General features: G+C 72.5%; 48 protein-coding genes and 1 other annotated feature (2 of these 49 only partly in view). Of the genes, 31 read left to right on the forward strand and 17 right to left on the reverse strand.

Translation table 11 applies throughout. The features are described from left to right. The 4 genes in view from trpD to glp are tightly spaced (at most 3 nt apart) and all read left to right on the forward strand, a layout consistent with a single transcriptional unit that may run on beyond the window. Positions 1-464, forward strand: the 3' portion of a protein-coding gene (gene trpD / locus C4T42_RS20015; RefSeq protein WP_103985742.1) for an anthranilate phosphoribosyltransferase. Its footprint begins 574 nt before the window's first position; the window shows 464 of its 1038 coding nt (coding positions 575-1038); its start codon lies off the left edge, out of view; it ends in the stop codon at positions 462-464. Continuing rightward, positions 461-1348, forward strand: coding sequence for an indole-3-glycerol phosphate synthase TrpC (gene trpC, locus C4T42_RS20020; RefSeq protein ID WP_020094616.1), 888 nt, complete (start codon positions 461-463; stop codon positions 1346-1348). The genes trpD and trpC overlap by 4 nt, the downstream gene beginning before the upstream one ends. A gap of 3 nt (positions 1349-1351) precedes the next feature. Then, positions 1352-1843 (forward strand): cyclic pyranopterin monophosphate synthase MoaC, encoded by a 492-nt coding sequence (moaC, locus tag C4T42_RS20025; protein ID WP_020094615.1) that lies wholly within the window; start codon positions 1352-1354, stop codon positions 1841-1843. Continuing rightward, positions 1840-3069: a gephyrin-like molybdotransferase Glp gene (gene glp / locus C4T42_RS20030; RefSeq protein WP_020094614.1), complete on the forward strand. Its 1230-nt coding sequence runs from the start codon at positions 1840-1842 to the stop codon at positions 3067-3069. Before moaC ends, glp begins: the two co-directional genes overlap by 4 nt. Positions 3070-3072: 3 nt before the next feature. Here the strand turns inward: glp and C4T42_RS20035 are convergent, their stop codons facing one another. Further along, a complete protein-coding gene (locus C4T42_RS20035; RefSeq protein ID WP_103985743.1) occupies positions 3073-4857 on the reverse strand; it encodes a hypothetical protein in 1785 nt (594 codons plus the stop codon). Positions 4858-5065: 208 nt separating this feature from the next. Here C4T42_RS20035 and C4T42_RS20040 point away from each other — a divergent pair, with 208 nt between their 5' ends. The 3 genes from C4T42_RS20040 to C4T42_RS20050 all read left to right on the forward strand — a co-directional run bounded on the left by C4T42_RS20040 (position 5066) and on the right by C4T42_RS20050 (position 8588). Then, on the forward strand, positions 5066-6568 hold the full coding sequence (locus tag C4T42_RS20040) for an NAD(P)/FAD-dependent oxidoreductase (RefSeq protein ID WP_020094612.1): 1503 nt from the start codon (positions 5066-5068) through the stop codon (positions 6566-6568). A gap of 268 nt (positions 6569-6836) precedes the next feature. Next, positions 6837-8120: a PQQ-dependent sugar dehydrogenase gene (locus C4T42_RS20045; protein WP_020094611.1), complete on the forward strand. Its 1284-nt coding sequence runs from the start codon at positions 6837-6839 to the stop codon at positions 8118-8120. 150 nt (positions 8121-8270) lie between these two features. Beyond that, the gene (locus C4T42_RS20050; protein ID WP_091680759.1) at positions 8271-8588 is read left to right on the forward strand and encodes a cytochrome c; all 318 of its coding nucleotides are present in this window, start codon (positions 8271-8273) and stop codon (positions 8586-8588) included. A 107-nt stretch (positions 8589-8695) separates the two neighbouring features. Here C4T42_RS20050 and lepA read toward each other — a convergent pair whose 3' ends face one another. The 3 genes from lepA to C4T42_RS20065 all read right to left on the reverse strand — a co-directional run bounded on the left by lepA (position 8696) and on the right by C4T42_RS20065 (position 11770). Next, positions 8696-10498, reverse strand: a complete 1803-nt coding sequence (gene lepA / locus C4T42_RS20055; RefSeq protein ID WP_042669970.1) for a translation elongation factor 4 — start codon at positions 10496-10498, stop codon at positions 8696-8698. Between the two features lie 224 nt (positions 10499-10722). Next, positions 10723-10923 carry a hypothetical protein gene (locus C4T42_RS20060; RefSeq protein WP_010682254.1) on the reverse strand — a complete coding sequence of 67 codons (201 nt, stop codon included), beginning with the start codon at positions 10921-10923 and terminating at the stop codon, positions 10723-10725. A 61-nt stretch (positions 10924-10984) separates the two neighbouring features. Further along, positions 10985-11770 carry a DUF2470 domain-containing protein gene (locus tag C4T42_RS20065; RefSeq protein ID WP_103985744.1) on the reverse strand — a complete coding sequence of 262 codons (786 nt, stop codon included), beginning with the start codon at positions 11768-11770 and terminating at the stop codon, positions 10985-10987. A 313-nt stretch (positions 11771-12083) separates the two neighbouring features. On the opposite strand from C4T42_RS20065, the gene C4T42_RS20070 reads away from it, so the two are divergent. From C4T42_RS20070 to C4T42_RS20085, 4 genes are all read left to right on the forward strand, one after another. After that, positions 12084-12794 (forward strand): response regulator transcription factor, encoded by a 711-nt coding sequence (locus tag C4T42_RS20070; RefSeq protein WP_020094607.1) that lies wholly within the window; start codon positions 12084-12086, stop codon positions 12792-12794. Positions 12795-12811: 17 nt separating this feature from the next. Next, positions 12812-14617, forward strand: coding sequence for a sensor histidine kinase (locus C4T42_RS20075; protein WP_020094606.1), 1806 nt, complete (start codon positions 12812-12814; stop codon positions 14615-14617). Beyond that, the gene (locus C4T42_RS20080) at positions 14617-15057 is read left to right on the forward strand and encodes an aldolase (RefSeq protein WP_103985745.1); all 441 of its coding nucleotides are present in this window, start codon (positions 14617-14619) and stop codon (positions 15055-15057) included. The genes C4T42_RS20075 and C4T42_RS20080 overlap by 1 nt, the downstream gene beginning before the upstream one ends. A gap of 174 nt (positions 15058-15231) precedes the next feature. Further along, on the forward strand, positions 15232-15633 hold the full coding sequence (locus C4T42_RS20085; RefSeq protein WP_010682249.1) for a PTS sugar transporter subunit IIA: 402 nt from the start codon (positions 15232-15234) through the stop codon (positions 15631-15633). A gap of 10 nt (positions 15634-15643) precedes the next feature. On the opposite strand, the gene C4T42_RS20090 is transcribed toward C4T42_RS20085, so the two are convergent. The 7 genes from C4T42_RS20090 to C4T42_RS20120 form a co-directional block, all read right to left on the reverse strand. Beyond that, entirely contained in the window at positions 15644-16531 is an 888-nt protein-coding gene (locus C4T42_RS20090; RefSeq protein WP_020094603.1) for a DMT family transporter, read from the reverse strand. 161 nt (positions 16532-16692) lie between these two features. Further along, positions 16693-18006: an ATP-dependent protease ATPase subunit HslU gene (gene hslU, locus C4T42_RS20095; RefSeq protein WP_103985746.1), complete on the reverse strand. Its 1314-nt coding sequence runs from the start codon at positions 18004-18006 to the stop codon at positions 16693-16695. A 100-nt stretch (positions 18007-18106) separates the two neighbouring features. Further along, positions 18107-19603 carry a SulP family inorganic anion transporter gene (locus C4T42_RS20100; protein ID WP_103985747.1) on the reverse strand — a complete coding sequence of 499 codons (1497 nt, stop codon included), beginning with the start codon at positions 19601-19603 and terminating at the stop codon, positions 18107-18109. A 60-nt stretch (positions 19604-19663) separates the two neighbouring features. Beyond that, positions 19664-19719 (reverse strand) — a sequence feature (sul1 is cis-regulatory element that is thought to sense ions involved in sulfur or methionine metabolism; They are found in Alphaproteobacteria). Between the two features lie 129 nt (positions 19720-19848). Beyond that, positions 19849-21519, reverse strand: coding sequence for a methyl-accepting chemotaxis protein (locus C4T42_RS20105; RefSeq protein WP_103985748.1), 1671 nt, complete (start codon positions 21517-21519; stop codon positions 19849-19851). 148 nt (positions 21520-21667) lie between these two features. Next, complete coding sequence (locus tag C4T42_RS20110; RefSeq protein WP_103985749.1) at positions 21668-23356, reverse strand: CHASE3 domain-containing protein; 1689 nt, start codon at positions 23354-23356, stop codon at positions 21668-21670. Positions 23357-23826: 470 nt separating this feature from the next. Further along, positions 23827-24354: an ATP-dependent protease subunit HslV gene (hslV, locus tag C4T42_RS20115; protein WP_020094598.1), complete on the reverse strand. Its 528-nt coding sequence runs from the start codon at positions 24352-24354 to the stop codon at positions 23827-23829. A 124-nt stretch (positions 24355-24478) separates the two neighbouring features. Continuing rightward, a complete protein-coding gene (locus tag C4T42_RS20120; RefSeq protein WP_042669649.1) occupies positions 24479-25288 on the reverse strand; it encodes a GDSL-type esterase/lipase family protein in 810 nt (269 codons plus the stop codon). 333 nt (positions 25289-25621) lie between these two features. Here C4T42_RS20120 and C4T42_RS20125 point away from each other — a divergent pair, with 333 nt between their 5' ends. The 3 genes from C4T42_RS20125 to C4T42_RS20135 all read left to right on the forward strand — a co-directional run bounded on the left by C4T42_RS20125 (position 25622) and on the right by C4T42_RS20135 (position 27517). Next, on the forward strand, positions 25622-26848 hold the full coding sequence (locus C4T42_RS20125) for an MSMEG_0565 family glycosyltransferase (RefSeq protein ID WP_103985750.1): 1227 nt from the start codon (positions 25622-25624) through the stop codon (positions 26846-26848). Next, positions 26841-27119: an MSMEG_0570 family nitrogen starvation response protein gene (locus tag C4T42_RS20130; RefSeq protein WP_026605168.1), complete on the forward strand. Its 279-nt coding sequence runs from the start codon at positions 26841-26843 to the stop codon at positions 27117-27119. Before C4T42_RS20125 ends, C4T42_RS20130 begins: the two co-directional genes overlap by 8 nt. A gap of 98 nt (positions 27120-27217) precedes the next feature. Beyond that, on the forward strand, positions 27218-27517 hold the full coding sequence (locus C4T42_RS20135) for a hypothetical protein (protein WP_091680741.1): 300 nt from the start codon (positions 27218-27220) through the stop codon (positions 27515-27517). An 83-nt stretch (positions 27518-27600) separates the two neighbouring features. Here the strand turns inward: C4T42_RS20135 and selB are convergent, their stop codons facing one another. After that, entirely contained in the window at positions 27601-29538 is a 1938-nt protein-coding gene (gene selB / locus C4T42_RS20140) for a selenocysteine-specific translation elongation factor (protein ID WP_244603240.1), read from the reverse strand. A gap of 375 nt (positions 29539-29913) precedes the next feature. On the opposite strand from selB, the gene C4T42_RS20145 reads away from it, so the two are divergent. From C4T42_RS20145 to C4T42_RS20190, 10 genes are all read left to right on the forward strand, one after another. Then, the gene (locus C4T42_RS20145; RefSeq protein WP_020094592.1) at positions 29914-31431 is read left to right on the forward strand and encodes a CYTH and CHAD domain-containing protein; all 1518 of its coding nucleotides are present in this window, start codon (positions 29914-29916) and stop codon (positions 31429-31431) included. 90 nt (positions 31432-31521) lie between these two features. Continuing rightward, positions 31522-32688: a carboxylate-amine ligase gene (locus tag C4T42_RS20150; RefSeq protein ID WP_020094591.1), complete on the forward strand. Its 1167-nt coding sequence runs from the start codon at positions 31522-31524 to the stop codon at positions 32686-32688. 230 nt (positions 32689-32918) lie between these two features. Then, entirely contained in the window at positions 32919-33380 is a 462-nt protein-coding gene (locus C4T42_RS20155) for a tellurite resistance TerB family protein (RefSeq protein WP_020094590.1), read from the forward strand. A 126-nt stretch (positions 33381-33506) separates the two neighbouring features. Continuing rightward, positions 33507-34763, forward strand: coding sequence for a Zn-dependent hydrolase (locus tag C4T42_RS20160; RefSeq protein ID WP_181049195.1), 1257 nt, complete (start codon positions 33507-33509; stop codon positions 34761-34763). Positions 34764-34862: 99 nt separating this feature from the next. Beyond that, on the forward strand, positions 34863-36146 hold the full coding sequence (locus C4T42_RS20165; protein ID WP_042672173.1) for a beta-ketoacyl-ACP synthase: 1284 nt from the start codon (positions 34863-34865) through the stop codon (positions 36144-36146). Continuing rightward, entirely contained in the window at positions 36143-36910 is a 768-nt protein-coding gene (locus C4T42_RS20170) for an SDR family NAD(P)-dependent oxidoreductase (protein WP_020094587.1), read from the forward strand. Before C4T42_RS20165 ends, C4T42_RS20170 begins: the two co-directional genes overlap by 4 nt. Before the next feature lie 32 nt (positions 36911-36942). After that, positions 36943-37230 (forward strand): SH3 domain-containing protein, encoded by a 288-nt coding sequence (locus C4T42_RS20175; protein ID WP_026605165.1) that lies wholly within the window; start codon positions 36943-36945, stop codon positions 37228-37230. A gap of 11 nt (positions 37231-37241) precedes the next feature. After that, positions 37242-38264: a zinc-binding dehydrogenase gene (locus tag C4T42_RS20180; RefSeq protein WP_020094585.1), complete on the forward strand. Its 1023-nt coding sequence runs from the start codon at positions 37242-37244 to the stop codon at positions 38262-38264. Between the two features lie 139 nt (positions 38265-38403). Next, the gene (locus C4T42_RS20185) at positions 38404-39420 is read left to right on the forward strand and encodes a lipid A biosynthesis lauroyl acyltransferase (RefSeq protein WP_020094584.1); all 1017 of its coding nucleotides are present in this window, start codon (positions 38404-38406) and stop codon (positions 39418-39420) included. Positions 39421-39427: 7 nt separating this feature from the next. After that, positions 39428-40195: a DUF1223 domain-containing protein gene (locus tag C4T42_RS20190; RefSeq protein WP_020094583.1), complete on the forward strand. Its 768-nt coding sequence runs from the start codon at positions 39428-39430 to the stop codon at positions 40193-40195. Positions 40196-40213: 18 nt separating this feature from the next. On the opposite strand, the gene C4T42_RS20195 is transcribed toward C4T42_RS20190, so the two are convergent. Next, entirely contained in the window at positions 40214-40435 is a 222-nt protein-coding gene (locus C4T42_RS20195) for a hypothetical protein (RefSeq protein WP_020094582.1), read from the reverse strand. Between the two features lie 222 nt (positions 40436-40657). Here C4T42_RS20195 and C4T42_RS20200 point away from each other — a divergent pair, with 222 nt between their 5' ends. The 5 genes from C4T42_RS20200 (at position 40658) to C4T42_RS20220 (ending at position 47085) form a co-directional block, all read left to right on the forward strand. Beyond that, entirely contained in the window at positions 40658-41374 is a 717-nt protein-coding gene (locus C4T42_RS20200; RefSeq protein ID WP_020094581.1) for a DUF1194 domain-containing protein, read from the forward strand. Between the two features lie 32 nt (positions 41375-41406). After that, a complete protein-coding gene (locus C4T42_RS20205; RefSeq protein ID WP_103985753.1) occupies positions 41407-42906 on the forward strand; it encodes a M81 family metallopeptidase in 1500 nt (499 codons plus the stop codon). Positions 42907-43026: 120 nt separating this feature from the next. Further along, positions 43027-44097 (forward strand): malate/lactate/ureidoglycolate dehydrogenase, encoded by a 1071-nt coding sequence (locus C4T42_RS20210; protein WP_103985754.1) that lies wholly within the window; start codon positions 43027-43029, stop codon positions 44095-44097. Between the two features lie 107 nt (positions 44098-44204). After that, positions 44205-45515 (forward strand): MFS transporter, encoded by a 1311-nt coding sequence (locus C4T42_RS20215; RefSeq protein ID WP_103985755.1) that lies wholly within the window; start codon positions 44205-44207, stop codon positions 45513-45515. A 46-nt stretch (positions 45516-45561) separates the two neighbouring features. Next, on the forward strand, positions 45562-47085 hold the full coding sequence (locus tag C4T42_RS20220; protein ID WP_091978743.1) for an altronate dehydratase family protein: 1524 nt from the start codon (positions 45562-45564) through the stop codon (positions 47083-47085). Between the two features lie 143 nt (positions 47086-47228). Here C4T42_RS20220 and C4T42_RS20225 read toward each other — a convergent pair whose 3' ends face one another. Continuing rightward, positions 47229-48275: a saccharopine dehydrogenase NADP-binding domain-containing protein gene (locus tag C4T42_RS20225; RefSeq protein WP_091926893.1), complete on the reverse strand. Its 1047-nt coding sequence runs from the start codon at positions 48273-48275 to the stop codon at positions 47229-47231. Positions 48276-48416: 141 nt separating this feature from the next. On the opposite strand from C4T42_RS20225, the gene C4T42_RS20230 reads away from it, so the two are divergent. Next, positions 48417-49229 (forward strand): hypothetical protein, encoded by an 813-nt coding sequence (locus tag C4T42_RS20230; protein ID WP_103985756.1) that lies wholly within the window; start codon positions 48417-48419, stop codon positions 49227-49229. Positions 49230-49331: 102 nt separating this feature from the next. Beyond that, complete coding sequence (gene putA / locus C4T42_RS20235) at positions 49332-53018, forward strand: trifunctional transcriptional regulator/proline dehydrogenase/L-glutamate gamma-semialdehyde dehydrogenase (protein WP_103985757.1); 3687 nt, start codon at positions 49332-49334, stop codon at positions 53016-53018. A gap of 16 nt (positions 53019-53034) precedes the next feature. On the opposite strand, the gene C4T42_RS20240 is transcribed toward putA, so the two are convergent. The 3 genes from C4T42_RS20240 to C4T42_RS20250 form a co-directional block, all read right to left on the reverse strand. Further along, a complete protein-coding gene (locus tag C4T42_RS20240) occupies positions 53035-54627 on the reverse strand; it encodes an ABC transporter substrate-binding protein (RefSeq protein WP_103985758.1) in 1593 nt (530 codons plus the stop codon). A gap of 149 nt (positions 54628-54776) precedes the next feature. Beyond that, a complete protein-coding gene (locus tag C4T42_RS20245) occupies positions 54777-55070 on the reverse strand; it encodes a DUF2218 domain-containing protein (protein WP_012320003.1) in 294 nt (97 codons plus the stop codon). Positions 55071-55328: 258 nt separating this feature from the next. Next, positions 55329-56747, reverse strand: the 3' portion of a protein-coding gene (locus C4T42_RS20250; protein ID WP_020094572.1) for an FAD-binding oxidoreductase. The gene runs 27 nt beyond the window's last position; only the last 1419 of its 1446 coding nucleotides appear in the window; its start codon lies off the right edge, out of view — the gene reads right to left on this strand; its stop codon occupies positions 55329-55331.

Below are 56747 nucleotides of genomic sequence, written 5' to 3' on the forward strand. Positions count from 1 at the left end.
TCTTCGGCGTCGCCCAGGAGGCCCTCGCGGAGCCGCTGACGCGGGTCCTGGCCGAGCTCGGCTGCCGCCGGGTCTGGACCGTCCACGGGTCCGACGGGCTCGACGAGATCACCGTCACGGGCCCGACGCGGGTGGTCGCCCTCGACGAGGGGCGGCTGTCCCACTTCACCATCGACCCGCGCGACCTCGGTCTGGCGCTGCGCGCGCCCGAGGAGCTGCGCGGCGGCGACCCGGCCGACAACGCGCGGTCCCTGGAGGCCGTCCTGGCGGGTGCGCGGAACGCCTACCGGGACATCGCGGTCCTCAACGCGGGGGCGGCGCTCGTGGTCGCGGGGGCCGCGCAGGCCCTGGCGGACGGCGTCGCGCAGGCGCAGGATGCCGTCGATTCCGGGGCCGCCCGGGCGACGCTCGCCCGCCTCGTCCGGGCCTCGAACGACCACTCCAACGGGCAGGAGGGCCGATGAGCTCGCTGACGCACGAGGCGACCCCGGAGACCGGCGCCGGGACGCCGACCGAGCGGCCGAACGTCCTCGCCCGCATCGAGGCCTACAAGCGCCGCGAGATCGCCGAGGCGAAGCTGCGGGTGCCGCTCGCCAAGCTGGAGCGGAAGGTCGCGCAGGCGGAGCCGGTGCGCGGCTTCGCGGCGGCGATCCGGAGCCATCTCGGCGCGGACCGCCCGGCGCTCATCGCCGAGGTGAAGAAGGCCTCGCCCTCGAAGGGCCTGATCCGCGCCGATTTCGACCCGGCAAGCCTCGCCGCCGCCTACGAGGCCGGCGGCGCCACCTGCCTGTCGGTGCTGACCGACGAGCCCTCGTTCCAGGGGCGGCCGGAGTACCTGACGGCGGCGCGCGCCGCCTGCGCGTTGCCCGTCCTGCGCAAGGATTTCCTGTTCGAGCCCTATCAGGTCTACGAGGCCCGGGCCTGGGGTGCCGACTGCATCCTGGTCATCATGGCCTGCCTCGACGACGACGAGGCCGTCGCCCTGGTCGAGACGGCGCACCTCCTCGGGATGGACGTCCTGGTCGAGGTGCACGACGAGGCCGAGCTGGCGCGGGCCATCCCCCTCGGCACGGCGCTGATCGGCATCAACAACCGCAACCTCAAGACCTTCGAGGTCTCGTTCGAGACCGCGATCCGACTGGCGCCGGGGATCCCGGCGGACCGGATCGCCGTGGCCGAGAGCGGGATCGGCGACCACGCCGACGTGGTCCGGCTGCGGGACAACGGCCTCGGCGTGGTGCTGGTCGGCGAGAGCCTGATGCGGCAGCCGGACGTCGCGGAGGCGGCCCACGCCCTGCTGTTCGGCGCCGCGGAGGCCAAGGGCGGCAAGCCGCGGAAGAAGGCGTAAGGCATGCGGCCGGGCTCGACGCTGACCCATCTCGACACCAGCGGCGCGGCCAACATGGTCGACGTCACCGACAAGCCCGCCACCGACCGGACGGCCCGGGCGGAAGGCCAGATCGTGATGAAGCCGGAGACCCTGGCCCTGATCCGCGAGGGCGACGCCAAGAAGGGCGACGTGATCGGCACGGCCCGGCTCGCCGGCATCATGGCGGCCAAGCGCACCCACGAGCTGATCCCGCTCTGCCACCCGCTGCTGCTGTCGAAGGTGCGGGTCGAGTGCGAGCCCGACGACGCGCTCCCGGGCCTGCGCATCGCCGCCGAGGTCCGGGTCCAGGGCCCGACCGGCGTCGAGATGGAGGCGCTGACCGCCGTCTCGGTGGCCTGCCTGACGGTCTACGACATGGTGAAGGCGGTCGATCGCGGCATGCGGATCGAGGGGATCCGGCTGACCGCCAAGGACGGGGGCCGCTCGGGCACCTACCGGGCCCCGGCGGAATGAGCGGCCTGATCCCGGTCGCCGAGGCGCTGGCGCGGGTGCTCGCGAGCGTCACCGCGCCGGTCGAGCCGGAGACCGTCCCGCTGGCGCAGGCCTGCGGCCGGACGCTCGCCGCGGACGTCGTCGCCTCACGGACCCAGCCGCCGTTCCCGGCCTCCGCCATGGACGGCTACGCCGTGCGCGGCGCCGACGCCGGGGAGGTCGGGGCGATCCTGCGGCTGATCGGCGCCAGCGCGGCCGGTCACGGCTTCTCCGGCCGCATCGGCCCGGGCGAGGCGGTCCGGATCTTCACCGGGGCGCCGGTGCCGGAGGGCGCGGACGCGATCCTGATCCAGGAGAACGCCGCCGCCGAGGCGGGCGCGGTGCGCGTCCTGGAGCCCGTGGAGCCGGCGCGGTTCATCCGCCGGGCCGGCCTCGACTTCACCGCCGGCGAGACCCTGATCCCGGCCGGCATGAGCCTCGATGCGCGGCGGCTGGCGCTTGCCGCGGCGGCCGGTCACCCGCGCCTCCCGGTCCGCCGCCGGCCGCGCGTCGCGATCCTCGCCACCGGTGACGAGCTGGTGGAGGCGGGCGCGACGCCCGGCTGGGACCAGATCGTCGCCTCCAACAGCCTCGCGCTCGGTGCCCTCGCCGCCGAGGCGGGCGCCGACATCGTCGATCTCGGCATCGCGGGGGACGACCACGACGCCCTGGCGGACGCGTTCCGTCGCGCCCGCGCGGCGCGCGCCGACCTGCTGATCACCCTCGGAGGCGCCTCCGTCGGCGACCACGATCTGGTTCAGGCCGCGCTCGCCAAGGAGGGGTTGGAGCTCGGCTTCTGGCGGGTCGCCCTCCGGCCGGGCAAGCCGCTGATGCACGGCCGCCTCGGCGACATGCTGGTCATCGGGCTGCCGGGCAACCCGGTCTCGTCCATCGTGTGCGGGCTCCTGTTCGTGGTGCCCGCCATCCGCGCGCTCCAGGGTGATCCGCGGGCCGGTGCCGACCGGAGCGAGCCGGCGACGCTCGGCCGCGACATGCCGGAGAATGACGGCCGGGCCGACTACATGCGGGCGAGCCTCGCCCTCGAGCCCGACCGTCTACCGGTCGCGACCGCCGAGCGGCGTCAGGACTCGTCGATGCTCGCCGTCCTCGGACGGTCCGAAGCCCTGCTGATCCGCGCCCCGCACGCGCCGGCCGCGCGCGCCGGCGATCCCTGCCGGATCATCCGCCTCGATCGGCGCCTGCTCTGATCGTCAGGGCGCGACGCGCCAGACCTTGAGGGGACCGGGCACGTCCAGCGGCACGAGGCGCGCGCTCCCGGCCGTGCCCGCGGCGAGCCGCGTGGCGAACGCCGTCTCCGCCTGAAGGTCCTCGGCCGGCCGGGCCGGGCAGGCGACGAGGTAGCGGACGTCGAACGCCGTCAGCACCCGGTCGAGGTCGGCCTCGGTGCCGCCCAGCCCCTCGATCGCCGCCGTGAGGCCGGGAATGGCCCGGTGATAGGGCGCGGCGACGATGCTGTGCGGGGTGCGGAGGAGGATCGACGGCCCCATGAAGATCGGGGCGAGCACGGTGCCTTCCGGCAGGTGCGCCAGGGGGCGGACCGCGGTGTCGCCGAGGCAGGCATTGGTCTCGGCCGCGTCAGGCGCGGTGCGCAGGCCGGGCGCGAGGGTCTCCGCCAGGAGCGCCGGGATCATCCAGAGGCTGCTGACCATCGCGGCGCCGAGGAGCGCGACGGGCCAGCGCCGCGCCCCGGCCGGCAGGGCTGCCCGTGCCAGCGCGCGGTCGAGGACCACGCCCGCCACCAGCGGCACGAAGCCGGAGACGATGTAGAGTCCGCGGAACTGCGCGACGCCGAGGATCAGCCCCGGCCACAGGAACAGCGCGACCACCGACCAGGCCCGGCGTTCGGGGCCGCGCCACGCCATCCCGGCGGCCGTGAGGCTCGCGAGGATCACGACCGGGTAGAAGACCAGCGCCTCCCACTGGCCGCGGGCCACGAACTTCGCCAGCGGCGCCATCTCGTTGACCGTGAGCAGCCAGTGGATCCGCACCAGCGGCGGCATGTCGGGGAACGGGCCGCCGAGGCAGGACGGGAAGGCGGCGGCGAACCCGGCCAGCAGGACGCTGCCCGCGAGGCCCGCCAGGGCGAGGCGCGCCGGGACCGTCGCGAGGCGCTCGCCCGCGGCGGCGGCGATCGCGGCGAGGGCGAGGCCGCCCAGGGTGAGCCAGAGCCAGGGTGGCGAGAGCGCGTCGCAGTGGGAGACACCCCAGAGCGAGGGGGCCGTCTGGACGGCGAACAGCGCGGGGGCGGCGAGGCCGAGACCCAGGCCGAAGCCCGCGAGCGACGCCAGCGCGGGCCGTCCGCGCAGGCACCAGTCGCCCGTGAGGAAGAGGGCCGCCAGCGCGACGAAGGGCAGGCCCTCGAGCCCGATCGCCAGCGACACGGCCGCCAGGATCCCGCCGATCAGGCCGGGTCGCAGGCCGCCGCGGATCATGCAGAAGGCGAGACCGATCATCGAGAGAATCTGCAGATTGTGGTGGTCCACCCGCCCCGCCTGGAACTGGATCGTCACACCGAAGGTCTGCGTGGCCGCGATCAGGGCCAGGAGCGCGGCACGGCTGCCGAAGCTGTGCCGGACGCCGCGATACAGGAGCCAGCCGTAGAGCCCGAAGAGCAGCACGGGCCAGAGTGCCGCCGTCAGGCCCTCGGCGAGCGCGGAGCCCGTCAGGGGCGTGAGCGCCAGGATCAGGCCGGCGATCGGCGCGTCGACGAGGCGCGACCAGTGGCTCGGCACGCCGCCCGGGGGCAGGAATCGGTACTGGACGTTGTCGTACCAGCCCTGGCCGGCCAGCAGGTCGCGGACTTCCACGAGGCGCATCGCGTCGTCGGTATCCGGGACGCGCAGGTGCTGGACGGTTTCCCAAACCGCGTGGGGCGCGTTCATCGTCGCGATGCACAGGGCGGCGAGGATCCACAGCAGCGTGCGGGCCTCGATCCGCCCGCGCGGTCGGGAGAGGGGTAGCGCCGGAGCCGGCATGTTTGGTGGATCACCCGGGCGGGCGGTCGATGCCCTCGCCGGCATGCTCGCGCGGTTCCGCTTAACGCGCGGTCAAAGGGCACCGGACGCGCGGCCCGGCCGTCGATCCGGCCCCGCGGCGCCAGCGATTCCTTAACCACGACCGGGCATCCTGGCGACCGGTCGGCGTCCTGCGCGTCGCGCGCCGCACCAATCGCCGGAGCATGGGATGAGCCACCACACCGAGACGCTGGTGATCGGCGCCGGGCCTGCGGGTCTGACTGCCGCCTACCTGCTGTCGAAGAAGGGCCGCTCCGTCACCGTCCTGGAGCGGGATCCGGCGCAGGTCGGCGGGATCTCGCGCACCGTCTCGCACAACGGCTACCTGTTCGACATCGGCGGCCACCGGTTCTTCTCGAAGTCCCAGGCCGTGGTCGATCTCTGGGACGAGATCCTCCCCGACGACTTCATCGAGCGCCCGCGCCTGTCGCGGATCTACTATCGCGGGCGCTACTACGCCTACCCGCTGAAGGCCTTCGAGGCTCTGCGCAACCTCGGGATCCTCACCAGCGCGGCCTGCGTCGCCTCTTACCTCTACGCCCGCCTGCGGCCGGTGGCGGAGCCCAAGACCTTCCACGCCTGGGTCCGCAACCAGTTCGGCGAGCGCCTGTTCTCGATCTTCTTCAAGACCTACACCGAGAAGGTGTGGGGCATGTCGTGCGACGCGATCTCGGCCGACTGGGCGGCGCAGCGCATCAAGGGGCTCGACCTCGGCGCGGCGATCCGCGACGGCATCAAGCGGTCGCTGGGCCTGCGCAAGGCGCCGAAGGCCGGCGGCCCCGTCATCAAGACTCTGATCGAGTCGTTCCGCTATCCCCGCCGCGGCCCCGGCATGATGTGGGAGGCGGCAGCCGCCAAGATCCGCGCCCAGGGCGGGCAGCTGAAGCTCGACCGCGGCGTCGACTCCCTCAGCTACGATGCCGGAACCGGCATCTGGACGGTGGCGGCCCGCCGCTCGGACGGCAGCCGCGAGACCTTCACGGCCCGCAACGTCGTCTCGTCCGCGCCGGTCCGCGAGCTCGTCGACGCCATCCGCCCGCGGCCGCTCAGCACCTTCAACGCCCGGGCGCTGAAGTACCGCGACTTCCTGACGGTGGCGCTCATCGCCAAGTCGGACAAGAACTTCCCGGACAACTGGATCTACATCCACGACCCGTCGGTGAAGGTCGGCCGGGTGCAGAATTTCCGCTCCTGGTCGCCCGAGATGGTGCCGGACGCGGACCACACCTGCTTGGGCCTGGAGTATTTCTGCTTCGAGGGCGACGGCCTCTGGAACGCCGACGATTCGGAGCTGGTGGAGCTCGCCAAGCGCGAGATCGGTCAGATCGGCCTGATCGACCCGGCCGACGTCGTCGATGCCTGCGTGGTCCGCCAGCCGAAGGCCTACCCGGTCTACGACGAGGAGTATGCCGGCCACGTCGTCACCGTGCGGCGGGAGCTGGAGCGGGATTTCCCGAGCCTGCACCTCGTGGGCCGCAACGGCATGCACAAGTACAACAATCAGGACCACGCGATGATGACCGCGATGCTGACCGTGGAGAACATCCTCTGCGGCCGGCGTCGGCACGACGTCTGGCGGGTGAACGAGGACGCCGAGTACACCGAGTCCGGCGTGTCCGGGGCCGACGTCGCCCTGGGCAGCGAGCGCCTCGTGCCGCGCAAGGTGGCCTGAGGCCAGTTCCGGTCGGCCTCCCGTCTTTGCGAGCGAAGCGAAGCAATCCAGGGCGGCGCTGAGCGCCTCGAAGTCGCGCTGCCCTGGGTCGCTTCGCTTCGCTCGCGATGACGGAGGGTGCGACCCCACTGAGGTGACGATCGGAAACCCCGCGGACAGCGACAGGGCTCCTGCCGCGTCACCGGCGCGGCTTGCCGGTCTCTGCGGCGCCCCTATCGTTCCTTCCCGGTAATGCCCTGGTCCAAGGGCCGCCGGGAGGATTCTATCGATGCGATCTCTGCTTCTCGCCGCGCTCTTCGCGGGCGTGGCCATGCCGGCGGCGGTGCTCCCCGCCCTGGCGCAGGGTGCGGCCCCTGCCGAGACCAAGGCCAAGACCGACGACCTCGAGAAGCTCCAGGGCTTCCACAGCACCGACACCCAGGCCGCCGCGGAGATCCCGCAGACCGGCCGCCGCCCCGACGCGATCCGCAAGAACCTGTCGAAGATCAAGCTGCCGGACGGCTTCAAGATCGACCTGTACGCGGTGGTGCCGGACGCCCGCGCCATCGCGGTCGGTCCCAATGCCGGGGTGCTTTTCGTCGGCACGCGCAAGAGCAAGATCTACACGGTCACCGACCGCGACAAGGACCGGGTCGCCGACGAGGTCCGCCCCTTCGCGCCGGGCATCACGTTCAAGATCCCGAACGGCGTCTGCTTCTCGAAGGACGGCGTGCTCACCGTGGTCGAGCAGAACCGCGTCCTGGCCTTCCCGGCCGCCGAGTTCTTCTACGAGAACCCGGACGTCGCCGCCGGCGTGCTGGTCAAGCAGGGACAGCTGATCCCGGCCTCCGAGGAGAGCTTCAACCACACCGCCCGGGTCTGCCGGGTCGGTCCGGACGGCAAAACCTACATCGCGCTCGGCCAGCCCTACAACGTGCCGCCCGCCGAGAAGGCGGACCTCTACAAGAAGACCGGCATCGGCGGCATCATCCGCATCGACGCCGACGGCAAGAACCGCGAGGTCTACGCGACCGGCATCCGCAACTCCGTCGGGATGGATTTCAATACCGACAAGTCGCTGTGGTTCACCGACAACCAGGTCGACGGCATGGGCGACGACAAGCCGCCGGGCGAATTGAACCGCTCCACCAAGGCGGGCGAGAATTTCGGCTTCCCGTGGTTCGGTGGCGGCTCGGTCCGCACGGTCGAGTACAAGGACCAGACCCCGCCGGCCGACGCCGTCGCCCCGCAGGCCGAGTTGCCGCCGCACGCGGCCGATCTCGGCATGACCTTCTACAACGGCAAGCAGTTCCCGGCCGCCTACAAGGGCGGGATCTTCATCGCCGAGCACGGCTCGTGGAACCGCACCGAGCCGGTGGGCGCCCGGGTGATGTTCGCCAAGCTCGGGGCCGACGGGAAGGTCGAGTCGGTCAAGCCGTTCGCGGAAGGGTGGCTCACCGGCGACGGCGAGTATCTCGGCCGCCCGGTGGACGTCGCGGTGATGCTCGACGGCTCGCTGCTGGTCTCGGACGATTCCGCCGGGGCGATCTACAGGATCTCCTACGAGAAGTAGTCTCTTGTGACCTGGCGCCTCTCCGCTCGTGAGGCGCCAGGTCGCGGAAAGCCGCAACGCGCCCTCTCTGACGTTCGGGAGAGGGCGCGCGCGTCCCCTTCCGACGCGAGCGGACAAGTCTTCACTGATCTCAGAGTTCGAGCCCGCCCGATGATCCGCCCGCTTCTCGTCCTCGCCGCCACCCTCGTCCCGCTCTCGGCGCAGGCCGGCGACGCGGCCGCAGGCAAGAAGCGCGCGACCGCTTGCCAGACCTGCCACGGCATGGACGGGCTCTCGAAGCTGCCGGAGGCGCCGAACCTCGCCGGGCAGGTTGAGCCCTACCTCGTGAAGGCGCTCACCGAGTACCGCGACGGCAAGCGGCAGAACGAGATCATGAACGTGGTTGCGAAGGAGCTGTCGGACGCCGACATCGCCAATCTGGCGGCGTACTACGCGGGCATCCAGATCGACGTGCTGCCGCCGGGGTAAGCGGCACCGCCGTCTTTGCGAGCGGAGCGAAGCAACCCAGTTGCGCAACGCTCACCGATGTCGCGCGACCCTGGTTTGCTTCGCTCCGCTCGCAATGACGCGGTGGATCAATCGTCCATCTTCAGGGCGGCGATGAACGCCTCCTGGGGGATCTCGACGCGCCCGAACTGGCGCATCTTCTTCTTGCCTTCCTTCTGCTTGTCGAGAAGCTTGCGCTTGCGCGAGATGTCGCCGCCGTAGCACTTGGCGGTGACATCCTTCGACAGCGCCCGGATGGTCTCGCGGGCGATGATCTTGCCGCCGATCGCCGCCTGGACGGGGATCTGGAACAGGTGGCGGGGGATCAGGTCCTTCAGCTTCTCGCACATGGCCCGGCCGCGCGACTCGGCGCGGGTGCGGTGGACCAGCATCGAGAGGGCGTCCACCGGCTCGGCATTCACCAGGATCGACATCTTCACGAGGTCGCCCTCGCGGTAATCCGACACGTGGTAGTCGAACGAGGCGTAGCCCTTCGAGATCGACTTCAGCCGATCGTAGAAGTCGAAGACGACCTCGTTCAGCGGCAGGTCGTAGACCACCATGGCGCGCTTGCCGACGTAGTTGAGGTCGATCTGCACGCCGCGGCGGTCCTGGCAGAGCTTCAGCACGCCGCCGAGATACTCGTCGGGCGTCAGGATCGTGGCGCGGATCCACGGCTCCTCGATCGTCTCGATCTTCATAATGTCCGGCATGTCGGCCGGGTTGTGCAACTCCTTGGTCTCGCCGTCGCGCATCTTCAGGTGGTAGACCACCGAGGGCGCCGTGGAGATCAGGTCGAGGTTGAACTCGCGCTCCAGCCGCTCCTGGATGATCTCCAGGTGCAGGAGCCCGAGGAAGCCGCAGCGGAACCCGAAGCCCAGCGCCGCCGACGTCTCCATCTCGTAGGAGAACGAGGCGTCGTTGAGCCGGAGCTTGCCCATGGCGGAGCGCAGGTTCTCGAACTCGGCCGCGTCTACCGGGAACAGGCCGCAGAACACCACCGCCTGGACCTCCTTGAAGCCCGGCAGCATCTCGGTGGTCTGGCGCTTGTCCTCGGTGATCGTGTCGCCGACGCGGGTGTCGGCCACCTCCTTGATCGAGCCGGTGAAGAAGCCGACCTCGCCCGGTCCCAGGGCGTCGATGTCGGCCATCTTCGGCCGGAACACGCCGATCCGGTCGACGCCGTAGACGGCGTCGGCACCCATCATGCGGATGGTCATGCCCTTCTTGAGGGTGCCGTCGATGATCCGCACCAGCACCACGACGCCGAGATAGGCGTCGTACCAGCTGTCCACGAGCAGCGCCTTCAGGGGCGCGTCGCTCCTGCCCTTCGGCGGCGGCAGGCGGGTGACGATCGCCTCGAGCACAGCCTCGATGTTGAGGCCGGTCTTGGCCGAGATCGGCACGGCATCGGAGGCGTCGAGGCCGATCACCTCCTCGATCTGCTCCTTGACCCGGTCCGGCTCGGCGGCGGGCAGGTCGACCTTGTTGAGGACCGGGACGATCTCGTGGTTGGCGTCGAGCGCCTGGTAGACGTTGGCGAGCGTCTGCGCCTCGACGCCCTGCGAGGCGTCGACCACCAGGAGCGAGCCCTCGCAGGCGGCGAGCGAGCGCGAGACCTCGTAGGCGAAGTCCACGTGGCCGGGCGTGTCCATCAGGTTCAGGACGTAGTCCTTGCCGTCCTGGGCCTTGTACTCCAGGCGCACGGTCTGCGCCTTGATGGTGATGCCGCGCTCCTTCTCGATGTCCATCGAGTCGAGCATCTGCTCGCTCATGTCGCGGAGCGCGACCGTGCCGGTGGCCTGGATCAGCCGGTCGGCCAAGGTCGATTTGCCGTGGTCGATATGCGCGACGATCGAGAAGTTGCGGATGGTGTCGATCGGGGCTGTCATCGGCATTCCGTTCGGGCGCGCGCCGGCGCGCACCGTCTGACGTCAGGACGTGTTCGGATGGAGCGGCTCCCGCGCGAGATAGCAGCGCGGCGGGAAGGCGCCAAGCGCGGCCTGAGCGCCCGGGGGGGGGCGGGCTCGGTCGGTGATCGCACGCAAGCGAACGGGGGCCGGAACGAGCCGGCCCCCGGGTCACGATCGTGTCTGGCGCCGAGGAGCGATCCGGCTCAGCGACCGCGGTCGCGGATCAGTCGCTCGATCTCGGCCTCGCCGTGGGAGCGCGCCTTGGCCTCGGTCGGATGCTTCCGGTCCGAGCGCTGGTGCAGCTTGCCGTGCTTGCGGATGCTCCACTGGAACAGGGAGCCGCTCTCGCCGACCGGCTCCACGTCGAGGCTGAAGGGGTAGGTATCTGTCTGGGTATCGCTCATGGGGCCGATATGGGGCGGTCAGCGACCTTTCGCCATGCCTGATCGTCAAGTCCTTGCGCGTTTACGCGTCCGCACCGGTCGCGCGCGCCCGCGCGGCCATGGCAACGAGGCTTTTGCGCAGCGCACCCATGTCGGTGACGCGCTCCGGGTAGGGGACGCGCACCGTGCGGTCGGCCGCCATCAGGTCCATGCCCTCGGCGTCGAGGCCGGTGAGTCGCCAGGGCAGGTCAGCCGCGCCGCCGGCGCCGGCGGCGTAGAGCGCCAGCGCGTCGGCGTGGTCGGCGTTCATGTGCTCGACGGCGCCGCGCTCGCCCGCCACGATCGCCTGCGCGTCCGAGAGGTCGAGGAGGAGCTGGTCGCGGGTCAGGGTCGCGGCCTTGGCGAAGCCGCCATTGAGGTGGCCGGCCTCCGGCGCCAGGGCGAAGAATCCGAAATCCGGGAAATCGGCGTAGAGCTTGGCCTTCGGGTGCCGGGCCAGGAACCGCTCCCGGGCCCGCGCCTCGGCGGTCTGCAGAGCGCGTCCGACCACGGTCAGGCGGGGATGGGCGAGCGGGTCACCCTTGCCACCCTGCGAGAACAGCAGCGAGCAGCGCGGGTCGGCCAGCAGGTTGCGGGTGTGGGCCGACAGCCGCGACAGCAGCATCAGCGGCGTGCCGTCCGCGTCGGTGGCGATGGTGACGAGGGAGGCGAAGGGCGTGCCGTCCGGCTCCAGGGTCGCGAGCGCCCCGGACCGGACGCTGCGCAGGAGCGTGCGCGCCAGGCCGATCGCGTCGAACGGCGCCGCCTCGGCCGGCAGCGGACGGGCCGGTCCGCCCGCGCCGGGACCCGTGTCGATCGTCTCGCCCATGCGCGATTCCTCCCCTCCGGACAGCCGCCCGGTTTCGCCGCCACGTTAGCGGCGCCGCGTCGGCGGCGCGAGGCACCGCGACCGCGTCAGATGGGCCGCGGAAGGACCGGTGCGCTCCCGTGTTACGGCCAAGCTATGACCGCCGCTCGCTTTTTCCGATCGGCCGTACTAAAGCACCTGTCCCTTTGCGTGTGCCGGGCTGCGCCCAAACTGCCCGGTTCGCGTTTTTGTCTGCCCCCTCGGGGCCGGGACGTGGCGCGGCCTGTGCGAAGAGCCGGGACCGCGCCTGAGCCCGTTCAGTCAGGGACCGCGCATGCCGACCATCGCCCTCGTCGACGACGACCGGAACATCCTCACCTCTGTGTCGATCGCGCTGGAGACCGAAGGCTACCGCATCCAGACCTACACGGACGGGGCCTCCGCGCTGGACGGTCTGCGCCACTCCCCGCCCGATCTCGCGATCTTCGACATCAAGATGCCGCGCATGGACGGGATGGAGCTTCTCCGACGCCTGCGGCAGAAATCTGACCTTCCCGTGATCTTTCTGACGTCGAAGGACGAGGAGATCGACGAGCTGTTCGGCCTCAAGATGGGCGCGGACGACTTCATCCATAAGCCGTTCTCGCAGCGCCTGCTGGTGGAGCGGGTGAAGGCGGTGCTCCGGCGCTTCGCCAAGGAGGCCCCCGGCAGCACGCCCCGCGGCGAGGCCGAGGTCGCGGCCCGGTCGCTCGAGCGCGGCGCGCTGATGATGGATCCCGAGCGGCACACCTGCACGTGGAAGGGCGAGCCGGTGACGCTGACGGTCACGGAGTTCCTGATCCTCCAGGCGCTCGCCCAGCGCCCCGGCGTCGTGAAGAGCCGCAACGCGCTCATGGACGCGGCCTACGACGACCAAGTCTACGTCGATGACCGGACCATCGACAGCCACATCAAGCGGTTGCGGAAGAAGTTCAAGGTCACCGACCAGAGCTTCGACATGATCGAGACGCTCTACGGCGTAGGCTACCGCTTCAAGGAGGCGTGATCTCCAGGATCAGCCCCGTGGCCGCACGTACCCAGACCCAGACCGAGGATGCCCCGCCCCGCGCCTCCCTGGCCCAGACCCTGTCCCGACCGCTCGGCTGGCCCCGCGCCGTGTGGGAGGCGGTCGGCCAGCGCGCCTCGTCGAGCCTGACGCGCCGCATCGTCGTCCTCAACCTCGTCGGGCTGATCGCGCTCCTCGTCGGGTTCCTCTACCTCAACCAGTTCCGCCAGGGCCTGATCCAGGCCCGGATCCAGAGCCTCGCCATCCAGGGCGAGATCATCGCGGGGGCGATCGCCGCCTCGGCCTCGGTGGACACCGACACGATCCGCATCGATCCCGACAAGCTGCTCCAGCAGCAGGCCGGCGAGGCGGCGGAGGAGGAATCGCAGCCGCTCGCCTTCTCGCTGAACCCCGAGAAGGTGGCGCCGCTGCTGTCGCGCCTCGTGACGCCGACGGGCAACCGCGCCCGGGTCTACGACCAGGAGGGCGGCCTCCTGTTCGACACCCGCACCCTGTTCAAGCGCGGCGATGCCAGCCGGCCCGACCCGCTCGAGCCGAAGCCCCACAAGCCCGGCATCCTCGAATCCGCCTTCGAGGCGGTCCAGTCCAAGCTCGGCGGCCTGTTCCGCAGCCGGTCCGAGACCACCGAGGAGACGGGACCGGTGAACGGGCACTCGCTCCGGGAGGTCCAGGCGGCGCTCGGCGGCAACCGCGGCAGCCTCGTGCGCCGGAACAAGCTCGGTGAGACCACCGTCTCGGTGGCGGTGCCGATTCACCGGGCGGGCTCGGTCCGCGGCGCCCTCCTGATCTCGACTCAGGGCGACGCCATCGACCGGGTCATCGCTTCGGAGCGGTTCGGTCTGCTGCAGGTCTTCCTCGTCGCCTCGGCGGTGATGGTGGTGCTCTCGTTCCTGCTGGCGGGTGCGATCGCGGGACCGGTCCGCCGCCTCGCGGAGGCCGCCGAGAAGGTCCGCATGGGTATCAAGACCCGCGAGGAGATCCCGGACTTCACCGAACGTACGGACGAGATCGGCCACCTGTCGGGCGCCCTGCGCGACATGACTCAGGCCCTCTACCGGCGGATCGACGCGATCGAGAGTTTTGCGGCGGATGTCAGCCACGAGTTGAAGAACCCGCTGACCTCGCTCCGCAGCGCGGTCGAGACACTGCCGCTCGCCAAGACCGACGAGTCCCGTGGCCGGCTGATGGCGATCATCCAGCACGACGTGAAGCGCCTCGACCGTCTGATCAGCGACATCGCCGACGCCTCGCGCCTCGACGCGGAGCTCGCCCGCGCCGAGGCCCGGCGCGTCGATCTCCGGCGGCTGCTCACCACCGTCGTGTCGGTCGCCAACGAGCGCCGGCGCCCGAAGGATTGCCTGATCCAGCTCGACGTCGAGGCGACGGGCTCTGAGCAGGACGCGCCGTTCACGATCATCGGCCACGACAGCCGGCTCGGGCAGGTGGTCAACAACCTCCTCGACAACGCCCGCTCGTTCTCGCCGACCGACGCGAAGGTCCGGGTCGTGCTGCGCCGCGTGCGCGGCGAGGTCGAGATGATCTGCGAGGACGAGGGACCTGGCATCCCGGAGCACGCCCTGGAGCGGATCTTCGAGCGCTTTTACACCGACCGGCCGGAGCAGGGTTTCGGCCAGAATTCCGGCCTCGGCCTGTCGATCTCCCGCCAGATCGTCCAGGCCCATCGCGGCACGATCCGCGCCGAGAACCGGCCCGGCGCCCCCGACGAGGACGGCGAGCCGACGGTGCGCGGCGCCCGCTTCATCGTGCGCCTGCCGGCGGCGCCGCGGCAGCTCCACGCCTGATGGTCACCCTGCACGGCGCCTGCGTCGCGCTGTGCGGGGCCGGGATCCTGATTCGCGGTCCCTCGGGTGCGGGCAAGTCCAGCCTCGCGCTCCTGCTCGCCGCCGCGCCGGACGGCGCCTTCGTGGCGGACGACCGGGTCGTCTGCGCGATTCGCGACGGGCGAATCACGGCCGGTCCCCATCCCGCGCTCGCCGGACGTGTCGAGGTCCGCGGCCAGGGGATCCTGTCGGCGGCCGATCTCGGCCTGGCGGTGCGGCCGGAGGCGGTGCTGCATCTCGCCGTCGACCTGGTGGAGACGGCACCGCGCCTGCCCGAGCCGCCGGAACCCGCCGACATCCTCGGCCTCGCTGTTCCGCGCCTCGTCCTCGATCGGGGTGCGCGGGCGGCCGGCCTCGCACCGCTCCTGGTTCGTGCGGCGCTGCGAAAGCCGCGGCCGTGACTTCGCAGCCGCACAGGCGCCTCGATTCGCCCAAGACTGGTATCCCCCATGGCGCACACGCGGCGGCCGTGGCATGATCGCACCAATGTCCGGGCAAAAAAGTCGCGATCGCCTTGTGGGGGGCTGTGCGATGCACAACATGGCGGCACACACAGGACGTTGGAACACGTGTCGATGATTGGCATGGTGCTCGTCACCCACGGACTCCTGGCGACCGAGTTCAAGGCCGCGCTGGAGCACGTGGTCGGTCCACAGGATCAGATCGAAACGATCACGATCGGGCCGGAGGACGATATGGAGCTGCGACGCCGGGACATCATGTCCGCGGTCTGTCGCGTGAATACCGGGGACGGTGTGGTGGTGCTGACCGACATGTTCGGGGGCACGCCGTCGAACCTCGCGCTGTCCTGCATGAACGGCGGATCGGTCGAGGTCGTGGCGGGGATCAACCTGCCGATGCTGATCAAGCTGGCCAGCGTCCGCGACGAGGAGAAGCTCGGCGACGCCGTGCTGCACGCGCAGGAAGCCGGCCGCAAATACATCAACGTCGCCTCGCGCGTCCTGGCGGGCAAGTAGTTCTCCGGGATCAAGCTTCCAGGACGGCCGCCGGCGGAGCCGCGCGCCGCGCGCTCACGGTGATTCCCACCGATGCCGCGATCACCAGCGCGATCGCCAGCCACTGGACGGCGCTGATTCGCTCTCCCAGCAGGACCAGACCCGCGCAGGCCGCCACGGCGGGCTCCAGGCTCATCAGCACGCCGAAGCTCTTCCGGTCCAGGCGGCGCAGGGCGACCATCTCCAGTGAGTAGGGCAGGGCGCTCGACAGCAGCGCCACCGCGAAGCCGGCGATGAGGAGTCCGGGCGCGAGCAGGGCCGGTCCGGCCTCCGCCACGCCGAACGGCGCCACGACGAGGGCCGCCGTCAGCATGCCCAGGGACACGGCCTGGCCGCCGTCGATCCGCCCCGCGCGCTGCCCGAACAGGATGTAGAGCGCCCAGCACAAGGCCGCGCCGAGATCGAGGGCGACGCCGACCGGGTCGAGGCCGTCCGCGCCGGCGATCGGCAGCAGCAGCGCGAGCCCGGCCACCGCCACGCCGATCCACAGGAAATCCGAGCGGCGGCGCGACGCGATCAGCGCGACCGCCAGCGGCCCGACGAATTCGATGGCCACGGCCGGCCCGAGCGGCAGCCGTGCCAGCGCGAGGTAGAACAGGAGGTTCATCAGCCCGAGGGCCGTCCCGTAGAGGGCGATCCAGCCGGCCTCGCGTGCCGGGAGGCTGCGCCGCCAGGGCCGCCAGACGGCGATCAGGATCAGCGCCGAGAAGCCGACCCGGAGGGCCGAGGTCCCCGCCGCGCCCAGCGCTGGGAACAGGCTTTTGGCGAAGGTCGCGCCGCACTGGAGCGACACCATGCCGGTGACCAGCGCCGCCACGGACAGCACCGTATCGCCGAGGCCGAACCTGTTGCGTGACACGGGGGCGACATTCCTGAGGACCGGGATCCGGCGCGGGCATAGCAGATGCCGGGGCCGCCGCGGCCCACGCTCGGCCTCATGGCACACGCCATCCTCGCGCACGGCTCGCCGTCCCGGGCCAGCGGAGCGTCCGCCGGCCCGGCGTCGTCCGTGACCGGCCCTTACAGGATGAAGCGGCTCAGATCCGCGTTCGAGGCCAGATCCTGCACCCGGTCGCGCACGTAGGCCGCGTCGATCGGCACCGTCTCGCCGGACCGATCGGTGGCGGTGAAGGAGATCTCGTCGATCACCCGCTCCAGCACCGTCTGGAGCCGGCGCGCGCCGATATTCTCCACCGAGGAGTTCACCTCCACGGCGACCCGCGCGAGGGCGTCCACGGCGTCGTCGGAGAAGGTGAGGGTGACGCCCTCCGTCTCCATCAGCGCGACCGTCTGCTTGAGAAGGCTCGCCTCGGTGGCGGTCAGGATCTGCTTGAAATCGTCCACCGTCAGCGGCTGCAATTCCACCCGGATCGGCAGGCGGCCCTGCAGTTCGGGGAGGAGGTCCGCCGGCTTCGAGACGTGGAAGGCGCCCGAGGCGATGAACAGCACGTGGTCGGTCTTCACCGGCCCGTGCTTGGTCGCGACGGTCGTCCCCTCGATCAGCGGCAGCAGGTCGCGCTGCACGCCCTCGCGCGAGACGTCGCCGGACGAGCGGCCCTCGCGGGCGCAGATCTTGTCGATCTCGTCGAGGAAGACGATACCGTTGTTCTCGACCTCGCGGATCGCCTCGCGGACGAGCGCCTCGTCGTCGACCAGCTTGTCGGATTCCTCGGCCATCAGCGGCGCGTAGGCGTCCCGCACCAGCACACGGCGCGGCTTGCCGCGCTGGCCGCCGAGCGCTTTGCCGAGCATGTCGCTGATGTTGATCGCGCCCATCGAGGCGCCCGGAACGCCGGGAATCTCGAACATCGGCATGCCCGCGGGGGCGCCGGAGGTCAGCTCCAGCTCCACTTCCTTGTCGTCGAGTTCGCTGTTGCGGAGTTTGCGCCGGAAGCTGTCGCGGGTGGCCTGGCTCGCCGTCGGGCCGACGAGCGCGTCGAGGATCCGGTTCTCGGCGGCGGCCTCGGCCTTGGCCTTCACGCCCTCGCGCTTCACCTGCCGCGTCAGGCCGATCGCCACCTCGACGAGGTCGCGGACGATCTGCTCGACGTCGCGGCCGACGTAGCCGACCTCGGTGAATTTGGTCGCCTCGACCTTCAGGAATGGCGCGTTGGCGAGCCGGGCGAGGCGGCGCGCGATCTCGGTCTTGCCGCAGCCGGTTGGCCCGATCATCAGGATGTTCTTGGGCGCGACCTCCTCGCGGAGCGGACCGGTCAGCTGCTGGCGCCGCCAGCGGTTGCGCAGCGCGATCGCCACGGCGCGCTTGGCGTCGTGTTGCCCGACGATGAACCGATCGAGTTCGGACACGATCTCGCGGGGAGAGAACGTCGTCACCGCTTTGCCATCCCTGTTCCCGGCCCGAAAACGGCCCCGCGCCGGGAATGGGGTCGCGCGCGGCCCCGCGCAAGGGGCCGCGCGTCGGCCGGTCGCCGCCTCAGTGCGCCGCCGGGACCGCCGCGGCGTCGCCCTTGTCGTGCCGGCCGAACCGCTCCACCAGGGTCGCGCTGGCCTCGTTGAGGCCGATGACCGTGACGTCGCGGCTCCGGGCGCGGGCCTTGAGCACCACCCGGTCGAGGGCCGCGATGGCCGAGATGTCCCAGAAATGCGCCGCGTGGACGTCGATCACGAGGCGCTCGACCGGCTCCAGCACGTCGATCGCCTCCGAGAAGGTGCCGGCCGAGGCGAAGAACACTTGCCCGGTGACGGTGTAGGTCCGGGTGCCGCCGTCGGCCGAGAGGGCGGACGTGATCCGGTTGAGCCGGGCGACCTTGCCGGCGAAGAACACGCCGGACAGCAGCACGCCGACCAGCACGCCGATCGCGAGATCCTTGGTGGCGACCACGACCAGGACGGTCGCCAGCATCACCGCCGAGGAGGGCAGCGGGTTGGTGCGCAGCCGCAGCAGCGAGCGCCACGAGAAGGTGTTGATCGAGACCATGATCATCACGGCCGTCAGCGCCGCCACCGGCACGACGGCCAGCAGGTCCTGCAGTGCCACGAGGAGCACCAGCAGGAACGCGCCGGCCACGAGCGTCGAGAGGCGGCCGCGGGCGCCCGACGAGACGTTGATCACCGACTGGCCGATCATCGCGCAGCCGCCCATGCCGCCGAACACCGCCGAGGCCATATTGGACACGCCCTGGCCCATGCACTCGCGATTCTTGTCGCTGGCCGTGTCGGTCATGTCGTCGACGATCTGCGCCGTGAGCAGGCTCTCCAGCAGGCCGACCGCGGCGAGCGTCGCCGCGTAGGGCAGGAGGATCCGCAGGGTCTCGAGGGTGAGCGGCACGTCCGGCAGGGCGAAGCGCGGCAGCGTCGAGGGCAGGGCGCCGAGATGGGCGACCGTACGCACGTCGAGGTGGAAGATCGCGGTGATCGCCGTCAGGACGGCGATGGCCACGAGCGGCGACGGGATCGCGCGGGTGAGCCGCGGGAATCCGTAGATGATCGCCAGACCGAGGGCGATCAGCCCGTAGGTCGCCGGCGTGACCCCGGTGAGCTCGGGCAACTGCGCCAGGAAGATCAGGATCGCCAGCGCGTTGACGAAACCGGTCATCACCGAGTGCGAGACGAACCGCATCAGTCGGCCCAGCCTGAGCAACCCGGCCAGGATCTGGATGACGCCCATCAGGATCGTGGCGGCGAAGAGGTACTGGACGCCGTGCTCGCGCACGAGGTCGACCATCACCACCGCGGTGGCGGCGGTGGCGGCCGAGATCATGGCCGGGCGACCGCCGGCGAAGGCGATGGTGCAGGCGATGACGACCGAGGCGTAGAGGCCGACCTTCGGGTCGACCCCGGCGATGACCGAGAAGCCGATGGCTTCGGGGATCAGCGCGAGGGCGACGACGATCCCCGACAGGGTGTCGCCGCGCAGGTTGGAGGTCCACGACCGGAGATATCCGGCGTTCCGGGCTGCGTGTGTTGACATCGATGAATCCGCACGAGCGGCGTGCCCGCGTCGCTGGCGGGTCAGAGCGCGTCTCGAATGCGTGGTCCGGCGGATCGGCGGCCGGAAGAGCCACCCGGGCTTTCACCGGGTCCTTGCGAATGCGCCGACCCTAGGGGCGCGCGCGCTGCAATGCAACAACGTGGCGGGAAACGCTCGGCGACGCCTCCGTCATCGCGGGTCCGGCTCCGCGGTTCCAAAATGACGGGCGCGTCGATCCGGCCGCCTCAGGCCGCGCGGACCTGGGTCACGAAGCCCGCGACCTCGCCGCCGAGACCGTTCGAGCGGCGCGCGATGTCGGCGGCGGCGTCGAGGACTTCCGCGGCGCTGGCGCCCGTCTCGCGGGCCGCGCCCAGGACCAGCGCCATCGTGTCCGTGACGGCGCGGGTGCCGCTGGCGGCCTCGGAGACGCTGCGGGCGATCTCCTGGGTCGCCAGCTGCTGCTCCTCGACGGCGGCGGCCACGCCGAGGGCGATCCCGTGGACCTGCTCGATCGTGCCGCCGATCTCCTCGATCGCCGCGACGGCGTCGTGGGTCGCGGTCCGCATCGCGGCGATCTGCCCGGCGATCTCCTCGGTGGCCTTGGCGGTCTGCGTCGCGAGATCCTTCACCTCGGTGGCGACGACCGCGAAGCCGCGCCCGGCCTCGCCGGCCCGCGCCGCCTCGATCGTGGCGTTGAGGGCCAGCAGGTTGGTCTGCCCGGCGATGGTGGAGATGAGGGAGACGACCTGCCCGATGCCGTCGGCGCTGCGGGCGAGGGCCTGGACGCTCGCCCGGGTCCGCCGCGTCGCCTCGACGGCGCTCTCGGCGGCCGTCGAGGTCTGGGTCACTTGGACGCCGATCTCGCTGGCGGTGGCGGCGAGTTCCTCGGTGGCGGCGGCGACGGCCTCGACGTTGTGGGCCGTCGTCTCGGCGGCGCGGGTGACCGCCTGCGACTGCGTGCCGGCGTGCTCGGCGTTGCCCGCCATGGTCGCGGCGGCACGCTCCAGCCCGGCGGCGGCCCCGGCGAGGTGCTCGACGAGTCCGCCGATGCTGCCCTGGAACCGCTCGGCGAGCCCGGCCATCTCGGCGCGCTTGCGCGTCGCCGTGTCGGCCTCCAGCCGCTGGTGCTCGTGCCGCAGGCCCTCGGCCTCCCGCATCGTGTCGCTGAAGACCTGCATGCTCGTCCAGATCGCACCGATCTCGTCGCGTCCCGGCTTGACGGCGGGCAGGGTGTGGTCGCCGCGCGAGAGGCGCTGGATCGCGTCCGAGACCGCCCGCAGCGGCCGGGCGATCTGCCGCTGACCGATGAGCAGGCCGAGGGCGCAGCAGATCACGGTGCCGATCAGGGCGAGGCCGAGCAGGAGGAGCGTGCGCGTCTCGAACAGGGCCTGGGTGTCGGCCTTGATCGCCGCCATCTCGCCCCGGCCCTGCTTCACCAGGGCGTCGATGCTGGCCTGGAAGGCCTTGCGGTTTGCCCGGTTGGCGTCGTTGAACCCGAGCTCCGCGGCCGCCTTGGGGCCGGTCGTGTCGCCCGCGTCCGCGAGGGCGCTGCGGAGGGCGCGGAACGCGTCGGCGTTGCGCACCATCGTCTCGAAGAGCGGCCGCTCGGCCTCGGTCACCCGCGGTGCCCAGTCGGTCCGCAGCGCGTCCATCTCGGCGAGACCCTTGCGGATCCCGGCGGTGTACTTCGCGGCTTCCGCGCGGTCGGCGGAGGCGTAGACGCCGCGCGAGTCCATGGTGACTTCGGCGGCGAGGCGGTTGAAGTTCGCGGCGTCGAGCGCCCGGATCGACGCGCTCTCGACGCTCGTCAGCGAGCGCTCGAAGCTCTTCAGCGTCGCGACGCTGACCCCTGCCACGACCAGCGTCGTCAGGCTGCAGGCGCCGACGAAGCTCAGGAGTTTTCCGCCGATTTTCATTGCTATCCGACCGTCGAGGCGCGATTGGCGTCAAAATGCCGGTTATTCGTCAAGACGTCGTAAACTGAGCTGATCCGGAATTATTTGTCACGCCTCTGAGCAGGGTCCTGATGAGGAAGGGGCGCGGCGGGCGCCGCGCCCGACCCGATCAGGCCGCCCGGACGGTGTCGAGGAAGCGGCTGACTTCCGCAGTCAGGTGCTCGGATTGCCGGGACAGCTCCGAGGCCGCGTCGAGGACCTGGCCGGCGGCGACGCCGGTCTCCTCGGCCGCGCCGGCGACGCCGGAGATGTTGCTCGTGACCTCGCCGGCGCCGACGGCCGCCTGCGCGACGTTGCGGACGATCTCCTGGGTCGCCGCACCCTGTTCCTCGACCGCGGCGGCGATCGAGGTGGCGACGCCGCTGATCTCGCGAATCCGGTCGGTGATGCCGGCGATCGACGTCACCGCCTGCCCGGTCGAGGCCTGGATCTGCGCGATCTGGCCGGAGATCTCGTGCGTCGCCTTGGCAGTCTGCTCGGCCAGCGCCTTCACCTCGGAGGCGACGACCGCGAAGCCCTTGCCGGCGGCCCCGGCGCGGGCCGCCTCGATGGTGGCGTTGAGGGCCAGCAGGTTGGTCTGGCCGGCGATGTTGGAGATCAACCCGACCACGTCGCCGATCCGCGACACGGAGTTGCTCAGTTCCTGGACGAGCGCGCCGGTCTGATCGGCGTCGGAGACGGCCCGCTGCGCCAGATGCGCCGAGCCGTCCACCTGCCGGCCGATCTCCTGCACCGACGAGCCGAGCTCCTCGGCCGCCGCCGCGACGGTGTTGACGTTGGAGGCGGCCTCCTCGGCGGCCGCCGCGACCGTGTTCGACTGGCTCGAGGTCTGGGACGCCGTCGCCGACATGGTCCGGGCGGTCGCCTGCAGCTCGGTGGCCGAGGACGAGACCATGCCGACGATGCCGCCGACCGCGCGATCGAAGCTGTCGGCGAGCTCGATCATGGTCCGGCGCCGCTCGGCCGCGGCGGCCGCGTCGGCGATCCGCTTCATCTCGGCCTCCTCCGCGGCCTTCTTGGCGACCATCGCCTTGATCCCGTCCACGGCACGCCCGACCGCGCCGATCTCGTCGCCGCGGGCGGCCTCCTTGATCTCGGCCTCGATCTCGCCGCGGGCCATGCGCTGCAGCACGGCCACGAGGCGGCCGAGGGGGCGGGTCAGCATGGCGAAGACGAGGAAGGCCAGCAGCCCCGCGATGACGACGCTGGCGACGCTGCCGAGCAGGCTCGCGAGGTAGGCGGCGCCGAAGGAGCGCGCCTGCTCGTCGCTTCGGGCGGCAAGGAGGTCGCGCTCCGCTTTCTCGGCCTCGCCGATCTTGGCGCGCAGGGCATCCATGGACGCCTTGCCGGCGCCGCTCGCCTCGATCTGCCGGGCCTTGTCGAGGTTCCCCGCCTCGACGAGGGCCATCTCCCTGGCGGCGATATCGTTCGACCATGTCTCCGCCGAGCCGCGCACGGCCTCCAGGCGCGCCTGCTGGGCGGCGTTGTCGGCGGTGAGCGACTTGGCGCTCTCCAGGGACACCTTGAAGGACTTCTGGCCGGCGCGGAGCGGCTCCAGGAATTTCGGATCGCCCGCGATCAGGTAACCGCGCAGGCCGGTCTCCTGATTGACCATCGCCTGCGTGAGGCCGTCGAGGGTGGAGATGACCTGATAGGAGTGCTCCGTGAGATGATTGACGCGCTCGATCGAAGACAGGTGACTGTATCCGATGGCGCTGATCCCCACCGTGACCGCCGCCAGGCTGCCGAATGCGGCAGTCAGCTTCGTTACGATCCGGACATCGTTGATCGAGCGCATAGTCAGTCCCCAGGGCCCCATTCGGGAATTCGGATTTGGTTCCCTGGCGGTTGTGATAAATTATACGCTGTAAATTTTGTCTTACAGCGGGCTGTATCGCCCGGATGAACCCGGTTGAACGGCGGTTGAAAACCGACTGTCAGCAATCGAGCGTCGGTGATCGTTCCTCGCACTGTTGTCGTCGGCGAGTACAACCTGAGATAAGAGGCGCCGGGCCGGATTTTGTTGCGGCGCTGCGATCCGTGCGCGACTTCGAGGAAGGTTTGCAGGATGCGAAGACCGGCGCCGCAGCGTATTCGCCCGCGGCGCGGTTCGCGCGGAAGCTGTGATGACCCGCGTTCAGCCGGGCAGACCCCGCGCCGATGCGCGTGCGCCCGCGACGGGATCCGGGCGACGCGGGCACACCGTGTGCGATCGAGCGCGCGGCGACGGCGGCGGAGCCGGCGAGCCCGGCTCCGCCCGGCCGGGTCTCAGGTATCCAGCGCCTCGATGACGAGGTTTCCGTTGGTGTAGACGCAGATCTCGGCGGCGATCGTCATGGCCCGCCGCACGATCGCCTCGGCGTCGAGGTCGCCGTCCTCCAGCGCGCGGGCGGCCGCCAAGGCGTAATTGCCGCCAGACCCGATGGCCATGACGCCGCTCTCGGGCTCCAGCACGTCGCCCGAGCCCGACAGGAGCAGGCTGACCTCGCGGTCGGCGACGAGCATCATCGCCTCGAGCCGGCGCAGGTAGCGGTCCGTCCGCCAATCTTTCGTGAGTTCCACGCAGGCCCGGGTCAGCTGACCGGGATACTGCTCCAGCTTGGCTTCGAGGCGCTCGAACAGCGTGAACGCGTCCGCGGTGGCGCCGGCGAAGCCGCCGATCACCGCGCCCTTGGCGAGGCGCCGGACCTTGCGGGCGTTCCCCTTCACGATGGTCTGGCCCAGGCTGACCTGACCGTCGCCGCCGATGACGACGCGGCCGCCCTTGCGGACCATCAGGATCGTGGTCGCGTGCATCTGGGGGACGGCGCCCCGGTCGTCGTACCTGAATGCGTCCTGGCTCAAGATTCGGCTCCGCTCTCGATCGCGCCGAGATGGGGAGCTTCGCCGGCCGAGTCCAGCCGGTGCCGGGATCGCGCGCCTACTCGGCGACCGCCTCGGGGCTGCGCACTGGGCCGGCATCCTGCAGGATCGACTGCGCGGCGGCCTCGGCCAGGAGCGCGTAGCCGCGGTCGGCCATGTGCAGGCCGTCGGCGGCGAAGAGCTGCTTGGTCGTCAGCTTACCCTCGCGCACCCAGCCGTGCATCAGGTCGGCCCGGCGGATCACCGGCACGTCGAGCTCGTCGCCGATGCTGCGCACCGCGTCGCGGAAGCGCGAGGCGCCCGGCGTGGATTCGAGCTTCGGGCACCATTGCGGCTCCATCAGCACCACGTCGATGCCGGCGTCCCGGATCCGGCGGATCGCCGACACGGTCGCCTCGCGGAAATGGTCGAGCGACACGCCGCGCAGCGGGTCGTTGCTGCCCGTCTGCCAGATGACCAGCTGGGGCTCGGCCGCGATCACGTCGCGGTCGAGGCGCGCCAGCATGTCGTCGACGTGCTCGCCGCCGATGCCGCGGTTGATGACCGCCACGTCCATCCCGTGCAGCTTCTTGCGCAGGTCGATCTGCAGGCGGGCCGGGTAGGCGTTGGCCGGGGTCGACGCGCCCACGCCCTCCGTCGAGGACGACCCGAAGGCGACGATCTTGAGCGGGGCGCCGATGGCGATCTGGCGAGCGACGTGGGGCAGGTCCGGGCTGTCGCCCAGGTCGAAGCCCAGCATGTCCAGGGATTCGGGCAGCAGGTCCGCGTAGGCGAGGACCGCCGTCGGAAGGACCAAGAGGGCGCCCAACAAGCCCAGGCGGCGCAGCATCCTGCGGGCGGGGAAGACAGTGTTCAGCGTCTTGGACACGGGACCGACGGCTCCGGCTCTCGTGAGCGGTAGATACAATCTGACACAGGGCCCTGAAAAGAGCGGTTCCGGGCAGAGTTTGAAAACGCACTGAATTCGTAACGCAAAATTAGGCATGAGTGGGGAGGCGCGCCCTTGCCCGAGGATTCCCGGCAACATCGGCGCGGCGGGTCGACCCCAGCGACGTTGGCGTCGTGGCGCCCGCACGCGTGACGCCGAGTCGGCACGAACCATGCAGAACAGGTTCCGACGCGTCTCCGAGAGGGCGGCGGAGCGCGCGGTCGGGGCCGCGGCGCGTCCCCCGACCGGCCGCGGGGCTCCGTGAGCCGTCCCATGGTCGACCGCTTGCGCATCGCGATCCTCACGCACTCGACCGACCCGCGCGGCGGCGTGGTCCACGCTCTGGCTCTCGGGGAGGCCCTGGGCAGGCTCGGCCACGAGGCGGTGGTCCACGCGCCCGACCCGACCGGCGGCGGCTTCTTCCGCGCGGCGCAGTGTCCGGTGATCTCGGTCGCGGCCAAGCCGGTCGCGGGACCGGCCGCCGCGCTGGTCGGCGCCCGGATCGCCGACTACCTCGCGCACTTCTCGACGCCCGCCGCCTGCGACTTCGACGTCTTCCACGCCCAGTGCCGGATCAGCGGCAACGCGCTCGCCACCCTGACCCGGCGCCGCCTGATCCCGGGCTTCGTGCGCACGGTCCATCGGATCGACACGTTCACCGATCCGCGGCTCGCGCAGTGGGAGGAGCGGGCGATCCTCGATGCCGGGCGCCTGCTCTGCGTCAGCCGGACCTGGGCGGCGACGCTGGCGGCCGAGTACGGCGCCCGGGCCGACGTGGTCGGCACGGGCGTCGACGGGGCGGCCTTCACGCCCGATCCCGGGCCGGAGGATGACGCGCTCCGCCGCCGCCTCGGCCTCGGCGGCGGCCCGGTCTTCCTCAGCGTCGGCGGCTTCGAGGCGCGCAAGAACACGCTGGCGATCGTCGAGGCCTTCGCGGCCCTGCGCCGGACCTGCCCCGACGCGCAGCTCGTCGTGGCCGGCGCCGCGCCGCCTCTCGATCAGGCCGGCTACGAGGCCCGGTGCTGCGCCACGCTCGAGCGCGAGGGGCTCGAGGTCGGGCCCGGCCGGCCGGTGATCCGAACCGGCGCCTTGGCGCAGGCGGACATGCCGGGCCTCTACCGCCTCGCCGACACCCTGGTCTCTCCCTCCCTCGCGGAGAGCTACGGCCTGTGCGTTCTGGAGGCGATGGCCTGCGGAACGCCGGTGATCGTGTCGGGCCGGCCGCCCTTCACCGAGTACATCGCCCCCGGCGAAGCCCTGTCGGTGAACCCGGACGACACCGACGCCATCGCGTCGGCCATGCGGGCGAGCCTGGAGCCGAGCCGGCGGGCGCGGCTGCGCAATGCCGGCCGGGAGGTCGCCCGGGCGCATGTCTGGGACGCCTGCGCGGCGCGCCACCTGCCGACCTATGCGGAGCTCGCGCCCGGGGACGCGCCGTTGATGGCCGCAGCAACGGGGGCGGCAGCCTGGAACACGCTGCGGGTCCCGCGCGATGCCTGAGATGCGCTTCCATATCCGGTGGCCGGACGGGACGCGCGAGGCCTGCTACTCGCCGTCGCTGGTGATCAAGGACCACCTCGCGGTCGGGCAGGACTACCCGCTCGACGAGTTCGTCGCGCTGACCCGGCTGGCCCTGGGCATCGCCAGCGAGCGCGTTCGCGCCCGCTACGGGTTCCCGTGCGGCCGCGCGCAGGCGCAGCTCGCCCGGATCGAGGAGGGCGCCCGCCGCCAGGAGCCCGGGACCGTCCACGTCGAGGCCTTCGAGGACTGATAAGGGCCCGCGGCTTCGCCGTGCGGCGAGGCGACGCGGCGCGCACGAGCGGCGCGCCGGGTTGTCCGCAGGACCCACGGCGCGCGGAGGCCCAGGCGATGATGACCCGGATTGCGGCAGTGCTGGTGCTGGCCGCGTCACCCGCGGCGGCGCAGACGCGGCCGTCCACCACGGCGATGACCTGCCAGCAGACGATCCGCCTCATCCAGGCCCGCGGAGCGCTCGTCCTCGGGACCGGCGGCATGACCTACGATCGGTTCGTCCGCGACCGCTCGTTCTGCGAGCCCACCGAGATCGCGCGGCGCGCCTTTCGGCCGACCCGCGACAACCCGAACTGCCTGATCGGGTACACCTGCTACGAGCCCGGACGCGGCGACTGGTTGGGTGTGGACGACTAGCACCGTTCCCGATCGCGCTGCCGCGTTTCTCGAGCGTGGAAGAGGGGTGAAGTGCGGGACGCCGGCGCAGCGAGCGCGCCGCGTCAGCCGGCGTCCGGGACCGCCCGACCGGGTTCGAGGGCGACGATCACCCGACGATCCCCGGCCCGGCGGGTGAAGCCCGTGGCGTCGAGGTGCTCCAGCAGCGGGATCGAGAACTTGCGCGAGATTCCCAGGGTCGCGCCGGCCTCGCGGGCCAGGAATCCGGTCTCCGCCGTCCGCGCCGTCGGGAAGGCGTCGATCAGGCGGCTCTTGGCGGTGGCCACCGCTTCCCGGTGGAACAGCACGGCGCGGCGCTGCACCCGGTCGACGGCGCGGATCACCGTGCCGGCTCCCACGAGGTAGGTCAGCGCCTCGCGGCGGCGCACGTCCCGGCCGATGGCCTCGGCCTCGTCGGGCGGGCTGAGGCCGGCCCGGCGGAAGACCTGCTCCAGCCGGCGGGCGGCCTCGCTCTCGTTCCGCGCGGGGTCGAACTCGGCCCGTCGCCACAGGGCGCCAGCCTGGGCGACGCCGCCGGCGGCCGCGAGGTCGCGCAGGACCGCGCCGGTCACCGCCTCGGGCAGCGCCAGGGCGCGGGACAGGCGCTCCAGGGCGATGCCGTGCTCCATCGGGTAGTCGCGGTGATGGTGTGCTAGGGCGGCCAGCGTGCCGGTGCGCAGCGCCTCGAAGGCCGCGGCCCCGACGAAGCGGTCGCCGATCGCGTGGGCACCGTCTTCGGAGAGCGCCTGCCGGGCGCGGTCCGGCGCGATACCGGCGATCCGGGCGAGTTCGTTGAGCGGTGCCCCGGCCGCGCCGAGCTGCCCGAGGCGGACCGTGATCGCCTCGGCGGGACCGCCCGCCGCCAGGGCGGCGAGGTCGGCCATGACCCGGGGATCGTGGCGCCGGCGGCGGCGGCTCGCCGGGTCGAGGATCCGGCCGCCCGCCACCGTGACGGAGGGCGAATCGAGCCGCAGCACGAAGGGCTCCCGCGCCGGCACCGCCACCGGCTCGCCGAGGTGGAGCTGCGCCTGGGTACTGGCGCCCGGCTCCAGGGCGCCGCGGTCGAGCAGCCGCAGCCGCGCCTCGACCTCGGTGGTGCCGAAGAGCAGGCGGCAGGCCGTGCCGCCCGCCAGAGCATCCGGCAGGCTCGCGGCCGCGGTGATCGCCACGTCGAGCCACGGGCTCTGCGCGAGCAGGCCCGCCAGCGACAGCGCCTGCCCGCGGGCGATCTGGTCGAGGTCGATGCCGCGCAGGGCGACCGCCGTGCGGCGCCCCGGCTCGGCGCGCTCGACCGCGCGCCCGTGGATCTGCAGGCCGCGCACCGTGGCGGTGCGGCCGCCGGGGGCGATCTCGACGGTGTCGCCGACCGCGAGCGGCCCGCGCCGCAGCGTCCCGGTCACGACGGTGCCGAAGCCCGGCCGGGAGAAGACCCGGTCGACCGGAAGGTAGGGGAAGCCGTCGTCGCGGACCGGTTCCGTCTCCGCCACCAGCGCCGAGAGGGCGGCGGCGAGCTCCGGCAGGCCGTCGCCCGTCACGGTCGAGGTGGCGATGACCGGGCCGGCCTCGATCCCGGCCCGGGCGGCCGCTGCAGCGATCTCGGCGGCGCGCGCGGCCACGGTCTCGGGCGTCGCGAGGTCCGCCTTGGTCAGCGCCAGGACACCGCGGCGCACGCCGATGAGGGCGGCGATCTCGAGATGCTCCACCGTCTGCGGCTTGATGCCCTCGTGGGCGTCGACCGCCAGCAGAACGGCCCGCATGCCGGTGGCGCCGGAGATCATGGCGCGGACGAACCGCTCGTGGCCCGGCAGGTCCACGAGGTCGATCTCGCCCTGCGCGGCGGTCAGCAGCGCGAAGCCCGGCACGATGGACACGCCGCGGGCGCGCTCTTCCTTGAGCCGGTCGGTCTCGACGCCGGTGAGCGCGCGGACGAGCGCCGTCTTGCCGTGATCGACGTGCCCGATCACGCCGACGAGGAGTGTCTTCAAAGCAGCCACCGACCGCATCTTCTCCGCGGTGCCGCCGTCCACAAGGGGCGCACCGCTCGCTCGAAGGGGAATCCGCCGCGCCGGCGCGTCGCGGCGCCGTGTGCGCCTCCGGGCGGTCGGGGCCGGGGCTGCGAGGCAGATGGATTGTGGACAATTTGTCTTGCCACGCCGTGCCGTTTTGGGAAAGCGCGATTTTAACGCAGCGCAGCATCCATCCGCCGCGGGCGACCGGTCCCGTCCCAGCTTGACGACGGCGGCGCCGCCGCCTTTGCTGCCGCGGGTGCGTCGGACGGTCACGCCCCGATGCCGGCTCCGCGAGATGCGACGCAGGATGCGATGCAACCGGAGCCCATCCCTGGCTCGTTAGCCGGGGCAGGCGACGAAGAGGAGCGTATGAGCGACACCGATAGCCACGCCGCGGCGGAGCCCCGCGAGGTCGAGCTGAAGCTCGACTGCGCCGGGCCGGATCTGACGGCGCTCGCGTCCCATCCCCGGTTGAAGGACGCGTCGGCGACCGAGCCCGAATCCCTGGTGACGACCTACTACGACACGCCCGATCGCGCGCTCCGGAAGAACGGCCTGACCCTGCGCGTCCGCGCCAAGGGCGACCGCCATATCCAGACCGTGAAGGCCGGGAGCGGCGGCGTTGGCCTGTTCGACCGGGCCGAGTGGGAGAGCGAGATCGCCGGGCAGGCGCCGGAGCCCGCGGCCTGGGCCGACACGGCCGCCGGGCCGATCCTGCGCGAGGCCGACGCGCCGCTGGAGCGGCTGTTCGCCACCGTGGTGCAGCGCCGAGAGATCCCGGTCGCGCAGGGCGAGTCGCGCGTGCTCGTCACCCTCGACGAGGGCCATGTCGAGACCGACTCGGGCGTCGCGCCGCTCTGCGAGGTCGAGCTGGAACTCCAGTCCGGCGATCCGGCCGACCTGTTCGCGCTGGCGCGGGAGCTGGCCGAGACCGTGCCGCTGCGCCTCGGCGTGAAAGCCAAGAGCGCGGTCGGCTACGCGCTCCTCGACGGGATCGAGCCCGGCGTCGTGAAGGCCGAGGCGGTGGAACTGCCCGAGGGCGCGAGCGCCGGGGAGGTCTTCCGCCGGGTGGCGCGCGCCTGCCTGCGCCACATGCGCCTCAACGAGACCGCCTTCCTGGAAGGCGGCCGCCCGCCCGAGGCGCTCCACCAGATCCGCGTCTCCCTGCGCCGCCTGCGCTCGGCGCTGTCGCTGTTCGGGCCCATGCTGGAGAGCGATCCCCGGGCGGCCGGCTTCAACGACGAGATCAAGCGCGTCACCGAGCCCTTCGGCCACGCCCGCAACCTCGACGTATTCCTGAGCGACACGCTGCCGGATCTCGCGGAACAGCGCCCCGACGAGCCCGGCCTGGACGCCCTGCGCGCGCGCGCCGAGGCGGAGCGCGCCACCGCGTACGACGCGGTCTCGGAGACCCTCGAGAGCCCGCAATGGCGCGCGCTCGTCATCGACTTCGCCGGCTGGGTCGAGGCGGGCTCCTGGGCCGCCGGCCCCGACGCGGCCGTCGACGGGCGCCACTTCGCCGCGCAGGTGCTCGACAAGGCGCGCGCGCGCCTCAAGAAGCGCGGGCGCGGCCTCCGGCACCTCGATCCGCACACGCGGCACCGGGCGCGGATCGCCGCCAAGAAGCTCCGCTACGGCGCGGAGTTCTTCGCCGGTCTCTACCGGAAGAAGAAGGCGGTCCGCCGGCAGGAGAAGTTCGGCGCCGCGCTCTCCGACCTGCAGGACCATCTCGGCGCGCTCAACGATCTGGAGACGGCCCGGGCGATGACCGAGAGCCTGTCGGGACCGCCGATGCCGGGTTCCGACGATCCGGGGGCACAGAAATTGCTCGACGAGGCCGCGGACGCACGGTCCGAGCTCCTCGACGTCAAGCCCTTCTGGCGCTGAGGCTTCTCGCGCCGCCGGCCCGGTCGGAACCCGGCCGGTGCGGCGGCGTTCGCCGGACGCGGATCGGCCCGTCCGGGGCAGGGAGCGCGGATGGCCCACGCCTACAGGTTCGGCATCGAGGAGGAGTTCTTCCTGGCCGATGCGCGCACGCGCGGCACGCCGCGGGCCGGCCTCCGGGCCTTCCATGCCGCCGTGCGGGCCCGCCTCGACGACGCCGAGCGCGAGCAGCTCCAGTGCCAGGTTGAGGTGGCCTCGCCGCCGACCGCCGATCTCGCCGAGGCACGGGGGCATCTCGCGGATCTGCGCGGCAGCCTCGCGGAGATCGGCGCCGAGCGCGGGATCCTGACCTTCGCCGCGGGCACGCATCCGATCGCCCGCTGGCGTGACCAGCGCCCCACCGACAAGGCCCGATACCACGGGATCATGGCCGACCTCCGGATGCTCGGCCGGCGCAACCTCGTCTGCGGCCTTCACGTCCACGTGGAGGTCCCGGACCCCGAGGCGCGGGTCGGGCTGATCAACCGGCTGCTGCCCTACCTGCCGGTGCTGCTCGCGCTCTCCACCGGCTCGCCGTTCTGGCAGGGGCAACTGACCGGCCTCGCCGGCTACCGGATGCGCGCCTACGCCGAGCTGCCGCGCACGGGCGTGCCCGAGCTGTTCGCCGATGCCGACGACTACGCCCGCTACGTCGACGTGATGACCCGCTCGGGCGCCATCGCGGATGCCAGCTATCTCTGGTGGCACGTGCGCGCGTCGCTGAAATATCCGACCCTCGAACTGCGGGTCGCCGACAGCTGCACGCGCCTCGACGACGCGCTGTGCATCGCCGCGCTGTTCCGCTGCCTCGTGCGCCGGGTGGTCCGGGACAAGCGGCTCAATGCCGGCCTGACCGCCGCCTCCCGCGGCTTCGTCATGGAGAATCTCTGGCGGGCCGAGTGCGACGGCGTGCGCGCGACGCTCATCGACGAGGCGCAGGTCCGGACGGTGCCGGTCTCCGCGCTGGTCGAGACCCTTCTCGCCGACATCGCCGAGGATGCCGAGGCGCTGGGCTGCGCCGCCGCCTGCGGGCACGCGGCGCGGATCGTGGCGGAGGGGACCAGCGCCGACAGGCAGATGGGCGTGTTCGCGGCCGCGCGCCGGTCGGGCGCGCGGGAGCGCGCGGCTCTGTCGGCGGTGGTCGATCATCTCGCGGCGGAGACCGCCGCCGGCTCGAGGTCCGGGCCTGGGGGGCACCCGAACATCGCTCCGGCGGCGTGACGACGGGCGCGGAACCGGCTGAGGGGGGATCGTCGAGGCCGCGTTCCGTCGGCCGCGCTCGAGGACGCGGTCGGCCGTATGAGTCGCATGGCCATGTTGCCGAAGGATGTCTGGCCGCCGGTACCGCGCGCCTTTATGGCCGGTCGCGCGGCGACGGGTTCCCTCCGTGCCGTCCTCTGCTATCCCTCGCGTCCCAGCAGCCACCCCGACTCCGCGGCCGACCCTCCGGAATGAGCCTCCTGCGCGACCTCTTCGGCCATGTCGGCCGTACCGTGACGGCCTATGCCGGCGACAAGGCGTTGATGCTCGCGGCGGTCTCGGCCGCCGCCAACGTCATCGTGGCCGACGGCGAGGTCGCGGGCCCCGAATTCGACGCCGCCCTGCACGGCCTGAAGGCCGACCCGGTCCTGATGAAGGGCTACGACGCGCTCATGCTGGAGACGGAGCTCTACGAGGGCATCGCCCGGGCCCGCACCCGCCTCGGCCGGGCCGAGAACCTGCGCCACGTCGCGGCGGTCGCCGAGCGGCCCGCGGCCCAGCGCGAGAACGTCTTCCTGATCGCCGCGGACGTCGCCGACCAGGACGGGATCAGCAACATCGAGGCGGGCGCCCTCGGCGAGATCGCCGTCGCCCTCCGGGTCGACGCGATCGCGCTCCTGCGCGCCAACCCGGTGCGGCGCCCGCTGGCCTGACCGGCCCGGTTGGCACCGCGGTTGCTCTCGGGTGCGCGTGGTGGGAGCGCTGCCAAGTCGGTCGCGCCCGCCTATAACGTCAGCGTCGCACGGCGACCCGCCGTGAAAGGAACCGGCATGGCCGAGATGAGCCTCAGCAACACCCACAACCTGCGCGCCGACGGAGCGCGCCTCTGGGCGACGATCCTGGAGACCGCGGAATTCGGCGGCACGCCGGCCGGCGGCATCAACCGCCTGACGCTCTCGGCCGAGGACGGCCAGGTCCGCGACTGGTTCCGGGAGGCCTGCGAGGCGGCCGGGCTCACCGTGTCGGTCGACGCGCTCGGCACGCAGTACGCCCTGCGGCCGGGCCGCGACATGGGCCGCAAGCCGATCGCCTTCGGCTCGCACCTCGACACCCAGCCGACCGGCGGCAAGTTCGACGGGGTCCTCGGCGTGCTGGCGGGGCTCGAGGTGATGCGCAGCCTGAACGATGCCGGCATCGAGACCGAGGCACCGCTCCTCGTGGTCAACTGGACCAACGAGGAGGGCTCGCGCTTCGCCCCCGCCATGATGGCCTCGGCGGCCTACGCGGGCGACTTCACCACGGACGAGATCCTGGCCAAGCGCGACGCCGCCGGCACTATGGTGGCGGAGGCCCTCGACGCCATCGGCTACCGCGGGGTGGAGGCCGTCGGCACGCGGGAGATCGGCGCCTTCGTCGAACTGCACATCGAGCAGGGGCCGATCCTGGAGGCCGAGGGCAAGACCATCGGCGTGGTCGAGGGCGGCCAGGGCATCATGTGGTTCGACGGCGTGATCACCGGCTTCGAGAGCCACGCCGGGACGACGCCGATGCCGCGCCGCCGCGACGCGCTGCTCGCGCTCTCGGAATTCGCCCTGGCCGCCGAGCGGATCGCGCTGGGCCACGCGCCCACCGCGGTGGCGACGATCGGCGAGGCCGCGATCCTGGCGCCCTCCCGCAACGTCGTGCCGGGCCGGGTCGCCTTCACGGTGGACGTGCGCGACCCGCGCTCCGAGACCCTCGACGCGATGGAGGCGGCGCTCGGCGAGGCGGCCGCCGAGATCGCGGCGCGGCGCCATCTGGAGATCGCGCTGACACGGATCTGGCGGAAGGAGCCGGTGCCGTTCGACCCCGCGATCGTGGCGGCGATCGACGCGTCCGCCGAGAGCCTGGGGCATCCGCGCCGCCGGATCATCTCGGGCGCCGGCCACGACGCCTGCAACCTCGCCGCGAAGGTCCCGGCGGCGATGATCTTCGTGCCGTGCAAGGACGGCGTCAGCCACAACGAGTCGGAATCGGCCACGCAGGCCGACTGCGCCGCCGGCGCCGACGTCCTGCTGCAGACGGTGCTCCGCCTCGCCAACGCGCCGCGCGCCTGAGGCTTCCCGCCGGGACGGCGCCCGTCGTCCCGGCGCCGGGCGCGCCGCACCGCCCGCGCGGAGGTGTACCGCGGCGGAAAATCCCGTAAGGACCGCTCCATGAGCGCGCGATCCTACCGCGACGCCAGGGGCCGGCCGCTCGTCGCGGTCACCGGCATCGGCGTCGTCTCCTCCCTCGGTCAGGGACAGGCCGACACGTGGGCGGCCATGACCGAGGGCCGGTCGGGCATCCACGCGATCGCGCGGTTCCCGACCGACACGCTGCGCACCCGCATCGCCGGGACGGTGGACTTTCTCGACACCGATCCGCTCGTCGCGCCGCTCCTGTCCGAGCGGTTCGCCGCCGTCGCCGCCGAGGAGGCGGTGGCGCAGGCCGGGATCGGCGCCAGGGGCGATTTCCCGGGCGCCCTGTTCATCGCGGTCCCGCCGGTCGAGATGGAGTGGCCGCAGCGGCAGGCCCTGGCCGAGGCCGCGGGCGGCGACGGCCCGGTCGACTACGCCGGCCTCCTGCGGGCGGCGGCGACGCGCCGCTTCGATCCCTGGCACGACCTGTTCATCTTCGGCACGGTCGCCGATCGCATCGCCGACTGCTTCGGCACGAAGGGCTCGCCGATCTCGCTCTCGACCGCCTGCTCGTCGGGGGCCACGGCGATCCAGCTCGGCGTCGAGGCGATCCGGCGCGGCGAGACCGCGGCGGCGCTCTGCATCGGCACGGACGGCTCGGTGAACCCGGAATCGCTGATCCGCTTCTCGCTGCTGTCGGCGCTCTCGACCCGCAACGACGACCCCGCGACCGCCTCGAAGCCGTTCTCGAAGGACCGGGACGGGTTCGTCATGGGCGAGGGCGCGGCCGCCCTGGTGCTAGAGGATGCCGAGGCCGCCGTCGCGCGCGGCGCCGCGATCCTCGGCTACGTCCTCGGCTGCGGCGAGAAGGGCGACGGCTTCCACCGCACCCGGTCCAGCCCCGACGGCGCGCCGATCATCGCGGCGATCCGGGCGAGCCTGGACGATGCCGGTGTGGCGGCCGAGGCGATCGACACGGTGAACGCGCACGGCACCTCGACGCCGGAGAACGACAAGATGGAGGCCCTGGGCCTCGCGGCCGTGTTCGGCGACCGCGCGGCCGCCCTGCCGGTCACCTCCAACAAGTCGATGATCGGCCACACCCTCACGGCGGCCGGCGCCATCGAGGCGGCGGTCTCGCTGCTGACCATCCGCCACGGCCGCATCCCGCCGACCATCAACCACCGCGTGCCGGACCCGACCATCGCCCTCGACATCGTGGAGACCGCCCGCGATCTGCCGGTGCGGACCGTGCTGTCGAACTCGTTCGGCTTCGGCGGCCAGAACACCTGCCTGGTCCTCGGCGCGGAGCCCGCGTGAGCGCCGCCGACACCCCGCGCCGGGTCCTCGTGACCGGCGGCGCGTCCGGCATCGGCGCCGCGATCGTCCGCGCGCTGGCGGGATCCGGCCTCGGCGTCGACTTCACCTACCGCGCCTCGGCCGAGGCCGCGCAGGCGCTGCTGGCCGAGCTGCGGACGACCTACCCGGACCGGTCCTTCGCGGCCCATCCCGTCGACCTCGCCGACCGGGCCGCGCTGGACACCTTCTGCGAGACCGCCGAGGCCGCGGGCTATTACGGCCTCGTCCACAATGCCGGCCAGTCCTGCGACGCCCTCGCGGCGATGCTCGATCAGGAGCGGGCCGAGGCCGCCATGCAGGTCAACTTCTTCTCGCTGACGCGCCTCGCCAAGGCGCTGGTGCGGGAGATGACCCGGGCGCGCGCGGGCCGCATCGTGGCGGTCGGCTCCGTGGCCGCCCTGCGGGCCAATGCCGGCAACGCCGCCTACGCGGCGACCAAGGGCGCGCTCATCGCCTATTGCCGCACCCTGGCGATCGAGACCGCCAAGCGCGGCGTGACCGTCAACGTCATCGCCCCGGGCTTCGTCGACACCGCCATGATGGAGCGCTACGCCGCCTACCGCGACGGGATGGAGCGCCAGATTCCCGCCGGCCGCTTCGGGCGGCCCGAGGATGTCGCGGCGCTGGCGGCCTTCCTGATGGGCGAGGGGGCATCCTACATCACCGGGACCGTGCTGCCCGTCGATGGCGGCCTGACCGCCATGATGGGTGTCCACCGGACCTGACGGTGGCGCCGCCGAACCGGACGATTCTGCCGATGCGCGCCAGCCTCGCCCTCACCGCCGCCCTCTGCGGCGCGGCTCTCCTGGCCCCGGGCGACGCCCGGGCGGAGCCGCAGGTCTACCGAATTTCCGGCCTGCCGCCGGGCGAGCCGCTCAGCATCCGCGCCGAGCCGGACCCGTCCGCCGAGCAGATCGGTGAGATCCGCAGCCGCGCCCTGGTCTTCGGCTGCACCAACGACACGCCGAGCCGCACCACGTGGTGCCGGGTGAAGGCCGGACGCGCCCTCGGATGGGCGCGGCGGCGCTACCTGGCGCCGGAGTGACGAGAGACACGATGCGAGCCCTCCAACTGTTCGGCGACCGCGACCTGCGCCTCACCGAGATCGAGCCGCCGCCCGCGCCCGGCGCCGGCGAGGTCCGGATCCGCATCCGCGCGGTCGGCCTCAACTTCATCGACGTCTGGGGCTTCCGCGGCATGGCCTTCGCCAAGCGGAAGATGCCGCTGATCGTCGGCGCGGAGGCGGCCGGGATCGTCGAGTCGGTCGGGGCGGGCGTCACCGGCCTCGTCGCGGGCGACCGGGTCGTGCCGTACGGCGCCATGACCTGCGGCAAGTGCAAGGCCTGCCGCGAGGGGCGCGACAACCTCTGCGAGGACGTGTCCGGCGTGATGGGCTTCCATCTCGACGGCTTCGCCCGGGAGTTGGTGACCATGCCGGCCCGCCTCGTCGTGAAGGTGCCGGACGGCGTCAGCGACACCGACGCCGCCTGTGCGGGCATCGCCTTCGGCACGGTCCAGCACATGCTGTTCGACAACGCGCGCCTTGAGCCCGGCGAGAGCGTGTTGGTCCATGCCGGCGGCTCCGGGATCGGGACCGCGGCGATCCGCATGGCCAAGGCGATCGGCTGCACCGTCTACACGACGGTCGGCGACGACGAGAAGGGTCGCAAGGCCGCCGAGCTCGGCGCCGACCACGTCATCAACTACCGCACCGAGCGCTTCGAGGGCGAGGTCCGCCGGCTCACGAAGCGCAAGGGCGTCGACGTGGTGTTCGAGCATGTCGGCGCCGATACCTGGAACGGCTCCCTGCTCTGCCTGAAGCGCGGCGGCCGACTCGTGACCTGCGGATCGACCTCGGGCGTCTCGGCGACCATGAACCTGATGCAGCTGTTCCAGCAGCAGTACCGCATCACCGGCTCGTTCGGCTGCTCGCTCGCGAATATCGGGCAGGCCCTCGCCAAGATGGAAGCGGGCATTCGACCGGTGGTGGATACCGTGTACCCGCTGGCGGATTTCGCGCAGGGTCTGGAGCGCCTCGAATCGCGCCGGGTGTTCGGCAAGATCCTCGTCAGCCTGTAGCGCCGGCAGCGGCGCACCCGCCCGGCGCCGCACCGTCACCGGGTGCGGCGATCCGCATTTCGCGCTGCGGGAGACTTGTCGTAAACGTCGCTGTACGGGTGCGCTGGGGGGCCGCCCGTACCGTTCTCTGGAATCGACTGTGCTGCGTCTCGCCCTCCTGCTCAAACGGTCGTACCCGCGCCTCGCGGGCTTCGCGATGATCCCGGTGATCCGCGCCCTGGTGCTGCTGGCCCGGATCCTCGGGCCGGTCCGGTCCACGGCACTCGGCGCCGCGCTCCTGCGAACCCTCGGACCGCTCCTGCCGGCGCACCGCACGGCGATGGCGAACCTCCGGGCGGCCTTCCCCGACATGTCGGAGGCGGAGCGGAAGCGGATCGCCCTTGAGGCCTGGGACAATCTCGGCCGGACGGGGGCCGAGTACGCCCATCTCGACAGCCTGTTCGATTACGATCCCGCCGCCACCGGCGACTTGCGGACGGAGGTCGCCGGGATCGAGCACTTCTACGCCCTGCGCGACGATGGCCGGCCCGGTCTGATCTTCTCGGCGCATCTGGCGAACTGGGAATTGCCGGCGATCTGCGCGGCCCGTTTCGGCCTGGACGCCACCGCGGTGTTCCGGCCGCCGAACAACCCCGCCGCCGCGCGCCTCGTCCAGGAGGTCCGCCGCCGGACGATGGGCGGGCTCGCCGCCTCCACGCCGGGCGCCGTCTTCGCCATGCGCGACGTGGTCGAGACCGGCGGCCACCTGGGTCAACTGATCGACCAGCACTTCACCCGCGGCGTCGTGGTGGAGTTCCTCGGCCGGCCATGCCTCGCCAACCCCCTCTTGGCCAAGCTCGCCCGCCACTACGACTGCCCGGTGCACGGCGTGCGCGTCGTGCGCCTGCCGGAGGGCCGCTTCCGCCTCGAGCTGACGCCGCCCCTGGACCTGCCCAGGGCGGCCGACGGGACCATCGACGTCGCCGGCGCCATGCAGGCGATGACGGCCGTGGTCGAGGGCTGGGTGCGGGAGAACCCCGGCCAGTGGCTGTGGATGCATCGCCGCTGGCGGCCCGACATGCTGCCCAAGCCGAGAGTGGCGCCGGCGCCACTTCAACCGACAGTAGAGATCTCTCAAGCCAACGTGATTTCACCTTCGGCCTCGCAGACGGTCTGATGGATCGATGACGCCCCGGCACCGCGCCCCGACCCGCGACCGCCGCGCGCTGCGCGCCGCGCTGCTTGCCTGCGCGACGCTGGCCGCGATGCCGGCGCGGGCCGAGCCCGTCCGCGCCGTGGTCGAGCTCTTCACCAGCCAGGGCTGCGGCGCCTGCCGCTCCGCCGACCCGGTCCTGCGCGACCTCGCCCACAAGCCCGGCGTCATCGCCCTGACCCTGCCGGTGACCTACTGGGACTATCTCGGCTGGAAGGACACGCTCGCGCTGCGGCCGCTGACCGAGCGCCAGCGCGCCTACGCGCGGGGCCGCGGGGCCCGACAGGTGTTCACGCCCCAGGTCGTGGTCGACGGCAACGGCTTCGCCGTCGGGTCCGACCGGCCGGCCCTGGAGCGCCTGATCCGCGATGCCTGCCAGCACGGCGGGCTGCCGGTGCCGGTGCGCGGGGAGACCAACGGCGACCGGATCCTAGTGGAGGTCGGGGCGGCCCCGGAGGCCAAGACCGAGATCCGCGGCGACGTCTGGCTGGTGCCCGTGCTCCGCAGCCGCGCCATCGCGATCCAGTCCGGGGAGAACGGCGGCCGGACGGCGACCTACGTCAACGTCGTCCGAGGCATGCAGCGGCTCGGTCCCTGGACGGGCCAGCCGACCCGCTTCGAGGTGCCCGACACCCAGGCCCGCGTCGCCGACGCGGACAGCTGGGTCGTCCTGCTCCAGGGCGCGGCCGACGGCAAGCCGGGCCGCATCTTCGGGGCCGCCAAGGGACCGGGGCTCTAGGCGCGGGGTCGCGCGCTGCTACTCCAGCGAGATCGGGTCGATCTGCCGGCGGCCCTCGCGCCGGTGGCGCGCCCGGGACGCGTCGGCGAGCGACGACAGGCGAGCGTCGAGGCGCTCGGACAGGCGGCCCACCAGCCCGATCAGCCCGTCGATCATCCGGCTGACGCCTGCGACCGTCCCGGTCACGGCTCCGACGATCCCGTTCTCGATGGCACGACCGATTCGGCGAACACGCTGCATGACGACTGTCTCTGGGTGGGCGGCGCCGGCGGCGCCCCGATCCGCGGCAGGTAGGGCGGCCGCTCCGGCCCGTGATGCGGCCGAAAGCGGCGCGGGTCCGCGCCGCGGGAGCGGAACCTTCGCGCGTCGCGGCCGGAGCGCTCGAACCGGCGGGTCGGCAGGCTCGTTGCATGGGTGAGCGGCCCGCCGTCCCGCGCGGGCGCCCGAGATCGAGGGTCGGCCATGCGGCGACGCCCGTTCCTGTCCGGGATGTTCGCCGCCCTGTCGCTGGCCGGCCGCCCCGCCCGCGCCGCGGATACGGGCGTCGACCTCCTCCTCGTCCTCGCGGTGGACGTGTCGCTCAGCATCAGCGAGGCCCGGTTCGACCTCGAGCGCCGCGGCTACGCCGAGGCCTTCGGCGACCCGCGCGTGCTGCGCGCCATCGGCGACGGCTTGACCGGGCGCATCGGCGTCGCCCTGTTCGACTGGGCCGGACCCGGCGAGCAGCAGGTCGCGGTCGACTGGATGGTGATCGCCTCGGCGCAGGACGCGGCCGCCTTCGCGGCGCGCCTCCGCGCGGTGCCGCGGCCGTTCTACGGACGCACCGCCATCGGGTCCGCGATCGGTTTCGCCGCCGACCTTCTGGCCCGCGCGCCGTTCCGCGCCGAGCGCCGGGTGATCGACATCTCCGGTGACGGCACCGGCAATGCCGGGCGGCCCATCGCCGAGGCCCGGGACGCCGCCGTGGCGGCCGGCATCACGGTGAACGGCATCGTCATCCTCACCGAACCCGAGGGGATGCCGGCCTTCCTGAAAGAGCATACCAATCCGGCGGGCGGCCTGGCCGCGTATTACCGGAGCGTCGTGATCGGCGGGGAGGGCGCCTTCGTGATGACCGCCGAGAGCTTCGCGGCCTTCGGACGCTCGCTCATCGCGAAGCTCGTGCGCGAGATCTCCTGACCGTCACCCGGATCCCAGAGGACCGACCATCGATGCGCCTTGCCGTCCTCCAGTTCACGCACGAGACCGTCACGTTCCTGCCGAACGACACGACCCGGGACGACTTCATCTATCCCGGCTCACCGGCCGCCGGGGCCGCGCTGCTCGCCACCGATCCCAAGGGCTACATGGGCGGCTTCGTGCAGGTGGCGCGGGAGTACGACGGCGTCGAGCTCGTGGGGATCACCTCGCCGCTCTGGCCGCGCACCGGCACCGCCTCGGGCTGGATCACCGCCGACGCCTACGCGCATTTCCTCGGGCAGATGGTGGCGGAGCTGCGGGCGCAGGGCCCGTTCGACGGGGTCTATCTCGCCCTGCACGGCGCGATGGCGGTGCGCGGCGTCCCCAGGCCGGAGGCCGACATCGCCCGCCAGGTGCGCGCCGCGGTGGGCGAGGGGTCGATCCTGGTCGGGACCTTCGACCTGCACGGCAACGAGGACGCCGCCTTCCTCGACCACGCCGACATGGCTTTCGCGGTGAAGTACTTCCCGCATTACGACGGCCACCTGCAGGGGCAGCGGGCCGCCCGGATGCTGGTGCGCGCCGTGCGCGGCGACTTCCGGCCGGCGCACCGGACCCTCAAGGTGCCGATCCTCTCGCCGACCGTCGTGCAGTGGACCGGCGCCGCACCGTGGTCCGACCTCGTGCAGCGGGCCCTCGTCTGGGAGGCGCGCGAGCCGGACGTGTACGTGAACGTCTTCTTCGGCTTCCCGTGGGGCGACGCCCCGGACGGCGGGATGACCGTGCAGGCGATCACCGACGACGACCCGGCCCTCGCCGAGCGGGTGGCGCGGGATGTCGCGGATTTCGCGTGGCGGCAGCGGCGCGCGCTGCTCGAGGCGACGCGGATCCACACGATCGCCGACGGCGTGCGCCTCGCCCGGGCGGCGGTGGCGGAGGGCGCCGCCCCGGTGGTCCTCGCTGACCACAGCGACCGGTCGGGCCGGGCGACCTGGCTGCTGCGCGAGATCCTCCGGCAGTGCCTCGCCCGCACCCTGGTCGCCACGGTGGCGTCCCCCGACATCGCGGCGGGGTCCCTCGCGGCCGGCGACACGTTCGACGCGCCGGTCGGCGGTGGCGGCGACCCGTCCGCGGGCGACCCGGTGCGCATCACCGGGACCGTGCTGCGCGTCGTCGCCGCGCCGGAGCCCGGCGTCGCCGGCAGCGGCGGCGGAGGCACCTGGATCTGCGTCGCGTTCGGGGCCGGCAACGTCCTCGTGCTGAGCCCGCAGCTCGCGCAGATCGTCGAGCCCGACGAGCTGTGGCGGCTCGGCCTGGACCCGGCGGATTTCGACGTCGTGGCGATCAAGTCGCGGGTGCATTTCCGGCGCGGCTTCGACGACAGCGGCTACGCCCGCACGATCCTGCTGGTGGAGCCGCCGGAGCCGTTCCTCGGCACGGTGCGCCTCGATCACCTCGCCTACGCGCAGATGCGGGCCGCCGACTTCTTCCCCTACGGCGACCCGCCCGGGCCCGTCCCGTCCGACCCGTGACCGGTCCGGCGGGGACGACAGGTGGCGGCCGCCGTCACCCGCCGGTGCTCGCCCCGCACGTGCGAGGGCGCTAGGTTCATCCCGTACGCGCTCGGTGAGGCGCGGCGAGGGAGAGACGGGATGCGGATTCCGGCCGACAGGCTGACCGCCTACGTGCGGGACATCTTCGTGCGCGAGGGCTGCGCCGAGCCGGAGGCCGAGCGCATCGGCCGCTTCCTCGTGGCGGCGAACCTCACCGGCCACGACAGCCACGGCGTCGTCCGCGTCACCCGCTACATCGAGTGGCTGCGCGCCGGCGAGGTCGAGGCCGGCCGCACGCCCGAGATCGTGACCGACGCGCCGAACTTCGCACTCGTCGACGCCCATTACGGGTTCGGGCAGACGGCCGGCCCCGTCGCCGTCGATCTCGGGATCGCCAAGGCGCGGGCGAGCGGCGTCGCGATCATCGCCCTGCGGCATGCCGGGCATATCGGCCGGATCGGCGAGTGGGCCGAGCGGGCGGCGGCGGCGGGGCTCGTCTCGGTCCATTTCGTCAACGTGGCGGGGAGCCTCCTCGTGGCGCCGTTCGGCTCCGTGGAGCGCCGCTTCTCGACGGCGCCCTTCGCGGCCGGCTTCCCGGTTCCAGGAGGCGACCCGATCATCCTCGACTTCGCCACGTCGCTGGTCGCCGAGGGCAAGGTGCTCGTCGCCTCGAGGGGCGGCAAGCCGCTGCCCGAGGGCGCGCTGATCGAGCCCGACGGCCGCCTCAGCGCCGACCCGGCGACCCTGTTCGGCCCGCTGGAGGGCGTCGAGCGCGACAACCAGCGCGGGGCGGGTGCGATCCGGGCCTTCGGCGAGCACAAGGGCTCCGGCCTCGCGCTGATGTGCGAGCTATTGGCCGGCGCGCTCACCGGCTCGGGCACGGCCGGTCCCGGGCAGCGGCGGATCTGCAACGGCATGCTGTCGATCTACGTCACGCCGTCGGCCCTCGGCACCGAGGACGCCCTCGCCGCCGAGACGCGGGCCTATCTCGAGTTCTTCAAGAGCGCCAAGCCGATGCCGGGTGCCGAGGTCCTGCTGCCCGGCGAGCCGGAGCGGCGGATGCGCGCCGAGCGCCTCGCCGAGGGCGTGCCGCTGCCCGAACCCGTCTGGGAGACCCTTCTCGCCGCCGGCCGGCCGCACGGCCTCGACGGCAACGCCTATCGCACCTGAGCCGGGAACGACCCGGCACGACACCACGCTCGGCGGCGACCCCCGGCCTCAACGGGGGCGCCGCACGGACCGGGGACGCCATACCCGGAAGACGGGAGGAGCCCACGATGCCTCGCTTGCGCTGGCTCATGATCGGCCTCTGCATGGCCGCCAACGCCATCAACTACATCGACCGCGCCAACCTCGCGGTCGCCGCGCCATCCATGACCAAGGAACTCGGGCTCGACGCCACCGACATGGGCCTGATCCTGTCGGGCTTCTTCTGGACCTACGCGATCATGCAGCTGCCCTTCGGCTACGTGGCCGACCGGGTCGGCGCGCGGCTCTCCCTCGTCGTCGCGGTGGTCTGGTGGTCGGCCTGCACGGCGCTGACCGCGGTCGGACGGGGGTTCCTGTCCCTGCTCGGCCTGCGCATGCTGCTCGGTATCGGTGAGGCCGGGGCCTACCCGTCCTTCGCCAAGGTCGCGGCCTCGTGGTTCCCGCGCAGCGAGCGCAGCTTCGCCAGCAGCATCTTCGACAGCGGCTCCCGGGTGGGCTCCGCCCTGGCGATCCCGCTGGTCTCCTGGGTCATCGCGACGCTGGGCTGGCGGGAATCCTTCGTCGTCACCGGCGTGCTGGGCTTCGTCTGGGCGGTGTTCTGGATGTGGCTCTACCGCGAGCCCGAGATCCACCCGAAGGTGTCGCCGGAGGAGCTCGCCCGGCTCCGGGCCGCGCAGGAGCGGCCGAAGACCATCGACGCGGCGGACGCCCAGAACCAGGTGCCGTGGCTGTCGCTGTTCCGCTACCGCACGGTCTGGGGGATGATGGCCGGCTTCTTCTGCCTCAACTTCGTGATCTACTTCTTCATCACGTGGTTCCCGACCTATCTGGTCAAGGCGCGGGGCTTCTCCCTGGCGGAGCTCGGCACGCTCGGCAGCCTGCCCGCCCTGGCGTCGATCCCCGCGGGCTGGCTCGGCGGCTTCGCGTCGGACGCGCTCTACCGCCGTGGCTGGAGCCTCACCGCCGCCCGCAAGACCTGCCTCGTCGGCGGCATGCTAATGTCGTCGGTGATCACCCTGTCGATCATCGCGCCCAACATCTACGTGGCGCTGCTGTGCTTCGCGGTCGCCTACGGCAGCCTCGCCTTCACGGCGGCCTCGATTTGGGCGCTACCCGGCGACGTGGCGCCGACCCCGGCCCACGTGGCCTCGATCGGCGGCATCCAGAACTTCGCGTCGAACGTCGCCGGGATCGTGACGACGACCTTCACCGGCGTCATGCTGACGGTCACCCAGGGCTCGTTCGTGATCCCCCTGATCGTGGCCGGCGGGTTCTGCCTGCTGGGCGCCTTCATCTACCTGTTCGTGGTCGGCGAGATCGCGCCGCTGCCGGTCCGCGACGCTCGCGCCCCGGCCCTGCGCCCCGAAGCGGCGCGGTGACGGCGCGGTGACGGCGACCGGCGCGACGGCATCCGAGGAGAGACCGATGTCCACGTATCCCGTGATCACCCTCCGCCCCGCCGACGGCGTGGCCGTGGCCCGCGGCGCCATCGAGCCGGGAACGCCGGTCGCCGACGGCGTCGCGGCGGCGGAGCGGATCCCGGCCGGCCACAAGGTCGCGGTCCGGGCCCACCGGAGCGGCGAGCCGGTGACCAAGTACGGGCAGATCATCGGCTTCGCCAAGGCGGACATCGCGGCCGGCCGCCACGTCCACGTCCACAATCTCGGGATGGGCGAGTTCGCCCGGGACTACGCGTTCGGGGTCGATGCGAGGCCGACCCAGCTGGTGACGCCGCCCGCGACCTTCCAGGGCATCCGCCGCCCCGACGGGCGCGTGGCGACGCGCAACTACGTCGGCATCCTCACCTCGGTGAATTGCAGCGCGCACGTCGCCGACCTGATCGCCGACGCGTTCCGGCGGCACCCGATCCTCGGCCTCGACCCGCTCGCCCCCTATCCCAACGTCGACGGTGTCGTGGCGCTGACCCACAAGACCGGCTGCGGCATGGCGATGGGCGAGCCGCTCCGGCTCCTGCGGCGGACGCTCGCGGGCTACGCGCGGCACGTCAACTTCTCCCACATCGTCATGATCGGGCTCGGCTGCGAGGTGAACCAGATCGGCGCCTTCCTGGAGGAGCAGGGGCTCGGCGGCCGGATCCGCAGCATGAACATCCAGAGCCTCGGCGGCACCCGGAAGACCGTCGAGGCCGGGATCGAGTTCGTGACCGGCATCCTGGCCGAAGCGAACGTGGTCCACCGCGAGCCGGTGCCGGCGAGCGAGCTGATCGTCGCCCTGCAGTGCGGCGGCTCGGACGGGTATTCCGGCGTGTCGGCCAACCCGGCGCTGGGGATCGCCAGCGACCTCGTGGTGCGGAACGGCGGCACGGTGATCCTGTCGGAGACCACCGAGACCTACGGCGCCGAGCACCTGTTCACCCGCCGCGCTATCAGCCCGGAGGTCGGCCAGAAGCTCGTCGACCTGATGCACTGGTGGGAGGAGTACACCCGCAAGGAGGGCTCGGAGATCGACGCGAACCCGTCGCCGGGCAACAAGGCCGGCGGCCTGACCACGATCCTGGAGAAGTCCCTCGGCGCCATGGCGAAGGCCGGCAGCACCAACTTGGTCGACGTGCTGCGCTACGCCGATCCCGTCACCGCCAAGGGCTTCGTCTTCATGGACACGCCCGGCTACGACCCGGTCTCGGCGACCGGGCAGGTCGCGGGCGGCGCGAACCTCGTCTGCTTCACCACCGGCCGCGGTAGCGTGTTCGGCTGCAAGCCGTCGCCTTCGATCAAGATCGCCACCAACTCGGCCATGTACCGTCGACTCGAGGAGGATATGGACGTCAATTGCGGCACGATCCTCGACGGCGCGGAGAGCGTGGAGCAGGCCGGCCACCGGATTTTCGACCTCATCCTGCGGGTCGCCGGCGGCGAGCGGACGAAGAGCGAGCAGTTCGATTTCGGCGCGTCGGAATTCGCCCCCTGGCAGATCGGCGCGACCGTGTGAGGGAGCGGGGCGCGCGCTCCGCCGTCATCGCGAGCGCAGCGCGGCGATCCGGGGAGGCGAAACTTCGGTGAGTGTGGCGCAGCCCTGGATTGCTTCGCTGCGCACGCAGAGACGGCCATTCCGACCGCCGTGCAGGCCTGGTCTCAGAGGTCGGTCCGGACCACGTGCGGGAAGCTCAGGATGAAGTCGGGGCCGAAGGCCGTGACCGGCGTGTGGAAGCCGGGCGCGACGGTGCCGGCAGCGACGCGGCGGGCCGCCTCCAAGGCGGTCCAGACGGTGAGCGTGTAGCCCTCGGGCGTCTCCATCCGGCTCGCCGCGCGGCGGCCGGCGCCGTCCCAGGCCTCCGCCAGGAAGGTGCTGCGGGCCTTCTCGCGCGCGGCGGCCGAAGGGCCCTCCGGCAGCCGGTCGATGCCGCGATTGATCAGGCGCTGCGCGGTGCCGCCCGCGATGATGCGGCGGATGCCGGCGGGCAGGCCGGCCGCCGCCGCCATGGCGGGGAAGGCCTCGAAGTAAACGTCTATGTTCGGGACGCCGGTCGAGTACCACGCGCTCGACACGTCGCCCCAGCCGAGCCCGACGGTCCGGCGCGGTCCCGTTCCGAAATCCGCGGTGGCGCGCGGCGGGCTCGGCAACTCTACGATGCGCCCGTCCCGGCGCACCCGCGTGCCCCAGGCGATGCCCTCCACCATGGTGCGGGCCGTGCCGCGGCTGAAGCCGCCGAACCCGCCGATGGAGATGCGCAGATGCGTCGCGCCGGGAACGCGGCCGGCCACGTGCGCGGCGAGGCAGTCGCTCGGCACCACGTCGAAGCCCGCCGCCGGCAGGAGGACGATGCCGGCCGCCTTCGCGGCCGCATCCTTGGCCGCGAGGGCCTCCAGCACCGCGATCTCGCCGGTGATGTCGACGTAGTGCGCGCCGGCGGCGAGGCAGGCCTCGGCCATCGGCCGCGCCGTCCGCGAGAATGGGCCGGCCGCGTGGATCACCGCCGCCACGCCCGCGAGGGCGGATTGCAGGCCCGCGGCATCGTCGAGCCGCGCGGCCCGCATCTCGAGGTTCAGCCGGGCCGCCAGCGGCCGCAGCTTCTCGGGATCGCGCCCTGCCAGGATCGGGCGCAATCCCTGCCCGACGGCGTGCGCGGCCAGGAGCTGCCCGGTATAGCCGGTGGCGCCATAGATCAGGATCGCGGTCATCCCGGGGTTCTGACACCGCTTCCGCCGGTGTCAAAGCGCGCGCCGCGTCGCCGCCCCGGATGCTAGGGCTGCGCCGATCCGATCGTCCCGCGGCGGGGATCTGAAACCCTCCGTCCCCGCCCGAACAGGAGCCGAGGCACGATGTACGAGCGTAACCTCCCGCCGCGCGCGCGCCGCGCCAGCCGCAGGATCGCCTGCCTTGGCGCTGTCCTCCTGGGTCTGGCCGCGCCCGCCCGGGCCGGTGACGGGCCGGTGGTCCTGAAGGCGCCGTCCGACGCGAGCCCCGGCATCGCCGCCATGCCGCAGATCGCCGCACCGGCCGACGAGGCCGAGCGTCGGATCAACGCGGCGCTGAAGCGCCTCGACGCGCGAGCCCTCAAGGCCGAGCAGGCGTGCAAGGATCAGGGCGGAAAGAACAGCTCCTGGGAGCGCACCGTCCAGGCCCCGATGCGCGGCCCGCGCTTCCTGAGCTTCGTCATCTTCGACAGCGGGTTCTGCGGCGGCGCGCACCCGAGCAGCGGCACGATGTCGATCGTCTACGACCTCACCACCGGCGCCCCGGTCGACTGGACCACCCTGCTGCCCGCTTCCCTGACCGGGAAGCTCGCCCTGGCGGAAGGCCCGGGCGGGACCAAGATGGTGACGCTGGCGTCGAAAAGGCTGCACGCCCTCTACCTCGCGGGCTATCGCCCGAAGACGGGCGATCCGAAGGCGGACGATGCTGACAAGGAGTGCCGCGAGGCCGTCGCCGAGACTTATGACGAGCAGCCGCCGGCCATGATGGCGTGGCTCGACGCGAAGGCCGGCGGCCTCGCGGTGCAATTCGACCTCGCGCACGTCGTCCAGGCCTGTGCCGACCCGGTGGTGATTCCCGTGGCGACGCTGCGCCGCGAGGGTGCCCAGCCGCTCCTGGCCGTCGCGCTGGAATCCGCCCACGCGCAGGCCTCGAAGTGACGCGATCGGCCACAGCGTCGTCGGCCTCGACGCGGGCCCCCGACGGTGTAGCGTGAGTCCGCGACGGCGCGATGCTAGCGCGCCGTGTCCGAGGGGCGGCCCATGTCCGGATCCGGCGTTGTCGACGAGGCGGCCGTGGCGGCGAGCGAGCCTTTCGGCGCGTTCGCGGCCGGCCTGGCGGACCTGTCGCCCCTGCGGTGGGCGGTGGTCGCGGCCTGCCGGCGGCCCGAGCGGGACTGCGTGGTCCCGCTCCTCGAAGAAGCGCGTCTGCCGCCCGAGGCGGCGCGGCGCGTCGCCGAGGACGCGCGGCGCCTCGTCGAGACCCTGCGGCGCCAGGGCACCCGCGGCGGCGTCGAGGGGCTGATCCACGAGTACGCGCTGTCCAGCCAGGAGGGCGTGGCGCTGATGTGCCTCGCCGAGGCGCTGCTGCGCATCCCCGACGCGGCGACGCGGGACGCGCTGATCCGCGACAAGATCGCCGGCGGCGACTGGGCCGCCCATCTCGGGCACAGCCCGTCGCCCTTCGTCAACGCGGCGACCTGGGGCCTGCTCGTGACCGGCAGGCTCGCGGCGACCCGGGACGAGGCCGGCCTGTCCGCCGCGCTCACCCGGCTGATCGCCCGCGGCGGCGAGCCCGTGATCCGGACCGGCGTCGATCTCGCCATGCGGATGATGGGCGAGCAGTTCGTGGCGGGGCGAACCATCGCCGAGGCCCTGCGGCACGCGGCGCGGCTCGAGGCGAAGGGCTTCACCTACTCGTACGACATGCTCGGCGAGGCCGCCGTGACCGCCGAGGACGCCGAGCGCTACCGGCGCGCCTACGCGGACGCGATCGCGGCGATCGGCGCGGCCTCTGCCGGGCGCGGCGTGCTCCGCGGCCCTGGAATCTCGATCAAGCTGTCGGCGCTCCATCCCCGCTACGCCCGCGCGCAGCGCGACCGGGTCCTGGCCGAACTCTATCCCCGCGTGCGGGACCTCGCCCGCCTCGCCGAGGGGCACGGCATCGGTCTCAACATCGACGCCGAGGAGGCCGACCGCCTCGACCTGTCGCTCGACATCCTGGAGCGTCTCGCCGCCGAGCCCGATCTCGCCGGCTGGGACGGGCTCGGCTTCGTGGTCCAGGCCTACGGCAAGCGCTGCCCGTTCGTTATCGACGTGCTGATCGACCTCGCGCGGCGGTGCCGCCGGCGGCTGATGGTGCGCCTCGTGAAGGGCGCCTACTGGGACAGCGAGATCAAGCGGGCGCAGGTCGACGGTCTGGCGGATTTCCCGGTCTTCACCCGGAAGGTCCACACCGACGTCTCGTACCTCGCCTGCGCGCGCCGGCTGCTCGCGGCGCCCGACGCGGTCTTCCCGCAATTCGCCACCCACAACGCCCAGACCCTCGCGAGCATCGTCGAGATGGCCGGCCCGGATTTCCGGCTCGGCCAGTACGAGTTCCAGTGCCTGCACGGCATGGGCGAGCCGCTCTACGAGGCGGTCGTCGCCGGCGAGATCCTGCAGCGGCCCTGCCGCATCTACGCGCCCGTGGGCACCCACGAGACCCTGCTCGCCTACCTGGTGCGGCGCCTCCTGGAGAACGGGGCCAACACGTCCTTCGTCAACCGGGTCGCCGACAAGGCCGTGCCGGTGGCGGATCTGATCGCCGACCCCGTCGTCGCCGTCGAGGCCGCGCCGGATCCCGGCGCGCCGCATCCGCGGATCGCGGCCCCCCGGGCGCTCTACGGCCCGGCCCGCGCCAACGCGGCCGGGCTCGACCTCGCCGACGAGGCGGCCCTCGCCCAGCTGTCGGACGGGTTGGCGGCGAGCGGCCGCACCGCGTGGCGGGCGGCACCCTCGGGCGCGGACGACGCGGCGGCCGACGAACCCGTCCACAATCCCGCCGACCGCCGGGACATCGTCGGCTTATACCGGGCGGCGACGGCCGAGACCGTGGCGGTCGCCGTGGCGCGCGCGCAGGCGGGCGCGGCCGGCTGGGCGGCGACGCCGGCGACCGCGCGCGCCGCCTGCCTGCGGCGGGCCGCCGACGCCCTCGAGGCGCAGATGCCGCCGCTGATCGGGCTCGTCGTGCGGGAGGCGGGCAAGACCTGCGCGAGCGCCGTCGCGGAGATCCGCGAGGCGGTCGACTTCCTCCGCTACGCCGCCGCCGAGGCCGAGCGGACCCTCGGGGACGCGCACGCGCCGCTCGGTCCGGTCACCTGCATCGCGCCGTGGAATTTTCCGCTGGCGATCTTCGTCGGTCAGGTCGCGGCCGCCCTGGCGGCGGGCAACACGGTCCTGGCGAAACCCGCCGAGGAGACCCCGCTGATCGCGGCCGCTGCCGTCCGCGCGCTGCACGCGGCCGGGATTCCCGTCGAGGCGCTGCACCTCCTGCCGGGCGACGGCCGTGTCGGCGCCGCCCTGGTCGAGGATCCGCGCGTGCAGGGCGTGATGTTCACCGGATCGACGGCGGTGGCCAAGGGCATCCAGCGGGCTCTCGCGGAGCGGCTGAACCGCTTCGGCGAGCCGGTGCCGTTCGTGGCCGAGACCGGCGGCCAGAACGCCCTCGTGGTCGATTCCTCCGCGCTCGCCGAGCAGGTGGTGGCCGATGTCATCGCCTCGGCCTTCGATTCCGCCGGGCAGCGCTGCTCGGCGCTCCGCATCCTGTGCCTGCAGGAGGAGATCGCCGACCGGACGCTGCACATGCTGAAGGGCGCCCTGCGGGAGCTGCGGGTGGGCGACCCGCGGCGCCTGCCCGTCGATGTCGGGCCGGTCATCTCCGCCGAGGCCGCCGACGGGATCGTCGAGCACGTGGCGCGGATGCGCGCGCGGGGCTTCTCCGTGGAGCAGTTCCCCCTGCCGCCCGAGGCCCGCGCCGGGACCTTCGTGCCGCCGACCCTGATCGAGATCGGGGCCGTCGCCGATGTCGAGCAGGAGGTGTTCGGGCCGGTGCTGCACGTGCTGCGCTACCGCCGCGACGGCCTCGACGCGCTCCTCGCGGCGATCGACGCGACCGGCTACGGGCTCACCTTCGGGCTGCACAGCCGCATCGACGAGACCATCGACCGCGTCCTCGATCGCGTGCGGGCCGGCAACCGCTACGTCAATCGCAACATCATCGGCGCGGTGGTCGGCGTGCAGCCCTTCGGCGGCTCCGGGCTGTCGGGGACGGGCCCGAAGGCCGGCGGCCCGCTTTCCCTCGGCCGCCTGCTGCGACGCGCGCCCGCCGCCGCCCGCGACGGGCTGGCCGCCGACGATTCGGCGTTGCGCCCCTACACGGCGTGGCTGCGCTCGCGGCACCGGCACGACCTCGCGGACAGGCTCGAAGCCGTCCGCTATCCCGGCCGCGCCGCGATCGCGCTTGCCGGTCCCGTCGGTGAGCGCAACCTGTACGCGCTGCGTCCCCGCGGACGATTGGCGGCGGTCGCCGCGACCCAGACGGCGCTCCTGCTCCAGCTCGGCGCGATCCTCGGTACGGGCAACGCGGCCGTCGTCATCGGGCCGGACGGGCGCGATCCGGACCTGGACGGTCTGCCGGAAGCGTGCGCGGCGCGGGTTGCCCGGGCGCCGGATCTCGGGCGCGCGGGCGCGATCGCCGGGGTCCTGTTCGCGGGTGACGCCGACGACCTGCGGGCCCTGAACAGGGCCGTCGCGGCCCGCGACGGCGCGATTCTGCCGATCCAGGCCCGCTGCCCGGAGGCGCTGGCGGCCGGCGACCTCTACGATCCGGCCGGCCTGGTGGAGGAGGTCACCACCACGATCAACACCGCGGCGGCCGGCGGCAATGCCAGCCTGATGAGCGTCGGGTGAGCGAGCGCCCGCCCGGTCAGGCCGACCGGCGCAGGTTCCAGAACAGCGGCAGCCCGGTCAGCATGCCTTCGAGGTCGCGCCGGTAGGCGGTCGGCTGGAAATACTGGCCGCAGGGCAGGTAGGCGCCGACCTCCAGCGCCCGCGCCTGGATCCGCGCCGCCAGCGCCTTCTGGGCGTCGAGGTCCGGCGCGTCGAACCATGCGCCGCGCAGCTCCTCCAGGGGCGCGTCGGTCAGCCAGCTCGGCACGCCGGCCCGGCCGTTCCCGCGGGCGGCCAGATGGTAGGCCGGCGAGAGGTGGTCGAGCCCGCCGGAGAAGATGCCGAACATCGACCAGCCACCCTGGTCCAGGGGCTTGGCGTTCAGGATCCGCTGGTTGACCGTCCCCCAGTCGGTGGCGACGACGTCGAGGTTCATCCCGATCTTGCGGCAGGCATCGGCCATCACCTCGCAGATCGCGTTGATCCGCGGCACGTCGGTCCCGGAGAGCAGCACGACGCGCTCGCCCTTGTAGCCCGCCGCCGCCAGCGCCCGCTTCGCGGCGGCGAGGTCGCGGGGGGCGGTCAGCGCCTCCATGCCGGCCGAGGACGCCATCGGCCCGCCGGCCGTGAAGATGCCGACGGGCCCGCGCCGGATCGCCGGGTCGCTGCCGGCGACGGCGTCCATCATCTCGGTCTGGTCGACGGCCGCGAGCAGCGCATGGCTGATCGCGGGATTGTCGAAGGGCGGCAGGGTGTGGTTGAGGCGGATCTGGCCGATCAGCCCGGCGGTCTCCACCAGATCCACCCGCACGGCGGGCTGGCGGTTCAGGTCCGGCACGAGATCGACGAGGGGCTGCTCCCACCAGTCGATCTCGCCCGAGCGCAGGGCGCCGGCCGCGGTCGCGCCGTCGGGGATCGTGCGCCACTCGACGCGGTCGAAATGCGCGATCCGCGGCCCCGCCGTGAAGCTCGGCGTGCCGTCGGGGCGCGGTCGATAGGCCTCGAACCGGCGGTAGACGTTGAGCGAGCCCGGAACACGCTCGTCGGCGGCGAAGCGGAACGGACCGCTGCCGACGATCTCCGGCACCGCCTGCGTCGCGGGCGTCGCGCTCAGGCGCTCCGGCATGATCACCGGGACGTAGGAGGTCGGCTTGGCCAGGGCGTCGGGCAGGAGCGGGAAGGGCCGCTTCAGGCGGAACTGCACCACCGTGTCGGAGGGCGCCGAGAGTTCGTCCACCGTCGCGAACAGGGCCCCGCCGTAGGCATCGCGCTGCGCCCAGCGCTTCAGGCTCGCCACCACGTCGCGGCCGAGGACGGGCGTCCCGTCGTGGAAGCGCAGGCCGTCCCGCAGGGTCAGGCGCCACGTGAGGCCGTCGGACGCGACCTCGTTGGCCGCCACCATCTGCGGCTGAGCGCGGTAGGCGGTGTCGAGGCTGTAGAGCGTGTCGAACACCATCAGCGCGTGGGTGCGCGTGACGTAATTGGTGGTGATGATCGGGTCGAGGAGCGCGAGGTCCGCGTAGGGGACGAACCGCAGGGTCGTCGCGGAGGCCGCCCGGACCAGGGCCGGCCGGGCGAGAGCCCCGGCCATCAGGGCTCCGGCGCCGGTCAGCAGGGTGCGTCGCTTCATGAATCGATCCCGGTCACGGCGGCGTCCGATCTGGCCGCAAGCCGGGTTCGCGTGCAAGTGGTGCGCCACTGCCGCGCTTAGATCGGGATCTCAGAACCCGCCCGGGCCGGTAGCCGGACGGGTCGCCCGTGATCGCGCTGCGCGGGCCCTCAGGCGGCGCGCGACCAGCGGATGTCGCCGAGGCTCTCGCGGAAGGCGAAGCGGGCGAGATGGTCGGCCACGACGTTCTCCAGCCGGGTGAGGTTGACCGGGTCGGAGCTGTCGATGCGCATCACCAGCGCGTCGGGCTCGGCATCGAAGGTGCAGACGCGGTCCTCGCCGAAGGGCACGGTGCCGTGAACGGGGGTCGCCTCGACCTTGAACTTGTGGCTCCAGTGCCGGCAGAGCTGCTGCAGGTAGCGGCTCGCCTCGGTGGTCTGCACGCGGGCCTGGGAGGTGGGCATTCCGTCGGTCTCCAGATGGATGTGAAAACAGCCTGTCGGTGACGGTTCGTCGTTCGATCTCGCACGTGCGAGATAGGGAGGCCTCAGAGCAATTGCCATGCCTGGCGCCGACGGATCCGTCTCCGCCGTCTGTGTTGAGCGTGTGTCCGAAGCGTTAGCAGCGGCTTAACGCGACGGGCCGCACCGGCGGTTCGCGGCGCGGCGTGGCTGTCCTGCACCCGTCTCCGCGCCGAATTATGGCGCGATGCACAAATTCGCTCAGGCCGGCGGCGCACCGCGATCGGTCGGGACGAGCACCTTGCCGGGGTTGAGCAGGTCGTCCGGATCGAGCGCGGCCTTCAGGCGCCGCATGAGGTCGAGCCCGACCGGGTCGCCGTAGCGCGCGAGTTCCTCGCGCTTGATGAGGCCGACGCCGTGCTCGGCCGCGATGGAGCCGCCCAGGGCGTGCACGAGGTCGTGAACGATCCGGTTGAACCGGCCCCAGGCGGACAGGAACGCCGCGGGCTCCATGCCGGGCGGCTGTGACAGGTTGAAATGGATGTTGCCGTCGCCGAAATGGCCGAAGCCGCAGGGCCTCAGGCCCGGCATCTCGGCGAGGCAGGCCGCCCCCGCTCGCTCCAGGAACTCGGGCAGGCGGGAGAGCGGCACCGACACGTCGTGCTTGATCGAGGCGCCCTCGCGGGTCTGCGCTTCGGGAACGCCCTCGCGCAGGCGCCAGAGCGCGGCGTTCTGGGCCCCGCTGGTCGCGATGGTGGCGTCGGCGATCAGCCCGTCCTCCAGGGCCTGCCCGAGGGCCGATTCCAGTTCGGCCCCCGTGTCGGCGTCCGGGCGCGCGGACGCGACCTCGATCAGCGCGTAGGCGCCGTGCGCGCCGTCCAGCGGCCGCACCGTCCCCGGGACGTGGCGCAGCACGATCTCCAGGGCGAAGGGCGGCAGGTACTCGAACGCCGTGAGGTCGCGGTCCATCCGCGTCCGCAGGAAGACGAACAGGTCCAGAGCCGCCTTCGCCGAGTCGAGGCCGACGAAGGCGACGCTCGTCGAGCGCGGCCGCGGGAACAGCTTCAGCACCGCCGCCGTGACGATGCCCAGCGTGCCCTCCGAGCCGATGAAGAGCTGCTTCAGGTCGTAGCCGGCATTGTCCTTGCGCAGGGCCCTCAGCCCGTTCCAGACGCGCCCGTCGGCGAGCACGACCTCCAGCCCGAGGACGAGGTCGCGGGCGTTGCCGTAGGCGAGGACCGCGATCCCCCCGGCATTGGTGCTGACGCCGCCGCCGATCCGGGCGGAGCCGCGCGACGCGTAGGAGAGCGGGAACAGCATGCCGGCGGCCTCGGCCGCCTCCTGCACCTCCTGCAGGATCATCCCGGCCTCGACCGTGATGGTGGCGTCCACCGGGTTGACCGCGCGCAGGCGGTTCATGCGTTCCAGGGACAGGACGACGCCGCCCTGCGGCACGCCGGCGCCGGTGAGGCCGGTATTGCCCCCGAGCGGCACGACGGCGATCCCGGCCTGCGTGCAGGCGCGGACCGCGAAGGCGACCTCCTCGGTGCTACCCGGCCGAAGTACGGCCAGGGCCGACCCGGTGAACAGGCGGCGGCTCTCCGTCAGGTAGGGCGCGAGGGCGTCGGGATCCGTCAGCACGTGCCGCGCGCCGAGCCCGTCCCGGAGCGCGGTCAGCAG

Origin of the sequence: Methylobacterium sp. 190mf (assembly GCF_900107945.1) — a bacterium.
Classification (GTDB): domain Bacteria; phylum Pseudomonadota; class Alphaproteobacteria; order Rhizobiales; family Beijerinckiaceae; genus Methylobacterium.

Bases quoted from the DNA above. Each gene is read 5' to 3' on its own strand.
- C4T42_RS20245 (WP_012320003.1), bottom strand. From the start codon at position 55,070: ATGCCCACCTCCCAGGCCCGCGTGCAGACCACCGAGGCGAGCCGCTAC.
- C4T42_RS20195 (WP_020094582.1), bottom strand. From the start codon at position 40,435: ATGCAGCGTGTTCGCCGAATCGGTCGTGCCATCGAGAACGGGATCGTC.
- C4T42_RS20225 (WP_091926893.1), bottom strand. From the start codon at position 48,275: ATGACCGCGATCCTGATCTATGGCGCCACCGGCTATACCGGGCAGCTC.
- C4T42_RS20110 (WP_103985749.1), bottom strand. From the start codon at position 23,356: ATGCGCTCGATCAACGATGTCCGGATCGTAACGAAGCTGACTGCCGCA.
- hslV (WP_020094598.1), bottom strand. From the start codon at position 24,354: ATGCACGCGACCACGATCCTGATGGTCCGCAAGGGCGGCCGCGTCGTC.
- C4T42_RS20230 (WP_103985756.1), top strand. From the start codon at position 48,417: ATGTACGAGCGTAACCTCCCGCCGCGCGCGCGCCGCGCCAGCCGCAGG.
- C4T42_RS20050 (WP_091680759.1), top strand. From the start codon at position 8,271: ATGATCCGCCCGCTTCTCGTCCTCGCCGCCACCCTCGTCCCGCTCTCG.
- C4T42_RS20155 (WP_020094590.1), top strand. From the start codon at position 32,919: ATGAGCCTCCTGCGCGACCTCTTCGGCCATGTCGGCCGTACCGTGACG.
- C4T42_RS20145 (WP_020094592.1), top strand. From the start codon at position 29,914: ATGAGCGACACCGATAGCCACGCCGCGGCGGAGCCCCGCGAGGTCGAG.
- C4T42_RS20165 (WP_042672173.1), top strand. From the start codon at position 34,863: ATGAGCGCGCGATCCTACCGCGACGCCAGGGGCCGGCCGCTCGTCGCG.
- C4T42_RS20085 (WP_010682249.1), top strand. From the start codon at position 15,232: ATGATTGGCATGGTGCTCGTCACCCACGGACTCCTGGCGACCGAGTTC.
- trpC (WP_020094616.1), top strand. From the start codon at position 461: ATGAGCTCGCTGACGCACGAGGCGACCCCGGAGACCGGCGCCGGGACG.
- C4T42_RS20240 (WP_103985758.1), bottom strand. From the start codon at position 54,627: ATGAAGCGACGCACCCTGCTGACCGGCGCCGGAGCCCTGATGGCCGGG.
- moaC (WP_020094615.1), top strand. From the start codon at position 1,352: ATGCGGCCGGGCTCGACGCTGACCCATCTCGACACCAGCGGCGCGGCC.
- C4T42_RS20105 (WP_103985748.1), bottom strand. From the start codon at position 21,519: ATGAAAATCGGCGGAAAACTCCTGAGCTTCGTCGGCGCCTGCAGCCTG.
- C4T42_RS20215 (WP_103985755.1), top strand. From the start codon at position 44,205: ATGCCTCGCTTGCGCTGGCTCATGATCGGCCTCTGCATGGCCGCCAAC.
- C4T42_RS20060 (WP_010682254.1), bottom strand. From the start codon at position 10,923: ATGAGCGATACCCAGACAGATACCTACCCCTTCAGCCTCGACGTGGAG.
- lepA (WP_042669970.1), bottom strand. From the start codon at position 10,498: ATGACAGCCCCGATCGACACCATCCGCAACTTCTCGATCGTCGCGCAT.
- C4T42_RS20180 (WP_020094585.1), top strand. From the start codon at position 37,242: ATGCGAGCCCTCCAACTGTTCGGCGACCGCGACCTGCGCCTCACCGAG.
- C4T42_RS20205 (WP_103985753.1), top strand. From the start codon at position 41,407: ATGCGCCTTGCCGTCCTCCAGTTCACGCACGAGACCGTCACGTTCCTG.
- C4T42_RS20065 (WP_103985744.1), bottom strand. From the start codon at position 11,770: ATGGGCGAGACGATCGACACGGGTCCCGGCGCGGGCGGACCGGCCCGT.
- putA (WP_103985757.1), top strand. From the start codon at position 49,332: ATGTCCGGATCCGGCGTTGTCGACGAGGCGGCCGTGGCGGCGAGCGAG.
- C4T42_RS20135 (WP_091680741.1), top strand. From the start codon at position 27,218: ATGATGACCCGGATTGCGGCAGTGCTGGTGCTGGCCGCGTCACCCGCG.
- C4T42_RS20220 (WP_091978743.1), top strand. From the start codon at position 45,562: ATGTCCACGTATCCCGTGATCACCCTCCGCCCCGCCGACGGCGTGGCC.
- C4T42_RS20210 (WP_103985754.1), top strand. From the start codon at position 43,027: ATGCGGATTCCGGCCGACAGGCTGACCGCCTACGTGCGGGACATCTTC.
- C4T42_RS20160 (WP_181049195.1), top strand. From the start codon at position 33,507: ATGAGCCTCAGCAACACCCACAACCTGCGCGCCGACGGAGCGCGCCTC.
- C4T42_RS20035 (WP_103985743.1), bottom strand. From the start codon at position 4,857: ATGCCGGCTCCGGCGCTACCCCTCTCCCGACCGCGCGGGCGGATCGAG.
- C4T42_RS20045 (WP_020094611.1), top strand. From the start codon at position 6,837: ATGCGATCTCTGCTTCTCGCCGCGCTCTTCGCGGGCGTGGCCATGCCG.
- C4T42_RS20175 (WP_026605165.1), top strand. From the start codon at position 36,943: ATGCGCGCCAGCCTCGCCCTCACCGCCGCCCTCTGCGGCGCGGCTCTC.
- C4T42_RS20040 (WP_020094612.1), top strand. From the start codon at position 5,066: ATGAGCCACCACACCGAGACGCTGGTGATCGGCGCCGGGCCTGCGGGT.
- C4T42_RS20125 (WP_103985750.1), top strand. From the start codon at position 25,622: ATGGTCGACCGCTTGCGCATCGCGATCCTCACGCACTCGACCGACCCG.
- C4T42_RS20100 (WP_103985747.1), bottom strand. From the start codon at position 19,603: ATGTCAACACACGCAGCCCGGAACGCCGGATATCTCCGGTCGTGGACC.
- C4T42_RS20190 (WP_020094583.1), top strand. From the start codon at position 39,428: ATGACGCCCCGGCACCGCGCCCCGACCCGCGACCGCCGCGCGCTGCGC.
- selB (WP_244603240.1), bottom strand. From the start codon at position 29,538: ATGCGGTCGGTGGCTGCTTTGAAGACACTCCTCGTCGGCGTGATCGGG.
- glp (WP_020094614.1), top strand. From the start codon at position 1,840: ATGAGCGGCCTGATCCCGGTCGCCGAGGCGCTGGCGCGGGTGCTCGCG.
- C4T42_RS20150 (WP_020094591.1), top strand. From the start codon at position 31,522: ATGGCCCACGCCTACAGGTTCGGCATCGAGGAGGAGTTCTTCCTGGCC.
- C4T42_RS20080 (WP_103985745.1), top strand. From the start codon at position 14,617: ATGGTCACCCTGCACGGCGCCTGCGTCGCGCTGTGCGGGGCCGGGATC.
- C4T42_RS20200 (WP_020094581.1), top strand. From the start codon at position 40,658: ATGCGGCGACGCCCGTTCCTGTCCGGGATGTTCGCCGCCCTGTCGCTG.
- C4T42_RS20130 (WP_026605168.1), top strand. From the start codon at position 26,841: ATGCCTGAGATGCGCTTCCATATCCGGTGGCCGGACGGGACGCGCGAG.
- C4T42_RS20070 (WP_020094607.1), top strand. From the start codon at position 12,084: ATGCCGACCATCGCCCTCGTCGACGACGACCGGAACATCCTCACCTCT.